The sequence below is a fragment of the Pseudoalteromonas sp. PPB1 genome (genome assembly GCF_015356275.1).
In the GTDB taxonomy this organism is placed as follows: domain Bacteria; phylum Pseudomonadota; class Gammaproteobacteria; order Enterobacterales; family Alteromonadaceae; genus Pseudoalteromonas; species Pseudoalteromonas rubra_D.
Window position 1 is genome coordinate 1 of sequence record NZ_JACEQV010000028.1, and the last position, 57,671, is coordinate 57,671.

General features: G+C 46.6%; 49 protein-coding genes (1 of these 49 running past the window's edge). 39 read left to right on the top strand and 10 right to left on the bottom strand.

From position 1 onward, the window contains the following. Window positions 1-100: 100 nt before the first annotated feature. Window positions 101-253, bottom strand: a complete 153-nt coding sequence (locus tag IY568_RS20845; protein WP_194868579.1) for a hypothetical protein — start codon at window positions 251-253, stop codon at window positions 101-103. Between the two features lie 199 nt (window positions 254-452). Between IY568_RS20845 and IY568_RS20850 the strand changes: the two genes are divergently transcribed. The 3 genes from IY568_RS20850 to IY568_RS20860 are packed head-to-tail and all read left to right on the top strand — an operon-like array spanning window position 453 to window position 2,371. Further along, the gene (locus tag IY568_RS20850) at window positions 453-1,124 is read left to right on the top strand and encodes a cytochrome c biogenesis protein CcdA (protein ID WP_138539809.1); all 672 of its coding nucleotides are present in this window, start codon (window positions 453-455) and stop codon (window positions 1,122-1,124) included. Window positions 1,125-1,151: 27 nt separating this feature from the next. Further along, the gene (locus tag IY568_RS20855; RefSeq protein ID WP_194868556.1) at window positions 1,152-1,613 is read left to right on the top strand and encodes a TlpA family protein disulfide reductase; all 462 of its coding nucleotides are present in this window, start codon (window positions 1,152-1,154) and stop codon (window positions 1,611-1,613) included. Next, window positions 1,610-2,371, top strand: a complete 762-nt coding sequence (locus tag IY568_RS20860) for a TlpA family protein disulfide reductase (protein WP_228553485.1) — start codon at window positions 1,610-1,612, stop codon at window positions 2,369-2,371. The genes IY568_RS20855 and IY568_RS20860 overlap by 4 nt, the downstream gene beginning before the upstream one ends. Here the strand turns inward: IY568_RS20860 and IY568_RS20865 are convergent. Continuing rightward, a complete protein-coding gene (locus IY568_RS20865; protein ID WP_194868557.1) occupies window positions 2,366-4,516 on the bottom strand; it encodes a winged helix-turn-helix domain-containing protein in 2,151 nt (716 codons plus the stop codon). The two genes, IY568_RS20860 and IY568_RS20865, sit on opposite strands and share 6 nt — an antisense overlap. Window positions 4,517-4,613: 97 nt before the next feature. Here IY568_RS20865 and mnmE point away from each other — a divergent pair, with 97 nt between their 5' ends. Further along, window positions 4,614-5,978 (top strand): tRNA uridine-5-carboxymethylaminomethyl(34) synthesis GTPase MnmE, encoded by a 1,365-nt coding sequence (mnmE, locus tag IY568_RS20870; protein WP_125561163.1) that lies wholly within the window; start codon window positions 4,614-4,616, stop codon window positions 5,976-5,978. A 43-nt stretch (window positions 5,979-6,021) separates the two neighbouring features. Here the strand turns inward: mnmE and IY568_RS20875 are convergent, their stop codons facing one another. Next, a complete protein-coding gene (locus tag IY568_RS20875) occupies window positions 6,022-7,584 on the bottom strand; it encodes a serine hydrolase domain-containing protein (protein WP_194868558.1) in 1,563 nt (520 codons plus the stop codon). Between the two features lie 630 nt (window positions 7,585-8,214). Here IY568_RS20875 and mioC point away from each other — a divergent pair. From mioC to IY568_RS20985, 22 genes are all read left to right on the top strand, one after another. Further along, window positions 8,215-8,661 (top strand): FMN-binding protein MioC, encoded by a 447-nt coding sequence (mioC, locus tag IY568_RS20880; protein WP_125561159.1) that lies wholly within the window; start codon window positions 8,215-8,217, stop codon window positions 8,659-8,661. Window positions 8,662-9,097: 436 nt separating this feature from the next. Further along, window positions 9,098-10,987, top strand: a complete 1,890-nt coding sequence (gene mnmG, locus IY568_RS20885; protein ID WP_194868559.1) for a tRNA uridine-5-carboxymethylaminomethyl(34) synthesis enzyme MnmG — start codon at window positions 9,098-9,100, stop codon at window positions 10,985-10,987. A 16-nt stretch (window positions 10,988-11,003) separates the two neighbouring features. After that, window positions 11,004-11,624 carry a 16S rRNA (guanine(527)-N(7))-methyltransferase RsmG gene (gene rsmG / locus IY568_RS20890; protein ID WP_125561155.1) on the top strand — a complete coding sequence of 207 codons (621 nt, stop codon included), beginning with the start codon at window positions 11,004-11,006 and terminating at the stop codon, window positions 11,622-11,624. A gap of 14 nt (window positions 11,625-11,638) precedes the next feature. Beyond that, window positions 11,639-12,424, top strand: coding sequence for a ParA family protein (locus IY568_RS20895; protein ID WP_010384867.1), 786 nt, complete (start codon window positions 11,639-11,641; stop codon window positions 12,422-12,424). Window positions 12,425-12,439: 15 nt separating this feature from the next. Continuing rightward, complete coding sequence (locus tag IY568_RS20900; RefSeq protein ID WP_125561153.1) at window positions 12,440-13,393, top strand: ParB/RepB/Spo0J family partition protein; 954 nt, start codon at window positions 12,440-12,442, stop codon at window positions 13,391-13,393. 138 nt (window positions 13,394-13,531) lie between these two features. Beyond that, window positions 13,532-13,912: an ATP synthase subunit I gene (locus IY568_RS20905; protein WP_125561151.1), complete on the top strand. Its 381-nt coding sequence runs from the start codon at window positions 13,532-13,534 to the stop codon at window positions 13,910-13,912. A gap of 16 nt (window positions 13,913-13,928) precedes the next feature. Beyond that, window positions 13,929-14,786: a F0F1 ATP synthase subunit A gene (atpB, locus tag IY568_RS20910; protein ID WP_010384870.1), complete on the top strand. Its 858-nt coding sequence runs from the start codon at window positions 13,929-13,931 to the stop codon at window positions 14,784-14,786. Window positions 14,787-14,852: 66 nt separating this feature from the next. Continuing rightward, a complete protein-coding gene (gene atpE, locus IY568_RS20915; protein WP_008222392.1) occupies window positions 14,853-15,086 on the top strand; it encodes a F0F1 ATP synthase subunit C in 234 nt (77 codons plus the stop codon). A gap of 49 nt (window positions 15,087-15,135) precedes the next feature. Next, window positions 15,136-15,606 carry a F0F1 ATP synthase subunit B gene (gene atpF / locus IY568_RS20920; RefSeq protein ID WP_010384872.1) on the top strand — a complete coding sequence of 157 codons (471 nt, stop codon included), beginning with the start codon at window positions 15,136-15,138 and terminating at the stop codon, window positions 15,604-15,606. A gap of 15 nt (window positions 15,607-15,621) precedes the next feature. Further along, on the top strand, window positions 15,622-16,155 hold the full coding sequence (gene atpH / locus IY568_RS20925) for a F0F1 ATP synthase subunit delta (protein ID WP_010384873.1): 534 nt from the start codon (window positions 15,622-15,624) through the stop codon (window positions 16,153-16,155). 14 nt (window positions 16,156-16,169) lie between these two features. Further along, window positions 16,170-17,711, top strand: a complete 1,542-nt coding sequence (atpA, locus tag IY568_RS20930; protein WP_010384874.1) for a F0F1 ATP synthase subunit alpha — start codon at window positions 16,170-16,172, stop codon at window positions 17,709-17,711. A 52-nt stretch (window positions 17,712-17,763) separates the two neighbouring features. Next, on the top strand, window positions 17,764-18,624 hold the full coding sequence (atpG, locus tag IY568_RS20935) for a F0F1 ATP synthase subunit gamma (RefSeq protein ID WP_010384875.1): 861 nt from the start codon (window positions 17,764-17,766) through the stop codon (window positions 18,622-18,624). A 32-nt stretch (window positions 18,625-18,656) separates the two neighbouring features. Beyond that, complete coding sequence (atpD, locus tag IY568_RS20940) at window positions 18,657-20,042, top strand: F0F1 ATP synthase subunit beta (RefSeq protein ID WP_010384876.1); 1,386 nt, start codon at window positions 18,657-18,659, stop codon at window positions 20,040-20,042. A 13-nt stretch (window positions 20,043-20,055) separates the two neighbouring features. Further along, the gene (locus IY568_RS20945; RefSeq protein ID WP_125561149.1) at window positions 20,056-20,472 is read left to right on the top strand and encodes a F0F1 ATP synthase subunit epsilon; all 417 of its coding nucleotides are present in this window, start codon (window positions 20,056-20,058) and stop codon (window positions 20,470-20,472) included. A gap of 1,727 nt (window positions 20,473-22,199) precedes the next feature. After that, on the top strand, window positions 22,200-22,442 hold the full coding sequence (locus IY568_RS20950) for a hypothetical protein (RefSeq protein WP_138538123.1): 243 nt from the start codon (window positions 22,200-22,202) through the stop codon (window positions 22,440-22,442). A gap of 104 nt (window positions 22,443-22,546) precedes the next feature. After that, window positions 22,547-24,691 (top strand): glycosyltransferase, encoded by a 2,145-nt coding sequence (locus tag IY568_RS20955; protein ID WP_125561147.1) that lies wholly within the window; start codon window positions 22,547-22,549, stop codon window positions 24,689-24,691. 12 nt (window positions 24,692-24,703) lie between these two features. After that, complete coding sequence (locus IY568_RS20960) at window positions 24,704-25,546, top strand: DUF692 domain-containing protein (RefSeq protein ID WP_125561145.1); 843 nt, start codon at window positions 24,704-24,706, stop codon at window positions 25,544-25,546. Between the two features lie 70 nt (window positions 25,547-25,616). Beyond that, a complete protein-coding gene (locus IY568_RS20965) occupies window positions 25,617-27,413 on the top strand; it encodes an ABC transporter ATP-binding protein (RefSeq protein ID WP_125561143.1) in 1,797 nt (598 codons plus the stop codon). Window positions 27,414-27,423: 10 nt separating this feature from the next. Beyond that, the gene (gene asnB / locus IY568_RS20970; RefSeq protein WP_125561141.1) at window positions 27,424-29,352 is read left to right on the top strand and encodes an asparagine synthase (glutamine-hydrolyzing); all 1,929 of its coding nucleotides are present in this window, start codon (window positions 27,424-27,426) and stop codon (window positions 29,350-29,352) included. Window positions 29,353-29,761: 409 nt separating this feature from the next. Continuing rightward, the gene (locus IY568_RS20975) at window positions 29,762-31,012 is read left to right on the top strand and encodes an HlyD family secretion protein (protein WP_125561139.1); all 1,251 of its coding nucleotides are present in this window, start codon (window positions 29,762-29,764) and stop codon (window positions 31,010-31,012) included. A gap of 14 nt (window positions 31,013-31,026) precedes the next feature. Next, complete coding sequence (locus tag IY568_RS20980; RefSeq protein WP_125561137.1) at window positions 31,027-31,734, top strand: ABC transporter ATP-binding protein; 708 nt, start codon at window positions 31,027-31,029, stop codon at window positions 31,732-31,734. Next, complete coding sequence (locus IY568_RS20985) at window positions 31,731-34,160, top strand: ABC transporter permease (protein WP_194868560.1); 2,430 nt, start codon at window positions 31,731-31,733, stop codon at window positions 34,158-34,160. The genes IY568_RS20980 and IY568_RS20985 overlap by 4 nt, the downstream gene beginning before the upstream one ends. 60 nt (window positions 34,161-34,220) lie before the next feature. Here IY568_RS20985 and IY568_RS20990 read toward each other — a convergent pair whose 3' ends face one another. Continuing rightward, on the bottom strand, window positions 34,221-34,709 hold the full coding sequence (locus IY568_RS20990) for a winged helix-turn-helix domain-containing protein (protein ID WP_194868561.1): 489 nt from the start codon (window positions 34,707-34,709) through the stop codon (window positions 34,221-34,223). Between the two features lie 1,103 nt (window positions 34,710-35,812). Next, window positions 35,813-36,055 (bottom strand): hypothetical protein, encoded by a 243-nt coding sequence (locus tag IY568_RS20995; RefSeq protein WP_194868562.1) that lies wholly within the window; start codon window positions 36,053-36,055, stop codon window positions 35,813-35,815. A 118-nt stretch (window positions 36,056-36,173) separates the two neighbouring features. Between IY568_RS20995 and IY568_RS21000 the strand changes: the two genes are divergently transcribed. From IY568_RS21000 to IY568_RS21045, 11 genes are all read left to right on the top strand, one after another. Beyond that, entirely contained in the window at window positions 36,174-37,535 is a 1,362-nt protein-coding gene (locus tag IY568_RS21000) for a sigma-54-dependent transcriptional regulator (RefSeq protein WP_125561129.1), read from the top strand. Next, window positions 37,528-38,832: a sensor histidine kinase gene (locus IY568_RS21005; protein ID WP_194868563.1), complete on the top strand. Its 1,305-nt coding sequence runs from the start codon at window positions 37,528-37,530 to the stop codon at window positions 38,830-38,832. Before IY568_RS21000 ends, IY568_RS21005 begins: the two co-directional genes overlap by 8 nt. A gap of 155 nt (window positions 38,833-38,987) precedes the next feature. After that, on the top strand, window positions 38,988-40,349 hold the full coding sequence (gene glmU / locus IY568_RS21010) for a bifunctional UDP-N-acetylglucosamine diphosphorylase/glucosamine-1-phosphate N-acetyltransferase GlmU (RefSeq protein ID WP_125561125.1): 1,362 nt from the start codon (window positions 38,988-38,990) through the stop codon (window positions 40,347-40,349). A 156-nt stretch (window positions 40,350-40,505) separates the two neighbouring features. Beyond that, window positions 40,506-41,375, top strand: a complete 870-nt coding sequence (locus IY568_RS21015) for an efflux RND transporter periplasmic adaptor subunit (RefSeq protein ID WP_228553486.1) — start codon at window positions 40,506-40,508, stop codon at window positions 41,373-41,375. After that, window positions 41,339-41,749 (top strand): HlyD family efflux transporter periplasmic adaptor subunit, encoded by a 411-nt coding sequence (locus IY568_RS24925; protein ID WP_323744769.1) that lies wholly within the window; start codon window positions 41,339-41,341, stop codon window positions 41,747-41,749. Before IY568_RS21015 ends, IY568_RS24925 begins: the two co-directional genes overlap by 37 nt. A 30-nt stretch (window positions 41,750-41,779) precedes the next feature. Beyond that, window positions 41,780-43,924, top strand: a complete 2,145-nt coding sequence (locus tag IY568_RS21020; RefSeq protein ID WP_194868564.1) for a peptidase domain-containing ABC transporter — start codon at window positions 41,780-41,782, stop codon at window positions 43,922-43,924. Window positions 43,925-44,107: 183 nt separating this feature from the next. Then, window positions 44,108-45,322, top strand: coding sequence for a lanthionine synthetase C family protein (locus IY568_RS21025; protein WP_194868565.1), 1,215 nt, complete (start codon window positions 44,108-44,110; stop codon window positions 45,320-45,322). Window positions 45,323-45,332: 10 nt separating this feature from the next. Then, entirely contained in the window at window positions 45,333-48,479 is a 3,147-nt protein-coding gene (locus IY568_RS21030) for a lantibiotic dehydratase (protein WP_194868566.1), read from the top strand. Between the two features lie 107 nt (window positions 48,480-48,586). After that, the gene (locus IY568_RS21035; protein WP_194868567.1) at window positions 48,587-49,129 is read left to right on the top strand and encodes a hypothetical protein; all 543 of its coding nucleotides are present in this window, start codon (window positions 48,587-48,589) and stop codon (window positions 49,127-49,129) included. Window positions 49,130-49,166: 37 nt separating this feature from the next. After that, window positions 49,167-50,222, top strand: a complete 1,056-nt coding sequence (locus IY568_RS21040; protein WP_194868568.1) for a helix-turn-helix domain-containing protein — start codon at window positions 49,167-49,169, stop codon at window positions 50,220-50,222. A gap of 87 nt (window positions 50,223-50,309) precedes the next feature. After that, entirely contained in the window at window positions 50,310-52,076 is a 1,767-nt protein-coding gene (locus tag IY568_RS21045) for a hypothetical protein (protein WP_194868569.1), read from the top strand. Here IY568_RS21045 and IY568_RS21050 read toward each other — a convergent pair. After that, window positions 52,010-53,314 (bottom strand): serine hydrolase domain-containing protein, encoded by a 1,305-nt coding sequence (locus tag IY568_RS21050; RefSeq protein ID WP_194868570.1) that lies wholly within the window; start codon window positions 53,312-53,314, stop codon window positions 52,010-52,012. The genes IY568_RS21045 and IY568_RS21050 overlap by 67 nt on opposite strands. A 287-nt stretch (window positions 53,315-53,601) precedes the next feature. Here IY568_RS21050 and IY568_RS21055 point away from each other — a divergent pair, with 287 nt between their 5' ends. Both IY568_RS21055 and thpR read left to right on the top strand, forming a co-directional pair. Beyond that, window positions 53,602-54,330: a helix-turn-helix domain-containing protein gene (locus tag IY568_RS21055; RefSeq protein WP_125561109.1), complete on the top strand. Its 729-nt coding sequence runs from the start codon at window positions 53,602-53,604 to the stop codon at window positions 54,328-54,330. A 74-nt stretch (window positions 54,331-54,404) separates the two neighbouring features. Further along, window positions 54,405-54,935: an RNA 2',3'-cyclic phosphodiesterase gene (gene thpR, locus IY568_RS21060; protein ID WP_194868571.1), complete on the top strand. Its 531-nt coding sequence runs from the start codon at window positions 54,405-54,407 to the stop codon at window positions 54,933-54,935. On the opposite strand, the gene IY568_RS25365 is transcribed toward thpR, so the two are convergent. The 4 genes in view from IY568_RS25365 to IY568_RS25370 are tightly spaced (at most 24 nt apart) and all read right to left on the bottom strand, a layout consistent with a single transcriptional unit that may run on beyond the window. Continuing rightward, the gene (locus tag IY568_RS25365) at window positions 54,901-55,953 is read right to left on the bottom strand and encodes an AraC family transcriptional regulator (RefSeq protein ID WP_194868572.1); all 1,053 of its coding nucleotides are present in this window, start codon (window positions 55,951-55,953) and stop codon (window positions 54,901-54,903) included. The two genes, thpR and IY568_RS25365, sit on opposite strands and share 35 nt — an antisense overlap. Beyond that, a complete protein-coding gene (locus tag IY568_RS21070) occupies window positions 55,941-56,597 on the bottom strand; it encodes a glycoside hydrolase family protein (RefSeq protein WP_125561103.1) in 657 nt (218 codons plus the stop codon). Before IY568_RS21070 ends, IY568_RS25365 begins: the two co-directional genes overlap by 13 nt. 5 nt (window positions 56,598-56,602) lie before the next feature. Further along, a complete protein-coding gene (locus IY568_RS21075; RefSeq protein WP_125561101.1) occupies window positions 56,603-57,394 on the bottom strand; it encodes a hypothetical protein in 792 nt (263 codons plus the stop codon). Window positions 57,395-57,418: 24 nt separating this feature from the next. Beyond that, a protein-coding gene (locus IY568_RS25370) for a LysM peptidoglycan-binding domain-containing protein (RefSeq protein ID WP_323744767.1) crosses the window boundary here: on the bottom strand, window positions 57,419-57,671 show its 3' portion. 278 nt of this gene lie beyond the right edge of the window; only the last 253 of its 531 coding nucleotides appear in the window; its start codon lies off the right edge, out of view — the gene reads right to left on this strand; the stop codon is at window positions 57,419-57,421.

Here is a 57,671-nt window from a genome sequence, read left to right on the forward strand (position 1 = left end):
TTCTGAAATACAGAGGGTTATCGTGAGTGAGCACTTCACCAAAAGAGCTTGAGATGTGAGGGCTCAAGCGTACATCGAAAGAAAATGAGCCCTGGTTTCATTACCGAGCTTTAAGCCGGTCTGACTTCGCAAATGGGGCTGTGATCCCTGAGTACTCCCCACCACCCAGACGTGCCAGTGGGGCGGCTTTATCGGCCAATACTTTAATGCGTTGTTTGTGGTCCAGCTCAGTCACTTTGTCGCTCAGTCTCACAGTCTCACAGTCTCACAGTCTCACAGTCTCACAGTCTCACAGTCTCACAGTCTCACAGTCTCACAACTAAGTTCTTTCAGCTTAATCATTAGAATCAAGATGTTGATAAATTTTGAGGATAATTTTAGGTCACTTTGATAGGGGGATCGGCGCTTGCATTGCATGCTGTGCTCACTCTTTACAACTTAACGAGCACACTATGTTTGACCTCTCTCTGTTGGACGCATTACACACCGCACACCTCAGCTGGTGGCTGCTGCCTCTGGCTTTGTTTAGTGGTGTACTAACCAGCTTTACACCCTGTGTCTATCCACTATTGCCCATTACGCTGGCCACCCTCACCCGATATCGCACCCAAACACTGGCACCGCTTCAGTATTGTCTCGGCTTTGCCGCAATCTACGCACTACTGGGCGGCATCGCAGCCTGGAGTGGCAGCTTGTTTGGTGTGGTTGCATCCAACCCCTGGATACAGGTTGGCTTTGCCAATGTGCTCATTTATCTGGCACTGGTGAATAAAGGGTGGCTGACTTTTCCGCACTTCTCTGGCCTGGGATTTCGAGGCACACAGGGTCCATTGCTGATGGGCATGACCAGTGCACTGGTCGCAGCGCCGTGTACCTCTCCGGTGCTCGGGGGCTTAATGCTGTTTGTTGCCACCAGCGGACACCTGCTATTTGGCGCTCTGCTGCTATTTAGTTTCGCCCTGGGCATGAGCAGCCTGTTGCTGCTGGCCGGCTTGAGCAGTCAGTTTCTGGCTCGTTTGCCCCGCGCGGGCGCCTGGCTCACGCATGTCCCCACTGCCAGCGCACTACTTCTGCTGCTCATGGCGCAATATTTTCTTATTCAGGCTGGCAAAAGCTGGCTATAACGCAAGGAAACCATTATGGAGACCATCATGACGAAAATCCTCACAGGCATCTTACTACTGGCACTCTCAGTCACGGCCACTGCCAAATCGTATCCCCCTTTACAGGCTGATACGTTGCAAGGCCAGGCGATATCAAGTAAAGGGAAAATAACTTATCTGAAGTTCTGGGCTACCTGGTGCGCTTACTGCGTTGAAGAAATGCCCCACCTTCAACAAGCCTATGAACAAAGTCAGGGCCGCTATCAGGTCATCGCTGTGAATGTCGGCTTTAACCAGACCATTCAGGGTATCAAAACCTATATAAAGCGCCATGACTACCCGTTTCCTGTGGTGTTCGATGCCACAGGTGACATCACACATCAGTATCAGGTCACAGGTACGCCTCAGCACATTTTACTCGATGCCAATGGCACAGAAATTTATCGCAGCGCCCTGCTGACCGATGAGCTTAAACAACACCTGGCAACACAGTCAGGAGTAAAACCATGAAATTGCTAAACCCGATCACCCTATTGCTGAGTCTGACTATGCTCATACTCAGTCAGCGGGCCGCCGCTTCATCCATTGAATATATTTTTATTACCATCTGGGATGAATATATGCAGCAAACCGCCTTCCCCCCTCAACAGTCGGGTATAGAGCGCCGCTTCATTCACCCGGACATCAACATAGATCAAGCCAGTGTGGAGCAGTTTACCGCCCTGTTTCCAGGCTATGCCACGCTACAAATCGACACCCACAATCAACTGGCGATCCGCTATGGCGTCAGGCAGACCCCTTATCGGCTGGTGGTTGAACAGGATCAAGTGCAACAACGGGAGGCACTGGGCACAATGCCAGCAACAGCCCTCATTGATACTTCCCCGCGAGAAGAAGCACTCCATAGCTTGTCCGGACAGCGCTTTGATCCCACTGCACCCGATGCTGATTTTCGGGTATTGTTCTTCAGTGACAGCCTGTGTCCATTTCAGCATATACCGGATTGTGAACGCAGGATCGCACAAAATAACCACCTGTCAGAGCAGATTAACTACCCGGTAGTGAGCGTGATCAAACCATTTTATGTCGATCAAGCTCAGGTCATCGCCTACCAACAGCGCTTCAAAGTAAATCATGAAATACTCTTCGACAGCCACAATCAGCTGTTTCGCTACTTTGCGGTGACCGAGTTGCCCTACTGGGTGGTGCAAAACAAACAAGGTAAAGTGATTTACCGGGCTAACCGGGTACCGTCTTTTCCCTTATAGTGCCCAGTTGCTCTGACAATAAACGCTATAAGGCTTATCCAGGATTGTACTGACTAACTGGAAAGTATGCTCTGATCCTGCCCTGATCTGACTCAGCTGCGCGATCAGAGCATCACTGTGCTCCCGTGCAGCAAGCAGCTCGCTCAACTGATATGACAAAGTGTTGTCCTGAACGAACCAGGCCGCCGCCGCGCCATACAACAGCTCCAGGTGACTGGCATTATGCGGATCGACTATCACGGCCAGTGCAGCCTCGGCGTCACCGCGCAATAAACGGATATACATCTGAGTATAACGGGTATAACTCAGCGTATCTGCCAGGTTCAGCCGCTGATACACTGCCCGTGCTTGCATGACATGTGCTTCAGCCTGTTCCAGCTCACCTTGTCTTATCAGACTCCAACCCAGCATCAACTGAGCATGTGCTGCGGTCATTACAGAGACTTTATCCCAGGCCAACAGTTGCTCAAATGTCTCTATGGCACTGGCCAACCCCGGCGCGTCACTGTGAGTGAGCGCACCATCCATGATGGCCATGCCACGCAGTAACCAGTGCAATTCATACTGAGGGAGCCACAGGGGATCCGGCTCAACCTGCGCCAGATACGTAAGGGCCTCATCCCCTCGGTGAAGCTGAATATAATAGAAGCCAAGGTAAGTAAGTATTTGCTTTCTTAGATAGTCTTCGCCCAGATTGGATGCAATCTCCAGCGCTTCCAGTAAACTGGGTTCACTTTCAACAACTGGCACCAGATAATTCTGGCCATAAGCAAACAAAGCGCGTGCCAGCAGCAAACGCTGCGGCGACTGGCGATAGTAGGTGATTGTATTGTGTAACACTTCTCGGCTGCTTTGAAGATCCAGTAAGCGCTTTTCTTCAGGCCCGGCAACAGGCGGGTTAGCCAGGTAAAACGCACGCTGCGCATCCTGATAAGCCAGTGCGCGGCTGCCAATTAGGGCATATGCCGAGTTCAGGGCCTTACTGTGTGCATCCCACTGTTGATCCAACCACAGCAGATCGGCCTGCAACTGATACGCCGTAGCCAGTTGCTCCAATAGTTGATGACGCTGCGCAAGATCCAGCCCCAACTGCACATCTGTCAGTGCCTGAACGTAATGAGCCTGCGCCTTGCTGAGCTCTGCATGATACAGATAATAGCGCACCTTAATTGCAGGCGCCGCGTTACTCACGTCCATGCTGGTAAACACTGCGCTGGCCTGTGCCAGCTCTCCCTGTTGCCAGGTAATGCGGGCCAATTCGAGCTGCGCAGCCAGATGCTGAGGATGTTGGGTCAAGGCAGCCTCAAAATATGACTTTGCCAGTCTGCTGCCTTGTTCGTCCAGGGCCTGCAAGCCACGGTAATAGTCCTGGGATGCTGTCTCACTCCGACGGGTCTGGCTGGCGTGTCCGTCAGGCAATAAGTTCAGTGCAGCAATGACCTGATCTGCCACGCTGTCAAACGCCATATCAAGCTGCTCAACCACTATCTTATGCTGTTGCCCTGCGGAGTTGATGGTCAGTACATAACGCTGTTGCTGACGGGACAAGGTGAGCGCTACCTGTTTGTTACTATTCACTTCTGCCTGCTGGGCAGGCGGGACTAGCTGATAGTCAGATTGCAAGCGTGCCACCAGTGCTGCATGCAATGCATACCCCCACCACGCATTGGCGGCCACTTCGGTATCATTGTTCAGCGGCAAAATGGTCAAAGCAGGTCGCGCCTCCTGCGCCATAACAGGCTTAGGCGCAGATTGACTGGCATAACCAATGACTCCCCCGATAATCAACAGCGCGATACTCAAAAAAGTCGCCCATATCATGCAGCGCTTATTGCGGTTCACTTGAGTAAGTGGGCAGATCCATTGATAGCCCTGCTGCGGTACGGTGCGGATAAACCTCGGCTGTTGTGCATCATCTCCCAGTGCCTGGCGCAGCTCAGCCATACTTTGCGTCAACGCTGCATCACGATATTCACCATGTTGCCATAAAGCATCCAGCAACGTCTCACGCGCGATCACTTGCTGTGGACGGGCCAATAAAAACCGCAGTAATTGAGCAACTTTAGGTCGTAATGGCACAACTTGTTGCGCATGGCTTAATATCTGTTTATCTGCATCAAAATGAAACTGAGCGAAAGCAACCACAGTGGATATCCTTATATCTGAACCACCTCTACTATACCTCACAGCGCACGTTTGCTGTACACTTAGCGATAATTAGAGTTTGCTTTCAAGGGTCATAATGATCGCACAAGACACCATCGCTGCACAGGCAACCGCACCGGGTCGGGGCGGCGTCGGCATAATTCGAATTTCAGGTACTCTGGCTGAGCAGGTCGCGCACAAAATACTCGGAAAATGCCCAAAAACCCGCTATGCGGAATACCTGCCATTCCAGACACTTCAGGGAGAGCAACTGGATCAGGGCATTGCGCTGTTCTTTAAAGGTCCAAACTCCTTTACCGGCGAAGATGTGCTTGAGCTTCAGGGCCATGGTGGTCCGGTGGTGCTGGACATGCTGCTTAAAGAGATCAGCCAGGTCGAAGGCGTGCGACTCGCCAAACCCGGTGAATTCTCTGAACGCGCATTTATGAATGATAAGCTGGATCTGACTCAGGCCGAAGCCATTGCCGATCTGATCAATGCAACCAGCGAGCAAGCGGCGAAAAGTGCCCTGCACTCACTGCAAGGTGACTTTTCAAAACACATCAATGCGCTGGTGGAACAAGTGATCCATTTACGCATGTATGTGGAAGCAGCCATTGACTTTCCGGATGAAGAAATCGACTTTCTCTCTGATGGCAAAGTGGCTGGCGACCTGAACGCCATCATCGCGCAGCTCAGTGTGGTGCGCCAACAGGCCAAGCAAGGCAGCATTATGCGTGAAGGCATGAAAGTGGTGATCGCGGGTCGGCCAAATGCAGGTAAATCATCACTGCTCAATGCGCTGGCAGGCCGTGAAGCTGCTATTGTCACCGATATTGCCGGCACCACCCGGGATGTACTGAGAGAACATATCCATATTGATGGCATGCCGCTGCACATCATTGACACAGCAGGCCTGCGTGACAGTCCGGATAAAGTGGAACAAATCGGTATTGAGCGTGCCTGGGATGAGATCCGCGCCGCAGATCACGTGCTATTTATGGTTGACGGTACCGAAACCAATGAAACCGATCCTGCCCGGATCTGGCCAGAGTTTATTGAACAACTGCCTGCCGGCATGGACATCACCGTGATCCGCAATAAAGTAGACCTCAGTGGTGAACAGACCGGTACCAGTCACGATCATGGTCATGCCCTGATCCGCCTCAGTGCCAAAGACAGCACAGGGATTGATCTGTTGCGTGAACATCTCAAGGCCTGTATCGGCTTTACCGGTGCAACCGAAGGTGGCTTTATGGCACGTCGCCGTCACCTCGACGCGCTGGAACGTGCCGCAGAACATCTGGAGATTGGCCAGACTCAGCTGGAAATGCACATTGCCGGCGAGATCCTGGCTGAAGAACTGCGACTCACACAACAATACCTTAATGAAATCACCGGTGAATTCACCTCCGACGACTTGCTGGGTAAGATCTTCAGCTCTTTCTGTATTGGTAAGTAATACAATACTAAGACGCACCGCTTAGGTGCGTCTTACTCTTCCGTCACTGAGTATCTTTAGTGAGCGGCGCCACGCCTTTTATGCCCAGTTCATGAAATAACGCAATGGCAGCTTGCTCAAATTCATAAAAACTCTCCGCAGATACCTGATGGCTTGCCGTGACCATACGGATCGCCAGCGGCTCAACAAATGTTGCGTTAGTGCCCCAGAACCCAGAATGTCCGATTGTGGAATAGCCCTCAAAATCAAACCGCTCCTGCGCCAGGCCATAATGTTCCTGAACGCCCTCTTCAGGCACTTCGCTCAGCCAGTGCTCGGCAATTTCCTTTTGTAACTGAGGCTCCTCAACCAAATGCCCCTGATGAAGAGCCGTCATGAACACATTGAGATCATCCAGTGTGGAGACCATCCCGCCGCCAGCCCAGGCAAAAGAGGTATTCACCTCAAGTGCAACTACATTGTGATTACCACTCAGTTCAGAGGGGATCTCCTCATGTTCAGGAATATAAAAGTAGTGGTGCGCTATCTGCTCTGAACCACGCATCGGTTCATGCCGATCCATATAAGTGTTGTCCATACCGAGCGGCTGCAACACACGCTCATATAACAGCTGCTCAAAGCGCTTTTTGGTGTGCTTTTCCAGTGCCCAGGCGAGTAAATCGGTATTACTGTTGCCATACAGGTGTTTTTCTCCCGGCATAGCCTCCAGGTTTTGTGTTAAACCACGCTCTAGCAGATCGGCAATAAGCAAATCAGAGCGCCATAGCGCCGGAATATCATCTTCACCGCCTTGCAGTGCCGCAATAAATGAACGCGTGTCAGGCGCTAACGGGTCATGCAAATAGGAAATAAAATCACGGATCCCGGTACTTTGATCTAATAGTTGCCGGATCGTAAGTGATCCCCCACGTTTCACGCCCTGAGCAACATGCAAGTCCTCGATGCTATAACCCAAGGGCATATCCTCTGGCGAGATCAACGCTGTGATCGGCGTATCCAGCGTAAATAGTCCTTCGTCAATCATGGAAAAGGTCACTGCTGCACTTAATAACTTAGAAATACTGGCAATGCGAAACGGCGTATCTGTTTTTAACACCTGAGTCTGCTGTGCATCCCGATAGCCAACAGCACCTCGCCACACAACTCCATCCTGATTGAAATCTATCAGGGCCTGGATGCCAGGGATCAAGGCTTTATCCGCTTCGTAAATCTGCAATAACAAATCATCAAGTTGCACAAAGACGGTTTCTTGCAGCGACTTTACGATCACAGTGAAACGTTTGCTCTGATAGACATCAAGCTCATCCGTGGCAGTGATCTCAAAAGTATATTCGCCAGCGGCTGTGGGAAGGCGTACATCGATACTTTGTGCCTGATCACTCGATACATGTAGCACAGCATCATCCGGCCCTGAGACCTGACGCCAGGCGATTGACTTCAGGTTATCATCCTTATCAGTGACCCTGGCTGCCAGCGTCACCTGAGTCATCGCGATTGCCGTCAATTCAGGTTGTTCAATGGTAATGGTCGGCCGTTCATTGCGGCTAACACATGCGCTCAGCACACCGATACAGATCAGCGCAGCGCCCAAGTTGAGTGATTTCATCCGTTTGCTCCTTTGAAAACTGCGCCTAGATTATGCTCAGATCACACTGCAAACTGTGAGTAATTGATGAAAAACCGCGCATTTCTGTCAATATTTGTATTTCATAAAGGAACATCGGTGTCGCAAACAGTGCTCTGGCGAGCAAAATTACTCACATCACACCATCATTTAGAGGTGGCTGTACAACATAAACAGCAACGCCAAACACCCGATCCTGTCAACTATGTGAAAAAGATCGCCATTTTTTAGATTATTTCATTATATAGATCAAACTTTATAGATCCTCTTTCTTGTCATGAAAAGACGATCAGATCGCCTTATGCACCAGAATCTATCCACAAGCTAAAAATTACCCTGCTTTTGACCCTTTACAGGCATTTCTGTAGGGCCTGATAACCCCAAAAAGCATCAGGATATTCGCGGTTTATCCACAACAAGCACACCGGGTTAGTATTTGGAATATTTTATTAAACCACTGATTGATATGCATTAATTTTAAAATTGTGTAATTTGATTACTAATTGCGCTAGATTTTTTTATCCCAAACTCAGATCAAGACTTTACTTCTCTGTGAAGGTCATTAAGATGTCGCGAATACGCCCAGAGTCAGTAATCAGGATCTAACGCCGCATGCGCAATATTGAGATCATCATAGGTAGCCAAATGGGCTCCGCAGAGTACGTTGCAGAACAGCTTGCCGAGCAGCTTGATGCCAGTGAATTCAACACGCAACTGCATGAACAACCGGACCTGAGTGCCTGTCAGCATTCTTTGTGGCTGGTGGTCACATCTACTTATGGTGCCGGCGACTATCCGGACAACCTGCTGCCTTTTATAGAGCAACTGACTGATCATGAAGATCTGAGCCATGTGCAATTTGCCGTAGTGGGTATTGGCGACTCAAGTTATGACACCTTTAATCTGGCCGCCAGTAACTGTGCGCAGCTATTGTCAGATAAAGGCGCACAGCAGCTTTTACCGGTATTAAAGATCGATGTACAAGATGAAGCACTGCCGGAAGATGCCGCCATCGCCTGGTTGCCCACATTAAAACAGCAATTGGATCAGGCCAGTTAATCCGATAAGCGGATCAGTGATGAGATCTTTTACACAGAAGTTATTCACAAAATGACTCTTTCTTAGATCGCATTGTGGATAACCTTTGATCTAACTGCGGATCTAAGCATACTTATCCATTGGATAGTTTTCATTGGATCTTGGGCTGTGAATAAATAGCCACTTTGATCAAAGCTTTTCATTGTGATGATCCGATCTAATTCACACCATATGATCTGAACTAACTCTTTGGATCAAATAAGGAATACATCGTTATTCACAGATCCGGGCTGATCTAATAGTAAGATCTAATAAAGATCTTTAAAAAGATCCTTATATATATTTAAGTGATCCTTTTGACCCTGATTAAAATTTAAACGTTTCACTTCTGCGTTTTTCTGGGTAGAATACGCACCCTTTCGAAATTTGCTGGTTGTTTGTAAGTAGGATCCCGTAAATGATTTATCACGAGCATTTTGACGTTATCGTTGTTGGTGGTGGTCATGCAGGTACTGAGGCAGCATTAGCTGCAGCACGTATGGGCATGAATACCTTATTGTTAACACACAATATGGACACCCTGGGACAGATGTCCTGTAACCCAGCAATCGGCGGGATCGGAAAAGGTCATCTGGTAAAAGAGATCGATGCGTTAGGTGGCGCAATGGCCAAAGCGATCGACAAAGGCGGGATCCAGTTCCGTACTCTGAACTCATCTAAAGGTCCTGCTGTAAGAGCGACTCGTGCTCAGGCAGATCGCACACTGTATAAAGCGGCGATCCAGGATATTTTGCAAAACCAAGAAAACCTGAAGATCTTTCAGCAATCGTGTGATGATCTGATCGTTGAGCAGGATCAGGTGAAGGGGGTTGTTACCCAAATGGGACTGCGCTTCAGTGCCGAAACGGTAGTATTAACAGTCGGTACTTTCCTTGGTGGCCAGATCCACATTGGTTTGGAAAACTTTAAAGGTGGCCGTGCAGGCGATCCGCCTTCAATTGCATTGGCACAGCGTTTACGTGAACTGCCCTTCCGTGTTGATCGGCTAAAAACAGGCACACCACCTCGTATCGATGCACGCACTGTTGATTTTTCTGTGATGCAAGCACAACCAGGTGATACGCCAACGCCGGTATTCTCATTTATGGGTAAAACATCGGATCATCCACAACAGATCCCTTGCTACATCACGTATACCAATGAGAAAACCCATGACGTGATCCGTGAAAACCTGCATCGCTCACCTATGTATGCCGGTGTGATCGAAGGAATTGGGCCTCGTTATTGTCCTTCTATTGAAGATAAGATCGTTCGTTTTGCTGATAAAGAGAAACATCAGATCTTTGTTGAACCGGAAGGGCTGACTTCTTACGAACTGTATCCAAACGGGATCTCCACCAGCTTGCCGTTTGATATTCAGCTGGAGATCGTGCGTTCAATTCAGGGTTTTGAAAATGCGCATATTTGTCGTCCTGGTTACGCCATCGAGTATGATTTCTTTGATCCGCGTGACTTGAAGCAATCTTTGGAAACCAAATTCATTAATGGTCTGTTCTTTGCTGGCCAAATCAATGGTACCACCGGATATGAAGAAGCCGGCGCACAAGGCTTAATCGCCGGTATGAATGCGGCCTTGCAAGTTAAGGGTCTGGATGCCTGGACACCGCGTCGCGATCAGGCCTATACCGGAGTCTTGATCGATGACCTGGCAACCTTAGGGACCAAAGAACCGTATCGCATGTTCACCAGCCGTGCTGAATACCGTTTGCTGTTACGTGAAGACAACGCCGACCTGCGTCTGACAGAACAAGGCCGTAAACTGGGTTTAGTGGATGATGAGCGCTGGGCAGCTTACAACAATAAGCTGGAAGTCATGGAGCAGGAAACGCAGCGACTGCGTAACACCTGGATCCACAAAGATCATCCTGCACTGGTGCAGGTGAATGAATTGCTGAAGTCGCCACTGACCCGTGAAGCCAGTTTGGAAGATCTGATCCGTCGCCCGGAAGTCAGTTATAACACACTGATGCAGATTGAAGGATTGGCCAGCGAACAGGACAATATTCAGGCGCTGGAGCAAGTTGAGATACAGACTAAGTACGCCGGGTATATTGCACGTCAGCAGGATGAGATCAACAAACAACTGCGTCACGAAGAAACGCTATTACCGGCTGAGTTCGATTACGCTCAGGTCAGCGGTCTGTCAAACGAGGTGGTGGCTAAGCTGTCAGAAGCCAGACCACAAACAATCGGCCAGGCGTCTCGCATTTCTGGTATCACCCCTGCTGCTATTTCGCTATTATTAGTGTATCTGAAGAAGCAAGGGTTGTTACGCAAGTCAGCGTAACAACAAACGGAAGACTGTGTTATTAGAACAACTTACAGCCCTGTTAGCCCGTACGGACATCACGCTAACTGAACAACAGAAGCAGCAGCTCGTCGATTATGTCGGGCTGCTCGATAAATGGAACAAAGCCTACAACCTGACCTCAGTGCGCGATCCACAAGAAATGATGGTTAAACACATCATGGACTCGTTAGTCGTTGCGCCTCACCTGAGCGGCAAAAATTACATCGATGTGGGTACCGGACCCGGATTACCTGGGATTGTACTGGCCATCGCCCTGCCCGATACGCATTTTGTTTTGCTCGACAGCCTTGGTAAGCGTGTACGTTTTTTAACCCAGGTAAAACATGCGCTTGGACTGGAAAACGTCACACCCGTTCAGTCTCGTGTTGAAGAATATCAACCAAGTGTTAAATTAGACGGTGTACTGAGCCGTGCATTTGCCTCTTTGCAGGATATGGTTCAGTGGTGTGGACATCTGGTCGATGACGAAAGCCGCTTTCTGGCGTTAAAAGGTCAGTTTCCGCAGCAGGAACTGGATAGCCTGCCTGCCGGTGTGACTCTGGAACGTGATATTAGTTTACAGGTCCCCGAGCTGGATGGTGAACGTCATTTAATCATTCTGAAAAAAGACTAGTATTCGAGGACATAGTGGCTAGAGTCATTGCGATCGCAAACCAAAAAGGCGGTGTGGGAAAAACCACTACTGCAGTTAACCTGGCAGCTTCCATGGCTGCGACCAAGCGTAAGGTCCTGCTGATTGACCTGGATCCACAAGGCAATGCGACCATGGGCAGCGGTGTTGACAAATATGGTGAAGTAGCAACCATTTACGATCTTTTGATCGAAGAGACCCCCATTCAGGACGTGATCAGCAAAGAAACGTCCGGCGAATACCATCTAATTGCTGCTAACGGTGATGTGACCGCGGCAGAAGTTAAATTGATGGAATTGTTCGCCCGCGAAGTGCGTTTGCGTAATGCATTGGAATCGGTGCTGGACCAGTACGATTTTATTTTTATTGATTGTCCGCCTTCTTTGAATATGCTGACGGTCAACGCAATGGCGGCGGCTGACTCTGTTATGGTGCCTATGCAGTGTGAGTATTATGCACTGGAAGGACTCACAGCGCTGATGGATACCATCACGCAGCTTTCTAAGCTGGTCAATCCCCATTTACAGATTGAGGGGATCTTACGTACTATGTACGATCCACGTAACCGCCTGGCGAATGATGTATCTGAACAGCTGAAACAGCACTTTGGTGAAAAAGTATACCGCACGGTGATCCCACGCAATGTGCGTCTGGCAGAAGCGCCGAGTTTTGGTGCGCCAGCGATGTACTATGACAGAGCATCCAGTGGTGCCAAAGCCTATTTGGCATTGGCCGGAGAAATGCTCCGCCGTCAGGAAAAACAAGCAGCAGCTGTTGCCTAAGAGGAAGAAAAAATAATGTCGGTGAAAAAACGCGGTTTGGGTCGAGGTCTGGATGCCCTGTTGAGTTCAGCAAAACCTGCTGCGCCTCAACCTGCTCAGCCTGAAGTCACACAAACCCAGGGCACCGAGCGTGCCGTTGAACCCGAGCAGACGACGCAAAACCATGAGGTGACCGATCAGGAATTACAACGGTTGCCCATTGAGTATTTGCAACGTGGTAAATATCAGCCGCGCAAGGACATGTCTGAACAGGCGCTGGAAGAGCTTGCCAGTTCGATCCGGGCACAAGGTGTATTACAACCGATAGTAGTGCGCCCGATCGCTGAAAACCAATTCGAAATCATTGCTGGTGAACGACGCTGGCGCGCTGCGCAGCTTGCTGAGCTGGATGTGGTGCCCTGTATCATCAAAGATGTTGCGGATGAAGCCGCAGTGGCCATTGCGCTGATTGAGAACATTCAGCGTGAAGATCTAAACGCCATGGAAGAAGCCGTTGCACTCGACCGATTACTGAACGAGTTTGAACTAACCCATCAGCAAGTTGCTGACGCCGTAGGCAAGTCACGTACCACAGTGACCAATTTACTTCGTCTCAATAATCTCAACGATGATGTAAAAATCTTGTTGGAACATGGTGATATTGAAATGGGTCATGCCCGTTGTCTACTTGCACTGACCGGTGAGCAGCAATCGGAAGCGGCCAGAACCGCGGTCGCTAAAGGACTAACGGTCCGTGAAACCGAGAAACTGGTGCGTGCTATGTTAGAGCCCGTGGAGAAAAAACCAGCAAAAGAGAAAGATCCGGACGTTAAACTGCTTGAGCAACAGCTAGCAGAGAACCTGGGGGCCAAAGTGGAGATAAATTATAACCAAAAAGGCAAAGGTAAGCTGGTGATTTCTTATGCAAATTTAGATGAATTAGACGGAATTTTGGGGCGTATCCAGCCCGATTTTCAACAACCCTCGTAATCTTACCTTTTAAGGCGAAATGGGCGCTCGAAAAGCGTTACATTTCGTCTCGTCAAGTTGCAAATTGAGCAGAAATAAGTATAATTTCGCCAGTTTTCTAGCCCTGATAAAATTTAGCGTCATTAAGGTTAATTATAAGTGACTCATTCGTTAGCAAGCCCATATCGGCGTGCCGCATTAAAAGGTGTTTTGTATCAGGGTCTCGTAGCTATCATTGCTGCAGTAATAGTTTTTATTGGTTGGGGAGTGGAAGCAGGCTTGTCGGCGTTGGCTGGCGGTGCGGTGCTGGTACTCCCTAATTTTGTATTTGCCGCTTATGCATTCCGATTTATGGGTGCCAGTAAGGCAAATCAAGTGTATTCCTCTTTGAAACGAGGAAACGGATTAAAATTTTTGCTAACTGTTGTGCTTTTTGCGCTCATTTTTAAGCACTTTCCAGTCGTCATGCTGCCGTTTTTCGGCACTTATATGCTGGTGATGCTGACACAATGGTTGGTTCTGATTTTTTTTAATCATTAACTTTTAGGATAAAACAATGGCTGCAGAAGAAGTGACTCTATCGAGCCATATTCAGCACCACTTGACCAATGCCAAGATGTGTTCGACCGATGCCGGTCTGGCCTTCAATAAAGCATGTGCGGACAGTGGTTTCTGGACATGGCATATAGATACCCTCGCATGGTCCATCGGTTTAGGTCTTATATTCTTATGGATCTTCCGAAGTGCCGCTAAAAAATCCACCACAGGTGTTCCTGGTAAATTCCAGTGCTTTATTGAAATGGTTGTTGAGCTCGTTGGTGATAACGTGCGAGACACTTACCATGGCAACAGCAAACTGATCGCGCCTTTGGCCCTGACTATCTTTGTCTGGGTGTTCTTAATGAACTTGATGGATTTGGTTCCAGTTGATTTCCTACCTGCTTTCGCTGGCTTCGTTGGTGAGCAAGCATTTGGTATGGACCCACATGATGTTTACATGAAGATTGTACCGACCACAGACGTGAATATGACTGCTGCACTGGCACTGGGCGTATTTATTCTGATGATCGGGTATTCAATTCGTATCAAAGGTCTGGGCGGCTTCATTGCTGAGCTTACGCTTCACCCGTTCAGCTCTAAGAACAAATTAGTGATGGCAATTCTTATCCCATGTAACTTGCTACTTGAAACAATCGCATTGGTTGCTAAGCCTTTCTCGCTGGCACTGCGTTTGTTCGGTAACTTGTATGCAGGTGAGATGATCTTCATCCTGATCGGTGCAATCGGCCTGATGCAGCTTCCACTGCACTTTGTATGGGCTGTGTTCCACATCATGGTAATCGTATTGCAAGCATTCGTATTTATGATGCTGACTATCGTTTACCTCAGCATGGCTAGCACAAAAAGCCACTAATTAGCTGAAATAAAAGAATTTTTTAAACTTTAACTTTAATTTACTATTGAAACTTTGGAGATAAAAATGGAAATCGCAGTTGCTATTAAACTTATCGCTGTTGCTCTACTAATCGGTTTTGGTGCAATCGGTACTGCACTAGGCTTCGGTAACATGGGTGGTAAGTTCCTAGAAGCATGTGCTCGTCAGCCTGAGCTTGCGCCTCAACTACAAGTTAAAATGTTCATCCTAGCTGGTCTTATCGATGCCGTTGCAATGATCGGTGTAGGTATCGCTATGTACATGTTGTTCGCTCTTTAATATTGCAAAATACCTGAAACGAACAACTGTCAAGTAAGGAGGAGCGGTCGTGAACTTAAACGCCACTCTAATAGGTGAATTAATCGCATTTGTGGTCTTCGTATGGTTCTGTATGAAGTTCGTATGGCCACCACTAAATGGTGCGATTGAAGCTCGCCAGAAGAAAATCGAAGATGGATTAGCTGCCTCTGACAAAGCTGAAAAAGATCTTGAGCAAGCGCGCGAAAAAGCTGCTGAAGAACTGAAAGAAGCGAAAACTCAAGCTAGCGAAATCATTGAACAAGCTAAAAAGCGTGCAACGCTGATTGTTGACGAAGAGACAACTCGTGGTCAGCAAGAGCGTGAGAAAATCATTGCTCAGGGACACTCTGAGATCGAATCTGAGCGCAACCGCGTGAAAGAAGAGCTACGTCAACAAGTAGCGACTCTGGCTGTGGTTGGTGCAGAGAAGATTTTAGAGCGTGAAATCGATCAAGCCGCACACAGTGACATCGTTGAAAAACTTGTCGCTGAGCTTTAAGTAGAGGGTATGAGCATGTCTGAATTGACTACTATCGCTCGCCCATACGCTAAAGCGGCTTTTGAACTTGCCGTTGAGAAAGGCACAGTTGAAGCTTGGAATGAAATGCTGTTCTTCGCAGGCCAGGTGGCCCGCGATGAACAGGTTCAGCTGCTACTGGGTGGCATTGCTACCGAAGCAGAGCAGTCTGATGTATTCATCAAGCTATGCGCTGAGCAACTCGACGAACAAGGCCAAAATCTTATCAAGCTGATGGCCGAAAATGAGCGTTTAGCCGCCATTCCAGCTGTTGCAGATTTGTTTGCTGAACTTAAAGCAGACTATGACAAAGAAATCGACGTTAACGTTGTTTCAGCAGCAGCGCTTGCCGAAGAAGAGCAAGCAAAATTGGTCGCGGCACTTGAGAAACGTTTCGCACGCAAAGTTAAGCTGAATTGTAGCATCGACGAAACCATCGTAAGTGGTCTGGTCATTAAAGCTGGCGATACCGTCATTGACGGCTCTATTCGCGGCAAGTTAGATCGTCTTGTGACGACGCTACAATCGTAATTGGGAAAAAGAGCATGCAACTTAATTCCACAGAAATTTCTGCACTGATCAAGCAACGCATTGAGCAGTTTGAAGTTGTAAGTGAAGCGCGTAACGAAGGTACTATCGTATCTGTTACCGACGGTATCATCCGCATCCACGGTCTTGCTGACTGTATGCAGGGTGAGATGATCGAGCTTCCTGGCAACCGTTATGCTATCGCATTGAACCTTGAGCGCGACTCAGTAGGTGCGGTAGTAATGGGTCCATACGCAGACCTTAAAGAAGGCGTAAAAGTTAAATCAACAGGTCGTATCCTTGAAGTACCAGTAGGCCGTGGTCTGCTAGGTCGTGTTGTAAACACACTAGGTGAGCCGATTGACGGTAAAGGCGCGGTAGACAACGATGGTTTTGAGCCAGTTGAAAAAATCGCACCGGGCGTAATCGAGCGTCAATCAGTAGACGAGCCAGTACAAACTGGTTATAAGTCTATCGACTCTATGATCCCAGTTGGTCGTGGTCAGCGTGAGCTAGTGATCGGTGACCGTCAGACTGGTAAAACAGCACTGGCTATCGATGCTATCATCAACCAAAAAGACACAGGCGTTAAGTGTGTGTACGTTGCGGTTGGTCAGAAAGCTTCGACCATTGCTAACGTAGTACGTAAACTAGAAGAGCACGGCGCTCTTGAGAACACCATTGTTGTTGTTGCATCAGCATCTGAGTCTGCTGCACTACAATTCCTGGCACCGTTCTCTGGTTGTACTATGGGTGAATACTTCCGTGACCGTGGTGAAGACGCGCTAATCGTATATGATGACCTGTCTAAGCAAGCTGTTGCTTACCGTCAGATCTCACTACTACTTAAGCGTCCACCGGGCCGTGAAGCATACCCAGGTGACGTATTCTACCTTCACTCACGTCTTCTAGAGCGTGCATCACGTGTTAACGCTGATTACGTTGAGAAGTTCACCAACGGTGAAGTGAAAGGTCAAACAGGTTCATTGACGGCATTGCCAATCATTGAAACTCAAGGTGGTGACGTTTCTGCATTCGTACCTACCAACGTTATCTCAATCACCGACGGTCAGATCTTCCTAGAGACTGACTTGTTCAACGCAGGTATCCGTCCAGCTGTTAACGCTGGTATCTCGGTATCTCGTGTAGGTGGTGCAGCGCAAACTAAAATCGTTAAGAAACTAGGTGGTGGTATCCGTCTAGCGCTAGCTCAGTACCGTGAACTAGCGGCGTTCTCTCAGTTCGCTTCTGACCTTGACGATGCAACACGTGCCCAGCTTGAGCACGGTGAGCGCGTAACAGAGCTAATGAAGCAGAAACAGTACGCACCAATGTCTGTTGCTGACATGTCTCTGTCTCTATTCGCTGTTGAGAAAGGCTACCTGCAAGACATCGAAATCAACAAAGTACTTGATTTTGAAGCAAGCCTAATCGCATTCGCGAAAAGCGAATACGCAGCGCTAATGACTCAAATCAATGAAACTGGTAACTACAACGCCGAGATCGAAGCGCAGCTGAAAGAACTTCTAGAGAAGTTCAAGTCTACGCAAACTTGGTAATGTGTTATGAAGGTGAGTAGTTAACTACTCACCCAGATTCGGAGAAAGAGTCATGGCCAGCGGAAAAGAGATAAAAAGCAAGATCGGGAGTATCAAGAATACTCAGAAGATCACCAGCGCAATGGAGATGGTTGCCGCTTCTAAAATGAAGAAGGCACAGGAACGCGTCGCGTCCAGCCGCCCATACGCTGAAAACTTACGCAAAGTGATCGGTCGTATTGCTCAGGCTAACCTTGACTTCCAACACCCGTTCTTAATTGAGCGTGAGGTGAAGCGAGTAGGTTACATCGTTATCTCTACTGACCGTGGTCTTTGTGGCGGCTTGAACTCAAACGAGTTTAAGTATGTAGCGAAAGACGTTAAAGCGTGGAAAGAAAAGGGTGTTGATGCAACATTTGCAACCCTGGGCGGCAAAGCTGCCGGTTTCTTTAAGCGTTTTGGCGGTGAGCTAGAAGCCAAAAAAGCCGGGTTAGGAGATGCGCCTTCCGTTCAGGACGTAATTGGTCCTGTTAAAGTGATGCTAAAAGCATACGAAGAAGGCAAAATTGATCGCTTATTCGTTGTGTACAACAACTTTGTGAACACAATGAAGCAAGAGCCTGTTATCGATCAGTTATTACCTTTGCCAAAAGCTGAAGAAGAAGTATCAGCTCACGCTTGGGATTACTTATATGAGCCAAACCCAGAGGCGATTCTAGAGACACTACTAGTGCGCTTTATTGAGTCTCAGGTTTACCAAGGTGTAGTTGAGAATGCTGCCTCTGAGCAAGCTGCCCGTATGGTTGCGATGAAAGCCGCAACAGATAACGCAGGTGGCCTGATTGATGAGTTACAGCTGGTATACAACAAGGCGCGTCAGGCTGCAATCACACAAGAGATCAGTGAGATTGTATCTGGTTCAGCTGCCGTGTAACGCTTCGGCAAAGTTTAACGAGAGGAATAGACATGAGTTTAGGTAAGGTCGTCCAAATTATCGGCGCCGTTGTGGACATCGAGTTCCCACAAGACAACGTGCCAGCCGTATATGACGCACTAAAAGTTACAGAAGGCGACCTGGCTGGTTTGACACTAGAAGTGCAACAGCAGCTAGGTGGCGGTGTGGTACGTGGTATCGCACTTGGTAGTACTGACGGTCTGCGCCGTGGTACTTCAGTAGAAGGTACAGCTGAGCCAATCAAGGTTCCAGTTGGTACAGCAACACTTGGTCGTATCATGAACGTACTGGGTGACGCAATTGATGAAGCCGGCCCAATCGGTGAAGAAGAGCGTTGGTCAATCCACCGCGCTGCACCTTCATACGAAGAGCAAAGCAGCTCAGTTGAGCTACTTGAAACAGGTATCAAGGTAATCGACCTTGTATGTCCGTTCGCGAAGGGTGGTAAAGTTGGTCTGTTCGGTGGTGCTGGTGTAGGTAAAACCGTAAACATGATGGAACTTATCCGTAACATCGCAATCGAGCACAGCGGTTACTCTGTATTCGCCGGTGTTGGTGAGCGTACTCGTGAGGGTAATGACTTCTACCATGAGATGAACGACTCAAACGTACTAGACAAAGTATCGCTAGTATACGGTCAGATGAACGAGCCACCGGGTAACCGTCTGCGTGTTGCTCTGACTGGTCTGACTATGGCAGAGAAGTTCCGTGACGAAGGTCGTGACGTACTGTTCTTCGTAGATAACATCTACCGTTACACGCTGGCGGGTACTGAGGTATCTGCACTACTAGGTCGTATGCCTTCAGCGGTAGGTTATCAGCCAACTCTTGCAGAAGAGATGGGTGTACTACAGGAGCGTATCGCATCGACTAAGACTGGTTCAATCACGTCAATCCAGGCCGTATACGTACCTGCGGATGACTTGACTGACCCGTCACCAGCAACGACGTTCGCGCACCTTGATGCAACCGTTGTACTTTCACGTGATATCGCGTCTCTAGGTATCTACCCTGCGGTAGACCCACTAGATTCAACATCTCGTCAGCTTGACCCGCTAGTAATCGGTAACGAGCACTACGAGACTGCACGTGGCGTTCAGACTGTACTTCAGCGTTATAAAGAGCTGAAAGACATCATCGCAATTCTAGGTATGGACGAGCTATCTGACGAAGATAAGCAAGTTGTATCTCGTGCACGTAAAATCCAGCGTTTCCTGTCTCAGCCGTTCTTCGTTGCTGAGGTATTCACAGGTGCACCTGGTAAATACGTTTCACTGAAAGACACTATTTCTGGCTTCAAAGGCATCTTAAACGGTGAATACGATGACATGCCAGAGCAGGCTTTCTACATGGTTGGCTCAATCGACGAAGCGATCGAAAAAGCCAAAAACATGTAATTAGGGGGTTGTTATGGCAATGACAGTACGCCTTGACGTAGTGAGCGCTGAAAAGAGTTTGTACTCTGGCGACGTGACTGCGATCCAAGTGACAGGTAGTGAAGGTGAGCTGGGTATTCACCCGGGTCACGCACCACTACTGACTGGCCTAAAACCTGGTATGGTACGTTTAGTAACAGAAGATAACACTGAAGAGTTTATCTATGTTGCAGGTGGTACGCTGGAAGTTCAACCTAAGACCGTAACTGTCCTTGCTGACGTTGCGATCCGTGCGGAAGAAATTGACGAGCAAGCTGCTGAAGAAGCTAAACGTGAAGCGGAAGCGCAATTGGCTTCAGGCACTGCAGGCGAGCTGGATTACCAGCAAGCTGCAATGCAGCTTGAAGAAGCTCTTGCTCAGCTACGTCTTCTACGCCAGCTGCGCAAATAAGCAGCCACCTATCTGGTTTAAAAAACCCACACTCTACGTGGGTTTCAGACTGATAATAAACCCCACTTTTTAAGTGGGGTTTATTTTTTTAGATGCCAGGTAAAGGCATTTCGGTTCTCTAACATTTATCAGCAACATTCTTACAGGCTGTGCTGCATGCCTTGAGCAGCCATGGCTATTTCTTTCCCGGTTAATGACTTTTATACCAATTTCACTTAATACCTGGTCTATTTGAAGGAGCAAATAGGACGCTAACGGCGTTAAAAATTTCTTATTTAGAACAACTAAATAGCAAAATTTTTGCCTTGTTATCGACCCTATTTTCTCGCCTCAAAATAGATCACTTAATTAAGCAAATTGGTATTACAAGTCCGTATTTCACCATGTAGGCTGGCTTAGGTGCTTGTATTGTGATGATATCCATATTCACACTTTATAAATGAGTCTCTGTTAGTCGGATCCGCACTCCCTAATCACACCAATTAATTGTTTATTCAAACTTATGGCAATCCGTCGCGATGAAATGGGCAGAGCCTAAACCAACTGCAACGAGATTCTCTGGTATAGAGGCGATTATCGGGCTTTTGTTTGGTATGGTCACGGCCATTTCACGGTGCTTTGACGCTAATGTTATGCTTACCATCGAATCATATGGCCACAGCTGAAAAAGACTTGTGGCTTCTCGTCAGGGAGCAACCGTCAGCTGTGTGAATTGAGGTTGCCATCTATACCACCACCTATTGCTTGTTCAATTTGACGGAGCAAATATGACGTTATCTGTGCCACATTTATACATGCTTCTGTATCACAACTATGCTCACACTTTGCTTTATACCAATTTCACTTAATACCTGTTCAATTTGAAGGAGTAAAAATGGCGCCAACGGCGTTAAAGACTTCTCATGTCGTATTGTATTGCTGCGTTTGCCAAAAACGATAAAGACCTGTCAGGCAAGCTTTCAAGAAGTAACCATATTTAATACGTCATAGGTAAGAAACCAAAGTGAAGGTTGTACTTAATTCAGGCAGGTGTCCAGAAATAATGGACAGATCAAATCGCCCCTGCTTGTTGGTTTTTATAAGTTTAGGTTGCACTGTTTTTAACCATGCGTTTTTAGTGTTTTAAAATGTCACTATTCTGTTGCTTTTTTTGTTCTTCTTTTATCTCTTTTTTATTTTAAAAAGCTTTAATATCATTCACTTACCATTTTGTTTGTGTTGTTGCTAATGGTTGTTAACGTTTATTCACTTTTGGTTCGCTCACTTAATCTTGTAAGTTCACCCTGTCAAACGATAGGTCGAATCTGGAATTGATTTGAGTGCACTGAGCTGCACTGGTCAATGAGTAAATTCACACTATTTTTTGTCACACAAGGCAGTGCGTTACGCACAGCCATATAAAAATGAATGGTGGCTTGGCGCTTATGTGAGTATCACATGCACCACTCACCGAATAAGGAACGCACTTTATTTGTAGCTTTCGAGACAGTGTAAGGTATGAGTACGGCCAATTAGGGTTGTAAGCAACACGTTCCATTGAACTATTTAATAAAAAAGGAATAAATGATGATTAATTCACTATTTGTAATTTCAGAAGTTAGCCAAAGCGTTGGTGATGTAGACATTGCTGGCTGTAAAGGCTGTCGCGCTTGTGAAGCTCAGGCTGAGTTTTAATTAAAAAAACACACTGAGTAGAGGATAAGTTATGTCTTTTCAACATGACGTTCATGCAGCATCGCTCTCTACAAGTCACCCCGGTGATTTGTGTGAAGGTTACCGCTGTACTGGTTGCCCTACTTGTCAAACTCAATAAAAAACCATTAAACAAAAAGGAAGAAATTATGTCTTTTTCAAACAGCATTTTTGAAGCAGCTCAAGCTACTAGCAAAAACGGTGATGTATCTCCAGAAGGCGGCCACTGTGGCGGTTGTACTGGTTGTTCAGGCTGTTACTACATGGCACAAATGTAATTGCTAACAGCTAAAGAGGCGTAGTACGCCTCTTTTAAAGTTTCAACTACACCGAGTGCAGAAATAAAAATCAATAATAAAGCAAAGTACTAAAAGGCATTGTAATGAACATTTGTATAATAGGAAAAGTCTCTCCAATTCAAGGGGGAGTGGCGCAGTTAAACTTCTGGCTATGCTATGCATTGGCTAAGCAAGGCCATCAGGTGCATCTGATCAGCAACGGGACTGAAACTGAAGAAGAGTTTAGAATAACATTAGGACGTATTCCTGATGATATGTCAGGTACTCCATTTGCTGATGTAAAGAACAATCTGCATATCCATTACACAAATGAAAAAGCTAAGTACCAATATATTCCTTATGCTAACCCTTTCGTATCAAAGCTTTCTAATATAGCTATTGACGTTGTCCGTAAATATGAGTGTGACTTTATCCTAGGTCACTATTTTGAACCATACGGCGTTGCAGCTTATGTCACGTCACAAGCGACTGGTGTTCCGTTTGGCTTGAAGCATGCTGGTAGTGATGTAGGCCGACTGCTTAAAAACCCAGAGCACAACACCCTTTACCATGAGATGTTCAGTAAAGCAGGATTTATTTTTTCCAGTGGCTCCACGACTCGTCGTTTTTATCATGCAGGTGTAGATCCATACAATGTCATGCCTTTTGCACCGCCAACCTGCCCTGAATTCATCTACAATCCAGAGCGCAAAGCGCTTGATTTAGAACAGTATCTAATCAGTACAAAAGATGCATTGAGCAAGCCGATATATTCAATGCTTAGAGAACAGTTTGGTTATGAAAACTATGATAGTGAAGCCAGTAGTATCGGTATCTACGGTAAGGTCGGTATTAGCAAAGGCAGTTACGATCTCATTGAGTCTTTGGGCAAGTTAAAGAAACGCGGTAAAAAGTTCAACTTCTTAGCCCTCACTAATGGTCATGCGCACCAGCTAAAAGAGTTTGTCAATAAAGTAAAAGAAGCTGGCATTGAAGAAAATACCATTTGGTTACCATTCATGCCGCATTGGCAAGTGCCAGAATTTATCAATTTATGCGATGCGGTTTGTTTCTTAGAACGTGATTTCGCAATCCCTATTCATATGCCAGGCGTTGCTGTTGAAGTTATGCGTTGTGGTAAATGTCTGATTGTATCTGATGAAATTTATGAAAAGCAGCGTGTGAAGGACAAGCTTGAGCCGGGCGAGAACTTACTTGTGGTAGATCCTCAAGACACAGATGCACTGGCTGAAAAGATCAGTTTTGTACTCGATTTTCCTGATAAAGCTAAACAAATTGGTGCAAATTGCTATGAAGTCGCAAAGGATTTTTATCCCTCTTTTGATGAGATAGCAGAATCGATTAGCGATAAGTTTACCGAAGCATTTGAAAATATAAAAAGAAGAGAATTAGAGATGAGCGCACTGGAATTACAATCTTTCGTCAATCGCTTGTACACAGATGACGTATTTCGAAAACTAAATGATGTTGCACCAGATGTTACTGAGGCTTTATATCAGCTAACGGATGAAGAAAAGCAGGCAATCAGAAATATTGAGAAAAAAGCTCTGGAACAGTATGCATCAAGCCTGAAGATGAAAAACTTCAAGCGAAACACAGCAAGCTATGAATATACATTAAAGGTGCTTGGCGAGCCTGCACTATTTAAGCTGTTTGACCGTTTCTATAACGTCAACCCTGCATATCCAGGGGAAAGTAAACTTGCGTTTGTATCTAAATTTGGTCAGTTCTTAGAGGACAGCATTAACGGTTCGCAAGACGATATTCCAAATTATACCGCTGAGTTGATCCGTTTCGAAAATATTCGAAATCAGTTGAATCTAACCACGACAAATCAAGATGATTTTGAATACATCAACACCAAAAACGCAAGCACGACAATTGAGAATGACACCAAAATAAAGCTTGTTGACTCAGCGACGTTGTTGAAACTTGACTATGACTTAGCACAACTGATCGAATTGCTTGATGAGGACGAGATCCCTGCAAACGTCGAAGAGAAAGAAACTGCTATGGTCATGTATTTTGTACCAACTTCTCCTAAAGCGAAACTATTGTCTCTTAATCCAGCTGCCGGCTCGCTAATAAGCATGATCAAAGGTGAGCTTACATTTGCACAATTATTGGATCATTTTGAGACTCAGACTGGTATCAGTGGTTGTAGTGAAGATCTTAAGCAAGCGTTGGAATTCTTCCACTCTAATGAGTTGCTGCTCATATCGCAATAAAAGGGGTCATTCATGATCAGTAAATCAATAGACTTGCTACCTTTTTTAGGCGCTGGCTTAGGTTATAGATACCAGATCCATAATGATATTTTAGCAAATGAAGATGAAATTGACTTTTTGGAGATTATTACTGAAAAGTATATTGGTACCTCTCCACGGTCTATCGACGCATTAACGGAAATGGCAGAGAAATTCACCATTATTCCTCATGGTGTTTCTTTATCGGTGGGGTCTGCACGCAAAGTATCAAAAACGTTTTTATCTAATGTTAAAGATGTTGTAGATATCTTGAATGCGCCTTATTACAGCGACCACTTGGCAACAACGGAGTGCCCAGGTATTGATTTAGGTCACTTATCACCGATTCAATACAATGACGTCACGCTAAAATATACCGTCGATAATATAAATATGGTTCAAGATACTCTGGGAATTCCGTTTGTCATCGAAAACATTACTAAGACATTGGAAATTCCGGGTTCGACAATGAGTGAAGAAGATTTCTTGCACCAGCTTGTTGATAAAACGGGCTGTGGCATGTTGCTCGATGTGACGAATCTTTACACTAATAGCGTAAATTTTGGCTTCGATGCGATTGAGCGAGCTAAACAACTACCACTTGATGCTGTCGTTCAGGCGCACCTTGCTGGTGGGGTTTGGCACAACGGTAAACTTATTGACTCTCATTCTGAATCTATACCTAATCAAGTATGGCAGCTGTTTGAAGAACTCATTCCATTAATGCCTATCAAAGGCGCATTAGTTGAGAGAGATGATAATTACCCTGATTTTGATGAATTACTAGCTGAAGTTAAGAAGGGAAAGAAGCTCCTAAGCAATACTTCTTCAAAATAATTCACAAGCACACCGTAGGACAAGCAGTCATTGCTTGTCCTAATGAAACTTAATTCAGCAAGCAGATCCCATGAAAGCAGCCCAAAATCAACAAGAAAGTAACTTGTCTTTGTTCAAGCGACTCAGCACCTTCCTTTACCCGTATAAATATTCCGTGATGATGGCTATATTTTTTGTGGCATTATCTGTCTTACTTAACCTTTCACCTCCTCTTATTTATAAGGAGATTATTGATTCAGCTATCCCAAATAAAGATCTCCAGGAGCTAACAAACTTAATATTGATTTCTATTGGTATCCTGGTGCTGTCAACATTGTCTGGATTAGCTGAAGAGCTTTTTATTAGTCGATTTGGCTCAGGTTTTTGTTTTGATATTAGGTGTCACATGTATCAACACATACAGCGACTACCTCTGTCTTTTTTCTCAAAAGTTGAAAGGGGAGAGTTACTCTCTAGGTTTAACACTGACTTGATAAATATTCAGGTAGCGTTAGCTCGAACCATTCCATCTATTATCACCAATGTCATTACCTTGATTCTTGCCGCATCTTTTATGCTTTATATGAACTGGCAGCTCACGCTAATTTCAATCGTAACAGTGCCGGTGTATTTTTTGATTCTTTACTTCGTTACTAAAGCAATTAATGAAAAATCAAAAGACTCATTTAACTTTGGCGATCAATTGAACTCCAAAATTGCGGAAGACTTTTCAGTCAATGGCTTTATGTTTTCAAGGTTAAATGGCATTGGAGACAATCAATTTCAAAAGTTCTCTACGATTGCAACTGGCATCCGTAAAACACGAGTCACAATCGCTATGTTATTTCAGGCGAATCGAGTTTCCTTCTCTGCGTTATCTGGACTGGGCATTGTTTTTGTATACTACTTCGCTGGTAAGCATTTGATACAGGAAGAGCTAACAATAGGTACCTTAGTCGCTTTCACTGTATTCACTCAGCGTCTGTATCAGCCTATAGGTTTTCTTTCACATACCGTTCTGGATATATCTAGCGGCGTCGTTAGTTTAAGACGACTTTACAAAATTCTTGATATGGCTCCGGAAAGCCGACTCCCGAATCACCAAGCGAGTGATAAGACGGAAGCACCCAGCCGCTCGAATACAGATTATATTTGTTTGGATAACGTTAGCTTTTGCTACACCGAGAGCGAGAAGAAGCCTGTGTTAAAAGGTTTATCTATGTCTATTGCAAAAGGAGAGAGGGTTGCTTTTGTCGGAGGGAATGGGGCAGGCAAATCGACTCTGGCATTGCTGTTATCTGGGATGCTTCCAGTGCAGCAAGGTGAAATAAGAATTGGAGATTTAAAAGTTAATGATGCATCAGCAGATCAAATTAGTGAATATGTTAATACTGCCGTCGCGAATGCATTTTTCTTTAACGCCTCTATCTTTGAAAATGTTCGGATGGTTTACCCAAACGCAACTGATGAAGCCGTTTATCATGCATTAGAGAAAGCCAATTGCACTTCTTTTATCAGTAAGTTACCACAAGGTGTCGACACGCTTATCGGGCAGGATGGCTATCAACTGAGCTCTGGTCAAAGACAGCGACTATCCGTTGCACGTTTATTTTTGAAAAATTCACCAATTTTTATTCTTGATGAAGTGACGTCTAACTTAGACGTTGAGTCTGAGCATGAAATTCTCAAATCAATAGACGAAATATCAGAAAGTAATACGGTGATAATAATAACTCACAGCCTAGAGACCATTAGTAAGGCTAATAGAATATTTATGATTGACCAAGGTAAGGTTGTTAAAGAAGGTAGCTTAGATTACCTCATAAAAAGCAGCCCTGAATTTAGGAAAATTTTTAATATAAAACAAGAATTAGCCGAAGAAGTGTAAGGAGAAGCTGATGTGTGGTATTACTGGTATTTGGCGCTTTGATGGACAGCCTGTCGACCCTGTAAGTTTAACGAAGTTTAACGATGCGTTAGAGCACAGAGGGCCCGACAGTGGAGATATTTTCATCGATGGAAAACATAATCTAGGGTTAGGTCATCGTCGGTTATCAATCCACGATTTAAGTCAAAATGGTGCTCAACCAATGACTTTACAAGACCGCTACGCAATCAGTTTCAATGGAGAAATCTATAACTATCGAGAGCTCCGAACTGAGTTGCAGCAAGCTGGTTTCCACTTCTTCTCTGACTCAGATACTGAGGTTGCGTTGTATGCCTATGCCCATTGGGGCGTTGAGTGTTTTACTCGATTCAATGGCATGTGGGCTATGGCACTTTGGGATAGCTTTGAAGGCAAGTTACGCATTTGTATTGACCGATTTGCTATCAAATCTTGCGTGTATTACAAGGATGATAATCAGTTTGCTTTTGCGTCTGAATTAAAAGCGTTTGCGTTACTGCCAGGTGCGGATTTACGGCACAATACTGACCTGATAAAACGTCAGTTTTTAGGTCAATCAGGAGAGTTAAGAAAAACGATACTGAGTAAGGTACAACGGATACCGGCAGGACACTATTTAGAAGTGGAAAGTACAGGCGAAATAAGCATGAAACGCTGGTGGAATACGTTACTGCACTTGCCTCAACCACCAAGTACTTTTGAAGAACAAGTGGCGAAATTACAAGAACTCATGGAAGATTCTGTGCGTCTGCGCTTAAGTACAGATACCAAATATGGTATTCCGATAAGTGGTGGAATGGACTCAAGCAGTATCATGCTAACAGCCAGGGATGTTCTTGGGGATGATAAAGAGCCTTTAAGTGGGTTCGTTATTGGAAAACAAGGTTGGTTAGATGAAACGCACCTAGCCCGGGAAGTCTGCCAAAAAGCTGGTGCTGAGTTAACAGAAGTGCACTCTAATTTATATCAGGATGTTGATATGTTAGAGAGCCTCACTAGCTGCTACGAAGATATCGAGGCTGCATCAGAGGGGCCGTATTTACTCTATAAGAGCATGCGGCAACAATCTCGAGTGGTGTCATTGGATGGTCATGGAATGGATGAGTTAATGGCAGGGTATGGCTATCACTTTACGCCCGCAATGCATGATGCATTTGCCGGGATGCCTAATTTAGCCAAGATCTTTGATTTGACTATGCTGGGTCGCAGTATCAGCTTAAATATTGACTCTCTGAAACCTTGGGAAGGCTGGGGGCACTCTAAAAGGCTCTTTGCGGATGCATTTAAGGGGCGCTTTTCGGCCAAGTATCAGCCGCAGAGTTATACAAATGACCAAGAGCACTATCCTGAGCACTTTGATCACTTAAATACCATGCTATATCACGATGTGCATTATGGCTTTTTACAAAATATATTGCGTTCATTTGACTATGCTTCAATGGCGCATGGTGTAGAAGCCAGAACGCCATTTTTGGATTGGCGACTGGTTACATTTTTATTCTCACTGCCGTCAGAAAGCAAACTAAAACATGGATTTACTAAGCGCTTGTTGCGTCATGCTATGGCTGGGAAATTGCCAGACAGTGTGCGATTGAAGAAAAGCAAGATTGGATTCATTGATATGAAAAGCTACTTCTACAATCCCAACACACTTGCTTGGGCAAGAGATAAACTGGATTCCATTGAATCCCGTAACTCAAATATTTGGGATCATAAAGAAGCCTTATCTATTGTCGACCAGTTAGCCAGTGGCAAATCATCAAATCCTGCGCATTTCAGCATTGTGATGAAAATGGCCCGGCTGGTTCATTTGACCGAAAGCTACAGTGCTCAACAGCGCTCTGTGCATTCGAATAACATTACAGCGACTAAGCCTGCAGAAGAGGTTGGCTTTAAGCGTAAGGCCGCCCTCATCGCTTAGTCGTTTGTTGAGTTAAACAGGCTTATTCTTTGAGTATTAATGAAGGTTGTGAGGCTTCGTAACCTTCATTAAGTTGACTGGCAAGATGATGTTGTTACCAGTGTTTGACTTTCGCAAAAACTCAGCTGTTTCAAAGTAACCTGGTGAACGCCCCTGCCTACTCTAGCTACTCCGATTCGTTGACGTTTGTCATACCACGCAATGCTCCGTCCTGACCCTGGAGTTACCTGTTGAACCTTCAGATATATACAGACGCTTCAAAATCACAAAGCATTTCGATTTTGTAGCTTAAAATCGCAAAAACCAATGAGGAAAACAGAAAAAATCAAACAAAAACAGGTGTTTATATTTTGGCACAAATTGTGCTTTGTTAGGTGAGTTTTTCTGTAAATAGCATGAGAAGTTAAAAATGGATGTAATCAAAAGTAGTTCAAAAAAGAAGAACGTAGCATATAAGCGGGCTATCGCGATGGTTTTCTTCGTGATCTTAGCACTATGCTGGTTACTTATTACAACTGATGACCGCGTCGAAGTTCTCCGCAAAGAAAGTCTATTTTCGAACGTACAGCAAGGGGAGTTTATAGTGAGTGTTGATGGGTACGGAGAGTTTAAATCAAACGATCAAAAACTCATCACGTCCCGCTCTCAAGCGACGGTCGAGGAAGTGCTGCTTAAGCCTGGCGCGAGTGTGCAGCCAGATAGTGTCATTCTAAAATTAAGCAATCCAGAAATAGAAGAAAATGTCTTGATAGCAAGTCAAGAGCTCACAAAGGAATATGCAACTTTAAAACAAATTGAACTGTCGCAAAAACGAGAAATTATGACAGAGAAAGTGAAGTACGCTGAGCTGGAAGCCAGTTATGAGATATCGAATTTAAATTTTCAGGCCCAATCCGATCTCTCAACAAAAGGCATCGTATCCAAATTAAATTTTGCTGAAAGTGATATTAAGACTCAGCAAATGAGCAAAGTACTTGCGATTTATAGAGATCAAATTGAACAGTTGAAGCTAATTCATACTGAGTCTATAAATATGCAAAAAGAAATCATTAAACAAGCGGAAAGCAACTTACGGATTGCTAAAGATAAACTAGACCGCCTTACAATCAAAGCGGGTATGAGCGGTGTGCTTCAACAATCTTTTGTGACGTTAGGCCAAACCGTTTCATCAGGTGCACAACTAGCGCTTATCTCTGGTACTGAAAACCTAGTGGGAATTATCAAGGTTCCTCAAACCCAAGCTGATATGATCAAACTAGGACAAAAGGCAAAGATCAACACTCGCAAAGAGATCATTGAGGGCAATGTAGCGCGAATTGACCCAGTGGTTACTGAAGGTACCGTGAGTGTAGAAATAAAAATGGAGGGGGAGCTGCCTAGCAATATTCGCCCTGAGCTCAGTATTGATGGCACCATCGAAATAGAATCGATACCTGATACATTCTTCATAAAACGACCCGCAAATATTCAGCCAAATTCTGTAGCAAAGTTATACCTGGTTGCAGAAGGGCTAAATCAAGCCTCAGCGAAAGAAGTCACCTTTGGTGTAGAAAGTGGCCAATACATTCAAATACTCTCAAATGTAAATATTGGTGAAACATACATTATTTCTGACACTTCTGCGCTCGCAAGTGCGGAATCTATCGTAATCAAACAATAAAGAGCCGCCAAAAAATGAAAAAATTAAAAATAGAAATAAAAAAAATCTCAAAGGTATTTTATACAGGAGAGATGGAAACGCATGCTTTGAGAGATATTAGCTTTGACATATATGAAGGTGATTATATCTCTATTTCTGGGCCTTCAGGCTGCGGTAAATCTACACTGTTATCACTACTAGGGTTGCTGGCTCCTCCATCAAGTGGGCAATATCTGATTGAAGGCGAAGATGTCAGTAACTTAACGCTTACTGATGCAGCAACAATTCGTAATAGAAAAATAGGTTTTGTATTTCAGCAGTTTAACTTAATCGATGAGCTAAGTGTAATCGATAATGTTGCGCTACCACTTAAATACCAAAACCCACCAGTACCTCTTAATGAGGCACGTGAGCGCGCAATAAAGTGCCTTACTAGGGTCGATCTAGGTCATAGGGTTGACCATAAACCGAATCAACTATCTGGTGGTCAACAACAAAGGGTGGCTATTGCCCGAGCTTTGATTGCTGAGCCTGCAATTCTCTTGGTGGATGAGCCAACAGGAAACTTGGACAGCAAAAATGGTGATATTGTGATGGAGATGCTTGAGCAATTAAATAAAGAAGGCGTCACTATTTGCATGGTAACTCACGATGCTCGATACGCAGATATGGCCCACCGTCAACTGCATCTATTGGATGGTGAAATTGTAGAGCAAAAACAAAATGTGATGGAGGCTGTGTGAACTACTTCTTGCACGAACTAAAATTAAGCTTTTTCAGTCTACTAAAAGTTCCAGCATTTTGTTTCACGATTATTCTGACGTTAGGGATCACGCTGGGCGCATTAATAACTGCTTTTAATTTAAACTACCTAATATTTGTTAAACCGCTTGTTTATAACGATCATGAGCGTTTAGTTGTTGCAAACCACGTACGAATTAAAAGCTATGAATCAAGTGGAGAAGGCTTTCAAAGTTACCCAAGCCTGTTGGAGTGGTACAGAAAAAGTAAGGCCTTTGATGAAAAAGCGCTGATCTCAAGTGATATAACGCAAATAACCAGTATTAGTAGTATGCCCCGGGTCAATGCTAGCTATGTTACGCCGGATTACTTCGAAATCACGACGGCGTCAATGCAATTGGGTCGTGCATTTAATGAGTCTGAAGGGCTTAATCAATATAAACCGTCGGTCATTCTCACCGATAAAGCATGGCAGACAATTTTTAATCGTGAACCTGATGTTTTAGGGAAAACGGTTGCGGTGGAGGATATTCAATTTGTTGTGGTAGGCGTACTTTCCGCAGATTTTCAACAGCCGCAGTTAACTGAGTTTAAGTCAGAAAGTCTTGTTTACTTACCCTGGGACTACAATTCCATTCACGCGGAACTGCGCACTAGCTGGGATGACTTTTTACCACATATCCAGTTTGTTGGAAAAGTAAAGGCATCCCTAGAATTACAACAAGCGCAGCATGAACTTACTAGTCTCTCTGATGCTGGTTTCAGAAGAAACACTCAAGGCTCTGAATATTGGAAAGGCGTGAGTTTGCAAGCAAGGCTATTAACTTTTGAAGAAGCTATCATTGGAGATAGTGAAACAACAAGTGCGCTATTTTTTGCCGGGGTGTTAGCTTTATTACTTATAGCGGTAGCGAACGCGACGAATCTATTTTTGTCACGAATTGTTGAAAAGCGTCGTCAACTGGCCATTCAAGCCGCGCTGGGGGCTCAAAAGCAGCATATTTTTCGGGCAATGTTAGCAGAGTCGATGTGTTTAACATTTGGTGCTTTATTATTGTCAATAGCCATTGCTCTATGTGGTATTTACTTGTTGCAACAAAATGCAGCAGGGCAGCTGCCTAGATTAGATGAAATGAGCCTGGATCTGCCATCTATCGTATTTATGCTCATATGCGGCATCATACTTTCTTTTATTTTCGCAGGTACAGCTTCCCTTGCTGTCAACTACCGAGGGTTAAATGGTATGTTGCAATCAAGCGGGAAAGGTTCGGGTCTGCAAATTTCGTCGGGACTACGTGTTGTGCTAGCCGCAAGCCAAATTACGTTAGCAATTATACTACTTTCAACTAATTTCTCTTTGATGTTTGAGGCATCGACTAAAATTACACAGTCATTAGGTATTGATACGGAAGACACTTATTATATTACTGTGAGTACTGGTAATAAAGACTTAAGCGAACTATCGATGAGTCAGCAAGGAAAAGAGTTGAAGAACTTGATTGAAGCTATGCCTGAAGTTGAGGCTGTTTCAATTATAAGTGCTACTCCTTTATCTCCTCGTATGACACGTTCAGTACTACACCCCGATAGACCGAATGATTATATTCGGACAAATGTATTAATTTCTGACAACGATCTTCAGAAGGTTTTCTCACAAAAAACAATTACAGGTCGTCAATTTACAGAGATGGAAGTCAGAAATAATAGTAACGTGGTTATGGTAAGCCAGACTTTGGCAAAGGCATTATATGGGGATGAGTTTTCCGCAATAAATCAGCCTCTCATGTATAGCGGAGTGACTTACAAAATTATTTCAGTTGTCGAAGATGTTAATAACCCCTCTGGCAGAGCCTTTGACGAAATGCTATACCTGCCATCTGAGGTAGAAAAACTTAGCTTTGTTGTAAAAAGGCAAGGAGAAGCCCCATTAAGTAAACAGTCTTTGCAAAATCTAGTTATTGATTATGATAATAATTTTAGAGTGTTTCTATATTATAGTATGGAAGACTTGCATTATAGAATATTAAAGAGAGATGTGGCTACGGCTGTAATTACAATCTCACTATCTATCTTAACTTTACTATTAGCTGCAATAGGCCTTTATGGCATTCTAAGTTATAACGTTAAAATGCGTCAGTATGAACTGGGAGTTAGGATGGCTATTGGCGCTAACCCTATGCATATCGTTAAAGACGTCTTAAAAGACAACAGTAAAGCAATAATTTGGGGTGTGGTTATTAGTGTGATGGCAATGCTACTTTTTGAAGTAGCAAAAAGGAAAGTGGATTTTACAAACTTTAATGTAGACTTGTTTCCTTCTCTGTCAGCAATAGCTCTGACGTTATTACTATCCATCATGATATCAATAATTTCACTGAATGGCGTAGCGAATAGGAGTCCAGTTTACTCATTGCGCAATGATGATTAAGAGAATGCTAGCTCTGATGGAACTTATCAGAGCTAGCCAAAACTAGAGTTGAAGAGTTATTTATCTAATGAAAAAGTTTGAAAAAAGCTTGCCAACTCTAGACATTATCAGTTTATTTGAAATTGGCAGTATGTTGTTATTATTAAACTCTTTTTTGGATACCTGAGCAATTAGTATATAGCCTTTACTCGGTGTTGTTTTTATAAACTTAGGCAGTTTTGGATTATCGCCCATTGCATCCCTAAGTTTTTTCATTGCCACTCTGATTGTATTATCTGAAACAATCTTACCTGACCAAACATGCTGCATGAGATCATTGCAGCTAAGATAAGAACCTGTATTTTTTATCATAAAAGCCAGTAATTCCATAATCAAAGGCTCGAGTCTGGTTTTCCTGCCGTAAGGATCTGTTAATTGGTTGGTGCTAAAGTCAACTATAATATCATTGACTTCATAAACTCCGCTTTCGAATGGGCCACTTTCGATATGGTTTTTTTGTACGTTTCTTAAATCGAAGAAAGTTACATCATTTATTTTTTTTATTGACATAGAAGTTTCCAACCCTGTTTTCCTTGGTTGTTTAATTAATTTAATTATTGTAATTTTTACTAATTATTGTAGTTTTTACTTAGCCTTAATTCAACTCCAGTGTAAGGCATTTCTAAACTGTCGTTTACGCATTTAACTCGGCAGGCTGCTGGTGGCAGGCTACCAATTTCCTTATGCTTAGGGTATTTTACACCAGCTGTTTTTTTAAAGCACCTATATAGTTAATCTATAATAAATTTCGCTTAAATATTTTCTGGTTTCTGAGTACGTCCAGTTCATATAATACGCTCTGAACTTAATTCGAAGTTGAACATATCTAAACGCATGACCTCAGAGTAATGACTACAATTGATTGAACAACAAAAAGGGACAGTCTAAGTGCACTAATGGCAACGCTTGCCTCAAATCTGTTCGGTCTGTATCACGGTTTTTTGTCTGAAAATATGTGTAGGGAGCTTATACTTGTTTCACTTAATACCTGTTCAATTGGAAGTGAGTAAATTTAATGTTAACGGCTTTGAGGTTTTCTCATTTAGAACCTTTACCTAAGGTATAAGCTCGCAAACTTTAGCCTCGCCTATATGGACGTAGGTGCCTCAGCGATAGCAGGCCGTGGGAGCGGTGTTATCGATCCTATTTTCTCGCCTCAAAATAGAACACTTAATTGAGAAAATTGGTATGACTCCACCGTAAGTTGCAACATAACTTCCTATACTGTATTGCTTAAGTATTTGAAAATATTTTTCTTTTTATTTCACTGCTGGCCGTTTTTTAGCACGTATTCTCAGCCCTCACTATTTCAGTTATAGGACTGGACACTGATGATGAAACACCATGATCCGAGTAGGTTACTGACGCTGATTGTTAGAAAATACTGACTAATGAAGAACGACAGATCAACATAGAGACACTTGATCAATCCCATTAGAGATCAGCTCACCACAGTGAGTATGACTTAGTCTGTTTCTATGTCCCAACAATCCCCCTTTCCTGTTTATGCTATGCCTTAACTAGTTCTTTATTATTAGCTCTCGAATGTCGCTTGAGCAATATGTGCCGATACGGTCGCTATGAACGATATTACCTGTGGGCCGGCTCCGGCCTCAGGCTGGGTTGCGCTGTTTTTGCTGGAGTTTATTTCGCCTGTTATTGATTTGCGACTCATTAATACTTAAATCTCTGGCGGCACCCTCAATCCCAATTTTGGCAACTAACTGAGCAGTTTCTTTATTAAATTCAGTTGTATGTGTTGTTTTCGCTGCTGTCACAGTGGTGATTGCAACGACTGGGTTGCGTGTCTGGAGGTCGTGGCGGGAATGATTTCTGGTATGGCGTTTTTTACTCATCAGCTATCTAGCATAGTATGAATGATCTTTAAGTGGGCACAGTGTTGGGTTAAAATGTAAGTATAATGTTGTTTTTATCAGTAGCTTTTTAAGCTCTGTGAAATACAAGGATTTTTATATGCCGTCTACTCCTCCTCATATTTTAGTACTGGATGATAAACTAGATATTTGCCTGTCACTTGAATATATTTTGAGCAAAAAAGGTTTTCGAGTCAGCTATGCGCAGACGATAGAGCAGGGCTTGCTCGAAGATCGTAATGGTAATCCCGACCTAGTGTTAATGGACATGAATTATACGTCTGACACAACTTCAGGTAGTGACGGCCTGGCGTTGCTCAAAAAGTTACGTGAGCGTAACCCTGACCGGGCTATTGTCGTGATGACTGCGTGGTCGAATACAGAATTAATTGTTCAGTCAATGAAACTTGGAGCGGCAGACTTTATTGAAAAGCCTTGGCAAAACCAGCGCCTTTTTCAAATTTTAGAGCAACAAATAAAACTACAAAACTTGGAAAAGTCAAAACAAGGTTTAGCTCAGCAGCTTGCCGAGCAGTCTAGTACAGAAATACTTTGGCACTCCCCTGCAATGAAAAAAGTGATGCAGCAAGTAGAGCGGGTCAGCGAAACGGATGCCTCTGTACTCATCCTGGGTGAGAATGGGACTGGGAAAAGCTCTCTGGCAAAGTACATCTATAACCTGTCACCCAGGCGTGATAAAAACCTGGTGTCTGTCAATATGGGCGCGATCCCGGATGACTTATTTGAGAGCGAAATGTTTGGGCATATTAAAGGTGCGTTTACAGATGCGAAATCAGATCGCATAGGTCGATTCTCAATTGCACATGAAGGGACCTTATTGCTTGATGAAATTGCAAATATGTCAATGATGCAGCAAAGTAAGTTGCTACGTGTGCTGGAAAGCGGGGAGTATGAGGCGGTAGGAAGTAGCACCACGCAGCATGCAAATGTTCGTCTTATATGCGCAACCAACGCCGAGTTGAGAACCCTCATCGAAGAGAAAATATTTCGTGAAGATTTGTATTATCGTATTAATACATTTGAAGTAACGATGCCGCCGCTCAGAGAACGACGAGAAGATATCAGTTTATTGGCGACACACTTTGTAAACTTGCATAGTAAAAAATATAACCGACCAGCACCTAAAATTAAACCTAGTGCTGTCAGTGCTTTGGAAGGCTATCGTTGGTCGGGCAACGTGCGAGAGCTGAGTCATGTGATGGAACGTGCCGTATTGCTTTGTTCGTCGGAGACCATTGACAGAGAAGTGCTGAATATAACGCCTGTGCCAAGTCAGGCTTCGAACCATCCGCTGACAACTTTGGCGGAAGCTGAATCTTCGCTAATTATCAAATCGCTAGAAAAAACGGATGGTTGTACGGCTGAAGCGGCTAAAATTTTGGGGCTAAGTACCAGTGCTCTGTATCGCAGAATGGAAAAGTATCAAATAAAATATGGCTAAAACGTCTTTGGAACGCATCGTCTTAATGATACTAGGCTGCTGGGGGACCCTGCTTACGCTCGCCTGCGTGACTATTGTCTGGCTAACGACCTCTCAGGCGGTGCTAAGTATCGCTATGGCGTTGCCCTTTAGTATCTTATTTGGTTATCTAGCGATGGCTCAGTACAATCGGTTACTGGGGTTTTATATCGGCATTAATGGGCACCTGGATGCACTCATTAATGGTGATCATCGTCGTCGGGTAAGGCAACGATTTCAAAATGGCGTCGGGCTTGATATTCAAGACAAGCTGGCTGAACTCAGCAAAGAGATTCATTTAGCGCATACTCGCTACGATCAGAGCAAGCTGATCATTTACGATTTGCTGGAAGAGCTGGATCTGCCAATGCTCATACTCAATGACAAGAGCCAGCTAATTAGGGCAAACGGCGCATTTTCTAATTTTTCTGGTTATGCATGGCAGTTACAGAAAAAGAAACTCGCGGACCGTTTTGGCTTGCACCAAGTTGAGGGTGTATGGGAATTCGTCGATGCGGATATCAACCGACGCTGGCAGATCCGACATAGCAAGCTTTATCATGATGGTACGGCGCTCGAACTATTAATCTTTATTGATCAACAATCTACCATCAGAAAAACACAAGCTGAAGCATGGCAAAAGCTGATCCGTGTGATTAAACATGAGGTTGGCAACTCTCTCACACCAATTCAATCGTTGAGCCTATCTCTTATCGACAATGAGGCGCTAACGCCAGAAGGTGAGAAGATCCTACATATCATTCACAATAGAGCGGTTGGGTTATTGTCATTTATAAATGCATATGTTCATTGTAGTAAAAGGCCTGAACCGAACTATCAGATAACCAGCATTGAAAGCATATACCAACGAGTTAAGTTACTTTTTCCTGAAGGTAAGCTGGAGCTGCACTGTGATCCGATAGAATTTGTGTCAGATCCTGACTTGCTCGAACAAACGCTTATCAACCTAATCAAAAATGCATTTGAAGCAAGTGAGCCGGGTCAGTCAGTGGTGCTAAATTGTTTTACGAAATCTAACCAGGTATTTATTGAAGTGATAGATAGAGGGTGTGGTATTCAAAACCTCGACAATATCCAAACACCATTTTACAGTACAAAAGAAAATGGCCAGGGACTGGGCTTAGAGCTATGTCGCTCATTGGTGGAAAGTCAGCAAGGAGAGCTACATGTCAAAAATAGAAAGAATGAAAAAGGTGCTATTGCAAGGATCGTATTACCTTTGAACCGTCCAAGCACAGTCATGAACCTCTCCAGTTAGACACATACAGTCATTTCAATTTGCTAGTTATGATGCTTTGGTTCTTATAATAGAGCAAAAAGGTGGTTACAATTGCAGGCATTAGAAAGTTGCTATCGTATAACTCCGTACCCAGGGGCGGATAAGTGGTAATAAATAATTAAGGATTCTGTTCAATGGCACTGACAACAGTAATATTAGCCGCGGGCAAAGGTACTCGCATGCGTTCAAAGTTACCCAAAGTACTTCATCCTGTCGCAGGCCGGCCGATGGTACAACATGTAATTGATAATGCGATTGCGTTGGGCGCGAGTACGACTAATCTGGTGTATGGTCATGGTGCGCAGCAGTTAAAACAGGCGTTGAGCCACAATGAGGTAAACTGGGTACATCAGGCTGAGCAACTGGGTACTGGCCATGCGGTTGCGGTGGCAAAAGAACATATTGCTGACGATGACACTGTGCTGATTTTATATGGAGACGTACCGCTAACACGCCTGTCTACATTACAACGCCTACTTGAAGTGACGCCAGCAAAGGGATTAGCTGTGTTGACGGTGAACCTTGATAATCCAATGGGTTATGGCCGTATGTTGCGTGAAAATGGTAAGTTGGTTGGGATCGTTGAGCAAAAAGATGCGACACCAGAGCAACTTGCAATTCAGGAGATCAACACCGGTATTATGGCTGCCAATGGTGAATTACTGAAAAAGTGGCTGGGTCAGTTGTCACAGAACAATGCCCAAGGCGAATATTACCTGACTGATATCGTGGCGATGGCGCATCAGGATGGCGTTGAGATTACCTCTGCACAACCTGATGATGCGATGGAAGTGGAAGGGGCGAATAACCGTGTGCAGCTTGCTGGACTAGAGCGTGCGTATCAGAGTGGGCAAGCTGAAATCCTGATGTTAAATGGTGCCAGCCTGGCAGATCCAAACCGTATTGATGTGCGTGGTGAGGTGAAAACTGGTCAGGACGTTCAGATTGATGTGAATGTTGTTTTTGAAGGACAGGTTGAACTCGGTGATGATGTCGTTATCGGACCCAACTGTGTGCTAAAAAACTGTCAGATCGGTAATGGTGTTGTCATTAAAGCGAACACGTTGATCGAAGATGCAAAGGTTGGCGACTCGTGTACTTTAGGGCCATTTGCGCGACTACGTCCGGGCGCCGTGATGGAAACGGATTCGCACATTGGCAACTTTGTTGAGATGAAAAAATCGCGTCTTGGTAAAGGTTCCAAAGCAAACCACTTAACCTATCTGGGCGATGCAGAGATTGGAGAAAAAGTGAATATCGGTGCCGGTACCATCACTTGTAACTATGATGGGGTAAATAAGTCAAAGACCCTCATTGGTGACGGTGCATTTATTGGCTCAAATTCTTCGCTGGTCGCACCGGTTGAGATTGGCAAGACAGCAACAGTCGGCGCAGGCTCGGTGATCACCGCAAAAGTCGCCGATGAGGAACTAGCGGTAGCCAGAAGCAAGCAGCGTAATATTGGTAACTGGCAAAGACCGGTTAAAAAAAGCTGAGAAAACGGGGGCTGAGGCTCCCGTTTTTGATTCTGGGGTGGGGGATTTTTCCGACGCGCTTTCGTAGTTTCCTTTCTGCAGGTCAAAATGGTACATTACGGAGAGTTAATTAAAATTTAACAATAAAAAACTTAAACAATCGGGTGTTAGTTAATTATGGAAAATCTCTTTAGAAAAGAAGTCTTAGAGAGTAAAAGACACCGGCTAGAAGGAGCTGTAAGTTTAGTTCAACCACCCGTGTTCAAGACACTGGCTTTACTTATCCTGATCGTCGTTGTTATTAGCATCATCTTTCTTGCCAGTGGCAGTTATGCGCGCAAAGAGCGGGTCTCTGGAGTCATAGAGCCCAATACTGGCGTACTTAAGCTGGTTGCCCCACAAACCGGCATTATTGCTGAAGTATTGGTGTCTGAAGGGGACCATGTGGAAGCGGATCAACCCTTATTACGGGTTGCGTCAGCGAAGCACAGCACTCAGTCACTGGAGCTTAATCAGGCGCTGCTTAATCAATATAATTTTCAGTTGCACAACTTGCAGCAGCAGATCATGCAGCAAAAACGTCAACAAGCGCTTGAACTGACTGAGCTCAGGCAACAAAAAGCCACTGCTGAAGCGCGTTTGAAAGAACTGGATAGCCAGGCGAGTACGTTCGAAAAGCGACTCCAGTTGAATCAGCAGATGGTGCGCCAGATCAGCACGCTCAAAGGCACCGGTTATATTTCTGAACTGGAATTACAGCGACAAAAAGACACTTTGTTGTCATTACAACAGCAGGCATCCAGCATTCAGTCGGAGCGGCTGACATTGGCATCGCAAATCCAGCAATACGATACTGATTTGGAAAAGCTGCCATTGCAGCATAATGAGCGTCTCAGCAGCTGGAATCCCAACAGGCAGATCTGCAGATCCAGTTATCATCCGTTGAACAGCAACGCCTTGGAGAGCTGCGAGCACCGAAAGCCGGAGTGGTCACAGGCTTGCTGGGTAAGGTGGGTAAGAGTGTCAATGCAGGGCAAAACCTGCTGAGTATTTTGCCGCAAGGCAGCCAGATGCAGGCGATCATTTATGTGCCGACATCGTCATTTGGATTTATCAACCTCGGTCAGGAAACCAAACTGCGTTACCACGCCTTTCCATATGAGAAGTTTGGCATTTATAACGGCACCGTTGAGCAAGTCAGTAACAGTGTGATCCTGCCAGATGAAACCAGCACACCGGGTGTGATACAGCAACCCGCCTACCGAGTTGTGGTGGCGCTGGAAGCGCAGCAGATCACCGCTTATGGCAAGCAGACGCCGCTGCGGGCCGGGATGATGCTCGATGCCGATATCATTGTCGAAGAACGCTCTTTATTGCGTTGGTTATTTGATCCCGTGTTTAGTATTAAAGGACAGCTGTAGGCTGCAACTAAAAGAATAAAAAGGCTTTTTATGCACGTTGAAGACGAATCACCGGTACAGCAGTTACAGTTCTGGTCAAGGAAGTCACTGCCTGTCATTTTGCAATCTGAGGCCGCCGAATGTGGCCTTGCCAGTCTCGCTATGGTGGCCGCGTATCATGGCTATCACAGCGACCTCACCTCACTGAGGCAAAAGTTCAGTATTTCCATCGAGGGCGCAACCTTACTGGATATTATGCATTTTGCTGAAAAGTTGGAAATGAGTTCGCGTCCGCTGCGTATAGAACTCGAAGATCTTGATGCACTGCAAACACCCTGTATCCTGCACTGGGATATGAATCACTTTGTGGTGCTGAAAAAGGCCAACGAAAAACGCATCGTGATCCATGACCCGGCGTCGGGCGAGAAAACGTATACTATGGCGGAGGCGTCCAAGCATTTTACCGGCGTGGCACTTGAATTGACTCCGACCAAGAGTTTTGAAAAGAAAGAAAAGAAACCGAGTTTGCAGTTTTCGGATTTCTGGAGCCGCATCACCGGCCTGAAACGGTCACTGACGCTGATCTTTTTATTGTCTATTTTACTGCAAATTTTCACCCTCGCTGCCCCATATTATATTCAGCTAGTGATCGATGATGTGGTGTTAACCGGGGATACGAACTTATTAACTGTCTTGGCCACCGGTTTTTTCCTGGTGCTGGTATTTGAAATCGCCACCAATGCGCTGCGGGGTTTTACCTTGCTACATTTTGGTAACCAGATGAATATTCAGCTCGGTGCAAACCTCTTCCATCATTTGGTGCGGCTGCCGATTTCGTATTTTGAAAAACGCCATATGGGTGACGTAGTGTCCCGTTTTGGCTCCTTGCAGCAGGTGAAGCAAATCCTCACCACTGGGGTGATTGAAGCCATAATTGACGGGCTGATGGCCATCATCACACTGGCCATGATCTTCTTTTACAGCCCCACTTTGTCGGCTGTGGTCTTAGCAGCGGTGGTGGCCTATGCCATTGTGCGTATTGCCATGTACCGACCGTTTCGCAATATCAGTGAGCAAGAGATCATGGCGCGTGCGGAAGAAAACTCCAATTTCATGGAAACCGTGCGGGGCATTCAGACGATCAAACTGTTTGGCTCAGAAGTAAAACGCGAAGGCCAGTGGCAAAACCGCTATGCCAATGCCATTAACCAGAGCATTCGTCTGGGTAACTTTCAGATTGGCTACGACGCCATCAACCGGGCGCTGTTTGGAATTGAGAACATACTGGTGGTTTATCTGGCGGCGCACTTAGTGCTGGATGGCGGTTTCAGTACCGGGATGTTGTTTGCGTTTATGTCGTATAAGCGCCAGTTTATGGACAAAACAGCGAACCTGATTGAGAAGCTCATTGAATTTAAAATGGTCGGGCTGCACTTTGACCGTATTGCTGATATCGCATTGACCGACAAGGAGATCCTCCAACCTGATCAAGTCAAACAGCATCAGGTAAAGGGTCAGATAGAGTTACGTGATATCAGCTTTTCTTATTCCGATGCGACCCCGAATGTACTGAACGATCTTAACCTGACCATCGAAGCGGGTGAGTCCGTGGCGATCACCGGCCCTTCTGGTTGTGGTAAATCGACCTTGCTGAAAATTATGCTGGGCCTGAATCTGCCAAAAAGTGGTGAGATACTGATTGACGGTGTGCCTATGGAACAGATCGGTGCGCGTCAGTATCGTCAGCAAATTGCGGCGGTGATGCAGGACGATGAACTTCTGTCTGGCTCTGTGGCGGATAACATCGCCTTTTTTGATACACCGATCGATATGGAACGGGTTGTATATTGTGCCCAACTTGCCGCGATCCATGATGATATCAGCCAGATGCCAATGAACTACGACAGTCTGATTGGAGACATGGGGTCAAGCCTGTCAGGGGGTCAGAAGCAGCGTATTATTCTGGCGCGTGCCTTGTATAAACAGCCCAAAATTCTGTTTATGGACGAAGCAACCAGTCACCTGGATACTAACCTGGAGTCAGACATCAATGAAGCGGTGTCGCGCCTGGATATCACCCGGGTGATTATTGCGCATCGTAAAGAAACCATTGCGTCAGCTGATCGGGAAGTCAGGCTGAAGAAGCCAGACATACCGGATCCCTATGCACAGGAGGAAGAATCTGTGTGTGAATAACGCACCGCGGTATTGTTTTCAATATGTAAAAATTATGAGTGGTTGCGGTTGAGCAGGCGGATATTTTAGGTTAACGTCAAAGAAGGTTCCACAGGTACAAACGAGTAAGCATGCATTACGGGTGCATGCTTATCGGTGCGGGCACGATAACAATAACGAAAGACGAATAGATTAAGGATGAACATGGCTGAGCAATTTTCACTGTCGACGCAGCAGCGCGACACCATCAACACCCTTCTTGCAATTATCACAGACAAAGTCAGTACCAGCGTACGAGATGCCAATTTACCTCATGGCTTGCTGAGTGGGTTAGCTGGTCAATTGCTGTTTTTATATAAAGCCTATGAGTACGATGCAAGCCTGGTCGACGAAGCACTGTTTACTGAGAAGCTGGAAGCGCTCCAGGAAGGGTTGGATCAGCAGAGTTTTGAGTTGAGTAATGGTCTGGCGGGGCAAGCCTGGCTGCTGGAATACTTGAATCAGGCCGATCCAGAAAATTACGATCCGGAGCTGCTGGAAGAAGTCGACGAACTATTCCGTAAATCACTGGATCATCAACCTTGGCAGGGTGAAATTGAAATGGTACTCGGGCTGTCCGGGTTTGCACCCTATGCCTCCCGTCGTGCTAAGCAGTCTGATCAAACGGCCCTGTATGATGTGATTGTCAGCGGGTTAGAAAGCACAGCCACCCGGTTTGATAATGGCCATATTACCTGGTCACAACCACAAGAGTCAGTGTATCGCTTTAATAAAGATGAGCCCACCGAGCCCGAATATAACCTCGGCCTGGCACATGGTGTGCCTGGGATCATCGCGGCGCTGTTGCCCGCGGTGCAGATCCCGGCGTTAAAAGAGCGAGTGACAAACCTGTTGCTGGGCGCCTGTGATTGGCTGTTAGAGCAGCAAAGTACAGACTGTACCTCGCATTCGTGTTTTGGTTCCAGCGCAGGGGGCGAGCATCATTCACGCCTGGGTTGGTGTTATGGTGACCTGACCATTGCCATGACACTGGCGCGGGTTGGTCAGCAGCTGGACCGTCCGAGCTATATTGAGCGAGCTCTCGAAATCGGCTTACATGCTGCCGGGCGCGATGAGCAGTCCGGTCATATTACTGACGCCGGCCTTTGTCATGGTTTTTATGGTATGGCGGTGATTTACCAGATCCTGAATCAACTCATGCCGCACCCACGTTTCGTTCAGGCAATGCAATACTGGGTTGATTATTCTCTTAGGCAATACACCGAGCGGGGTGTCGAATCTCTGTATTCGTACAACGGCTTAGATAAAGCATACAACGAAGATTTTGGTTTTCTGATGGGATATGCCGGCATAGGCCTGGCTTTAACCACTTTGTTTGATGACGACACAGGTTGGGTTGATTGTTTGTTAATGGCATAGGGAGTGAGTGATGTCTAAACAACTAAAAAGTGATAATTTTTTTGTAATTCGTACGCCTCGCTTGGGGCTGGAACAACTGGCGCAGTTTGGGCAGGACAATACCGACACCAATGTGCTGCTGGCAGCCTGGCTGGCCACGCCCGGGGTCGAAGAAGCCATTTACCTGGCCAGTCCGTCTCTGCTTGAGCGGATTGAGCAGTGGCGTACCAAACCTGACTCGAAGCAGGGAAAAAAAGTGGCGCATGCGCTAATCAAATATATGGTTCGCATGTGCTCCCGACCCACCCCATTTGGCCTGTTTTCCGGGATCCATCAGGGCAGCATTGCGCCGCAAACCGAACTGAACGTTGCTGAGTTAACGCAGGACAGCCGTAAAACCCGGCTCGACATGTTTTATCTCACTGCGCTGAAAGATCACTTTATCAAGCATGCCTCACGCTCAGATACGCTGACGTATAAGCCGAATTCTTCTCACTATTTTATTGCTGAGCAGTGTCGCTACATAGAAACTTACCTGTCTGAAGAGACCATGCAGTATCGACTGAGCGCGGTTGAAAGTGACGAGTATTTCCGTTTTGTGCTGGACGTCGCACGCGATGGCAAAAGCTTCAATGCTCTGGTGGCGCAGTTTTGTGCCGAATACGATGAAGCCGATCAGGAAGAAGTGGAAGCCTACATCCAGGACCTGATTGATGAGGGCGTGTTACTGGCTGATATCCCACTGCCGCTGACTGGTGCATCACCGGATCGCGCACTATTAAAATCCATCACCGCAATAAAAGAACTCGACACGGCGGATAAGCTCGCCACGGCACTGGCACAAATCGATACGCTGGATGCACAAAAAACCGGGGACATCGCGCCCTATAAACAATTGCTGACTCATCTGCAAAGTCTGCCGGTGAAGGTACAGGAAAATAAGCTCTTCCAGAGTGATATATATCGGAGTTTTAATGACTGCCAGCTTGCAGAGCAGGAAGTCTTGCGCTTGCAAAAACAACTGGAACTGATCGCCGGTCTGAGTGTTTCTGAGCAGGGCAACTCGTTGAGTCAGTTTATGACCCAGTTTAATGCCCGTTTTGAAGGTCAGTTTGTCCCGCTTGATAAAATCCTCGACGACGAGTCCGGGATAGGCATCTCTACTGAAACCGGTTACGAGGCCCCTTTGGTGGCTGGACTAAACCTGGCCCGAGGCGGCTCTGCTCAGCAGACTATGCCGGAAGTCAGCGTGCTGGACGGCATTGTTGAAGATGCCCTGAGTCAGCCTCAAAATCGCGGTAAAGATTGTGTGGTATTGCGTGGCAAAGAACTGAAGCAAAAAATCACCAACAAAGAAGCTGTCACTAAGTTCCCGTATTCATTCGCTATTATGGTGAGTCTGTATCAGGATGAACGTGGCAATCCGGTCAACAAGTTTAACGGCTGTTATGGTCCTTCTGCGGCCAATTTGCTGGGCCGTTTTTGTCATCTGGATGAGGGCCTTAAAAACAATGTGGTGGCACACCTGGCAGCCGAACAGGCGCACAGCGACGAGGTGATCTTTGCTGAAGTCGTGCACATGCCGGAAGGGCGTCCCGGTAATGTCATCGCGCGTCCGCACCTGCGCCAGTATGAAATTGTGTTTCTGGCCGACAGTGCACTGGATGATGAATATCAGATCCCTCTCAGTGATCTATATGTCTGGGTAGAGGGGCAGCAAGTCAAGCTCTGGAGTAAACGACTGAACAAACAGGTGGTGCCTCGATTGTCGAGCGCACATAACTACTCTGCTCGTAGCCTGAGTGCTTATAAGTTTCTGTGTATGTTACAACATCAGGATGGCAGACCACCGCAGTTTAAGTTGCCAGCCAGTCTGGAGCGGGCATCGTTCGTGCCACGCCTGATGCTGGATAACCTGATCCTGAGCGAAAAAACCTGGCGGATCGACAGAACTGAACTGGAAGCCATCAGCAAAAAAGGTCAGTTCGATCGTGCTAAGCTGGATGCCTTACTGGCAACTTATCAGCTTGATCCGCAGGTCAGCTTTGCGATGTCTGACAATGTGTTACAGCTGGATCTACGTAACCCGGATATGTTTGCGATTTTATTGGCTGAGACAAAAGGCCATCGTCGGGTTGAGCTCAAAGAAGTGATCAGTCAGCATTTTCCATCCAGAGTGGTCGATGCACAAGGCAATCATTACAGCAATGAAGTCATTATTCCTTTTTCCAACGAGTATGCGCCACCACATCGTCACTTCAGCGATGATCCATTAGGCAACATTACCGCAGCCCCGTTAAAACGTCGCTTTAGTGCGGGATCTGAGTGGTTAAGCCTGAAGATATACTCGGGTAATTCGCTGGTTGAACAATTGCTCACGGAAGAATTGTTACCCATGATTGAGCAAAGTGGTGACCTCTACGACAAGTGGTTCTTTATTCGCTATGGCGATCCGGACTGGCATCTGCGTTTGCGTTTCCATGGTGACCCTGGGCTGTTATGCGGTCAGCTGTTGCCTAAACTAAATGCCCTGCTGGATCCCAAAGTTGAGAGCGGCGAGCTACATAAAGTCGAACTGATGACTTACGAGCGCGAAGTGGAGCGTTACGGCGGACCTGAATCCATGGCGTTGGTAGAGTCGCTGTTTATGTATGACAGTGAGCTGATCGCTAAAACCTGTGCCTTGATTGATGAGTACGGTGAAGATGTGCGCTGGCGTATGGCGCTGGCACACACCCATAAACTGCTGGATTTGTTTGAATACGATGAAGCGGGTCGGTTTGCGCTGATCAGCCAGTTACGCGACGGTTTTGGCAGAGAGTTTAATGAAACCAGTGCACTGCGTAAGCAGCTGGGGAATCGATATCGTGATTATGAAGCACAACTGGATAAAGATTTTGCGCTGCTGACTTTGCAGGTTGAGGCACAAGCGGATGAAGCGCAACAGGCGTTGTTTACTATCTTGTCGCAATGGGCGCTGGCAGCAGAGCCAGTAGTGACGGTCTTGAATCGTATGATCGATGAAGGCAAGCTCAATTGCACTAAAGATACGTTACTGGGGTCGTTACTGCATATGCACAATAACCGGATGTTCAAGGCCTATGGTCGTGAGCAAGAGCTGGTGATCCACGATATGCTGCGTCGCAAGTACTTTTCGGCCGATAAAAAAGCCGATTAAGCAATTAAGAGACAAAAGCGCACCTTGAGGGCTACTTTAGGGGCGCTTTTTGTGTTTTCAGGGTCCATTGGCTACTTTTTAGTAAAATCACAACAAAGGACGACCTCATGACGCGTATCATAAAGTACTGGATCTATACCCTGGCACTGGGCTTGTGCAGCCTATCTGGACTGGCAGCAGACGATCCCCCCAAGCAGCTCGCTCAAGAGCTGGTGGTCTTTCAGCCTTTCCTTGGGACCTGGCAGGCCGATTTCGCGGTGCCGGCAGGCCAGCCGCCGATGCGTGATATCAGTCGCTGGGAGCGCGCGCTGAATGGTACGGCTGTGCGTACTTTGCATTCTATTAATGCGGGTATGTATGGTGGGGAGTCTCTGATTTTCTGGGATAAGAGTAAAAGCGCCCTGGTTTTTTACTATTTCACCACCGCCGGGTTTTATACGCAGGGGACGATAGACGTACTCAGTCCTACTGAGTTTGTGGCCGTTGAGGACGTGACCGGCAGCAAAGACGGCATTACTCAGGTAAAATCCATTAGTCGGTTTAAAGAGGGTCGCTTTACGGTATCCACCCAGTATCTCAAGCAGGGCACCTGGACTGAGCCGGAGCAGCGTACCTATGTGCGCAGCAACGAGACAGTACAGTTTAAATAACTGTGAAGTAAATCATAACAATAATAAAGAGTTAAACATGCTCACCCCGCTTAATATTTCAGGGCTGACTTTGTTTCAGGTGATCTTTGCCTGGCAAATGTGCTTTGCCGCCATACTCGTGTGGCAAAACCCGAAAAGCCGTTGCCTGGTGCTCTTTTTTGTATTTCAGGCCTTACTCTGTGTTGCCAACGTGCTTGAAAGTGCTGGTTATTCGTTGGCAGGGTATGTCATTACCCCGGCTTTTACTGTGGCCATGGGGCCAGTCTGGTATCTCAGTGTCCGAACATTGGTGGGGGCATCTGGAAGTGGCCTGCAGTCTGGCCGTCATTTACTGCTGCCGTTAGCTTCGCTGGGCCTGACTGACTTTGTTCAGCCGCTTATTGCACTGGGTAGCTTAATGCTACTGTGCTATCTGGTGGCGTCTTTGAAGCTGCTGCGTGACTATCGTGACACGGTGTATCAGGTACATGCTGACGCACCTACGGTTGGCCTGAACTGGCTGACCTGGTTGCTCGGCGGTTATGTTGTACTGAGTCTGACTGATTTTGTGCGCATGAATGTTCAGCCCATAACGCCCATGCCATGGAAAGCCTACTGGTATTTTGCGCATGAAGTGGGCTTTTTTGGCATTTTGTCCCTGTTGCTGGTGGGGGTGATAAAGCAGCCGCACTTTTTTAATCGTCTGGCACAGTATCAGGCACTGAGCCAGCCCGAAGAAGCGGCCCAGGACAAGCAGTTAGCCCAGTCGATATTTGAAGCAGTGGATGCACAAATAAGGGAGCAGGCATTATTTTGTCAGCCAAGACTGAGTATTCAACACATTGCGGATCAGCTATCACTGGGTGTTAAGCAGGTTTCGTGGGCGATTAATTCGGTCTCGAATAATAACTTTTCTAATTATATCAATGAAATCAGGCTTGAGCAGATAGAGAAACAGTTGGCCGATCCGGCGTACGCTGAGGTCTCGATACTCAGCATTGCGATGGACAATGGGTTTAATGCCAAGTCGACCTTCAATCAGGCCTTCAAAGCACGCACGGGCATGACGCCCACCCGGTATCGTACGCATTGTCGTGTACAGTCAACGGTCTGATTAACCTGACACGTACAGAATCCGGATCCTGAACGAATAAAAGTAATTTTTTCAATACATTGGTTCTTAGATTAGAAGGAGAACCAAATGTATAAAATCGTTTTTGGACTACTTGGACTCATCGTATTGAGTGGTCAACAATCACAGGCAACGCCATTACGAGGCACGCCCGGGTATCATAACGATGCGTATCAGATCCCAGTTTTGCCCAATCAGGTGCGCGATCCGGTTGGCTATTACCATAGTAAAGAGCAGCTGTTCACGCTGGTTGAGCAGGAAAACTGGCCTGCGGTCGTTAAACTGGCCACCACGCTGACCGGAGACTACCAAAACGATGGGGTCACCTGGTATTTACTGAGCCTGGGCTATCGGCAGCAACAACGCTGGCAGGACGCCATTGCGCCCCTCGAAAAGGCATTGCAGTTGGGCGTGCGGCTGCAACGTTTGCCTAAATGGCATGATAACCCCAATGATATGATGATGACCCTGGCGGAACTCTATGGTGCGCTCAAAGACAAGCACAATGCCATGATGTGGCTGGAGCGAGCGCTCCAGGCGCGCTGGGATGATAAACCTTCGCTAACGGGCCGCGGTGTGTTTAGTCGCAAGCCGAATCCACATTTTGCTGCATTTGCACAGGACGCCGACTTTCGCCGGTTAGTGGGAGCAGAGCCCACAGCGGAGTCGGACAGAGATGCACGCTGGCGCTATGATCTGCATTATCTGACCGCAGAGATCCGGCGTTTACATGTATCGGCCTTTCATCGCATGAGTGAGCAGGCCTTTGCGCACAAAGTGGCGCAAATTGATAAGCGCATTCCCGCTTTGCGCGATCAGCAAATTGTGTTTGAGCTGATGCAGCTGCTCGGCATGCTGGAAAATGGCCACAACTTTATCATTCCGGCATGGGGCAAAGTGGGTAATTATCAGCAGTTGCCCGTGCAGTTTTATCTGTTTGAGGAAGGGCTGTTTATTGTGGCGGCCGACGCAGAGTATCAACATCTTGTCGGCATGCAGGTTTTGACCATAGGCAACACACCTGCGTTACAGGCGTTGGCGAAAACGGGAGAGGTCAATCCGCGAGACAACAATATGCAGCAAGCCTGGCTGGGGCCCTACTATTTGAGTCTTGCCCCGGTATTACAAGGGTTGGGGATCATTGAACAGACCAATGAAATCGCACTGACCGTCCGAGGCCAGGATCAGCAAGCACAGCAACAGATACTGACCCCGCGAGCTATGCAGTTCAATGGCTTTCCTAAATTACCACGCCAGCATCCGCACCCAGGCCCTTACTGGTCAAAACTATTGCCTGCTCACAAGGCGCTGTATGTGAACTTTAATGCAGTGCATGAACGCCAGGATATGTCGCTGGATGTTTTTAATCAGCAACTGCGTGAGCGCTTGCTGGCCGGGCAAGCCGAACACTTTATATTGGATCTGCGCGATAACAGCGGGGGAAATGGCTTTTTGTTGCCCAGTACCATCGCCACAGCGGTGCTGTTTGAGGCGCTCAAACCAGATGGCAAATTGATGATCCTGGCAGGGCGTAATACTTTTTCGGCTGGCCATGATCTGCTAATGGGGATCGATAAGCTGACCAGCGCTATTGTGGTTGGCGAACCCTCAGGTACTCGGCCTAATGCCATCGGCGAAGCAGGCTGGTTTACTTTACCCTACAGTGGCCAAATAGGTGTGATCTCGTCGCAATTTCATCAACAGGGAGCAGCAGAGGACAGCCGGGTATGGGTGGCGCCTGACCTGCCAGTTGCTCTGATGGTAAAGGACTATTTTGCCGGTAAAGACGCAGTACTGGAGGCTGCGCTGACAAGCTTATCGGGTACATCACGCTGAGTCTGCGCTGTTAGCTGCACATAAGCGTCAGCCAGTAACAATGACGCCTGGCCAAAAGTTCTGAACGGTTTGGTTTTGCTGTTGATATTGACCGCCACGCTGAGCTGATGCTCAGGCACCACAATCAACATACTTTGTGATCCGCGTGATACGCCGCCGTGGTGGTAGTAGGTAAATAATGGCGTATCGCCCGGCTGGTACTCATGACGGCGCCACCCCAGTGCATAGTTTTGCGGATTCACCTTGCCGTGATTAAGGCGCTGCGGTGCCCAGATCTGTGCACGTACATCGGTGTGTAAGTAGCTGGGGTCCAGATAACCACTGCCCAGCCGCACCAGATCGCTCGGTGTGCTGATCAAACCGCCACCGGCCAGGCGATGGCTGAGATTCACTGTGCGCCACGGAATATACTGTGTATCTTGCCCACGACGATTAAAGTAAAAGGTGGCCAGCTTGTCAGCGGTCGACTCAGCGCCACTGCGTGTCATACCCAGTGGCCTGAATATATGATGTTGCAATAAGTCCAGGTAGGGCCGTTGAGCATGCTGCGCCAGCACCGCGCTCAGCAGCACTGTGCCGTAACTGGAGTAATAAAAGGCGTCGCCCGGTACTGAGCGCAGCGGGCCTTCATCAAATAAGGCCACGGCATCCTGTACTCGATCAAATTGATGAGTCAGGCTGAGCGAATGATAAAACCCCAGTAAGTCTTCGTTGCCTTTGTAATGAGGTAATCCGGCGCTGTGCGATGCCAGGTGGCGCGCCGTAATATCTCGCCATGCCGGATTCGGGAGCGGCGTCAGGCTGTCGCTTAGGGGAGTATCCAATTGAAAGCCCTGAGTTTGCATGAGTTTCGCCATCAATGTGGCGGTTACCGCTTTGGAGGTGCTGCCAATGCGAAACTGATGCTCTGGCGTCAGTGGTGTGCGTGTCGCAATATCGGCATAGCCCAAAGCGCCCTGCCAGATCAGCTGCCCCTGATAGGCCACGGCCGCCGAGATCCCAGGCGCATTACTGGCGGCCCGGACTGTGTTGAGTATTGCTTCGGCTTTGCTGGCGAAAATCGCATGCTCGGACGCATGATTTGCCTGATAGGGCAGCGGCCCTGCGGGCAGCGGTGTGGCTGAGGCCAGTACCGGTACTTTTTGCAGATTAAAAGCAAAAAACTGGTAAACGGGCCAGCCGAAAGAGAGTAGTAGCGTAGTCAGCAGTAAGATCAGCACACTAATTAGGGATTTCATTTTCTTTCCTTAACGCAATAAGTTTATTTAACTATCTGATAAACATGCTTTTAAATCTTACTTAAAATGAAAAATGCTAGCCGAAATTAAAAATGACAGGTAAATGGTGCGATGTTGTGTGCAATGTCACGCGATTTTTTCGATAGTTTTCACCGGTTTTTCCTGGATCCTAAGTGGTCTGAGGCTGGTATGGTGCTGTATTCCTGCGTATGCTTGGATATTCATCTTGTCATTAATCCATGACTTACCAAGACTGGCCATAATTCTAACAACATAAGGACCTGGTCATGACACTCGGACAATACATCAAACAATTAAGACAACAGCAAGCATTGAGTCAGCCACAACTGGCAACGCAAATGACGGTCGAGCAGAGTTATTTATCGAAACTGGAGAACGACCACTCCATACCGTCTAATGACGTGTTCAGAAAACTGCTGGCAGCACTTCAACTGGATCTGGACAGCTTTATGGCGGGGCTGACTGAGCAAGGAGACAGACAGAATCTCACGCAGATCCCGGATATTGAGGCCTGGTATCAGAATCTGGATAAGCACCGGCTGGCGCGCAGACGCAGTTGGCTGATAACGGCACTGGTGTGTATTTCACTGGGCTGTGCGCTGTTTTACAGTGGCTATCGGACTATTTTTCTGCCGGAGCATCAGTACGAGTACTTTTCTCATGGTGAACTGCGCGAGGGAGAGCCGCTGGATCTTTATACCCGCTGGTCGCGCTATGTCAGTGAAACTGAAATAGCAAGTCGGGAAGACTTTGACGCAATGCGGTTAATGTACCAAAAACGTCAGGCACCAGAATTGTTTTTCAGTTTTGAGTATCGCGGCAGTGCCTTTGTACAACCGGTAGAAAATGGACGCCGCTACTTTGAACTAAAGGCAGATCAAGAGCGCAGCGTGCCGCGTGCGGGCAATGCCTGGATGCAGTTTATCGGTATGGTGTTGTTCGTTGCCGGCCTGCTTGGCCTGTTTATTGAGCGACGCTATGCCCGCGCACAGTAACTGTCCGATGGACGCATGAGGTTGGGAAAAAACCGGTATTGAGCGATACTCAGGTTAACAACCGGGAGTAACGTATGACAAAACGCCTGTTTTTTGGCATTGAAGTAGATGAGCCCGGTCAGGCGCAGATTGCTGCCTGGCTGCGGACAAAAGTGAGTGCCAGCAAAGCCCCAACTAAGCAGGAAAACTGGCACCTGACCCTGGCTTTCTTAGGCCAGGTTGAGGCGCAGCACGATGCAGAGTTGGTGGCGTTTGCCCGCCAATTGCAGGTTCCTGAATTTACCCTCACCTTTGCCCATACGGGTTACTGGTCGGGCAATGGGATTTTCTATTTACGCCCCGAGCCGGTGCCATCACAGCTGCGTGCGCTGGCTGAGCCGCTACGGGCTTTAGGTACTGAGCTGGGGCTGCATCGCGATCGCTTGCCTTTCTCGCCGCACATTACCTTATTTCGCGGTCACAAAACTGAGCCTGTGGTGCATGCGCCAATGACCCCGTTGACATTGTCGGTTACGCAGTTTCATCTTTATCATTCATATCGTTGTGATACCAAGGGGCTGATTTATCAGCCTATAGAGTCTTTTCGCTTATCTGCGGCTGATTAAGGGCTTGATTGCGGTATTCCCCCGGGGTGAGCTGATAAAACTGCTTGAAAGCGCGATTAAACGGGCCAATCGAATTGAACCCAGCCTCGTAGGCGATGCTCAGGATGGCTGTGCGGGCCTGTGTCACATCTCGCAGTTGTTTAGCGGCATACGTCAGGCGATGCTGATTAACAAACTGTGAGAAGTTGTTGAAGCCAAGCTGTTGATTGATAAGCACACGCAACTGGTGAGGCGGGATCGCCAGGCGCTCGGCAAGGGCCCCTATGGTCAGTTCTGGCTCACGATAGATGCCCTGTTCAAGCAAGGTATTCAGCGCCTGATAGGTACTTTGCCATTTTACCGGGACAGGCTGGGTGTCAGCTTGTGCATGTACCTGGCGAGATGTGCGTGACGGACGTGACAGACAGGTCACCAACAGCAATAAACAAAACACCAGAATAGCATTCGCCAGCAGGAAGAGCGGGTCGCGCCGGATCAGGCTGGCGCTGAGTTCAAAGCCGACCAGCAACAAGCAGTGTAGCAGGGCAAAGGTCGCTAAAATTAACCTCAGGTGACGGCGGTGATTGACCAGATCATCATTAAAATTGGCCAGGCAATAATACAAAGTGGCACACATCGCCAGCGCACTGAGCAAATGCATCACCGTATGCCAATGGGTATCGCTGCCGTAGAGCAGGAAGACGCTGCTACTGGCCAGCAGGGATCCGCCAAGCAACCAGCGCCCCCAGGATTTGTTCAGCCAACATGGAACGCGTTGGTTGATCAGGTACCAGGCCGATGCACAGAGCATCAGTGGCAATAGTTCGGTCCCCGCGAGAAACAGGTTACGCAGCGGATTAAAACGCCATTCGGGCAGTGGCTGAGTGAGGAGTAAAAACAGGCTCAGGCAGAGTGCCAGTGCCGTGCTGAGGCAGCGCTCAGCCTGGTTCAACCTGGGCCAGTTAAACAGCATCAGGGCAAGCAGCAATCCGATGGCATTAAAACGGAAAAACAGATCGGCCAGCGTCACGAGCGGCACAGCTTGCTCCACAGCCGGCGGAACAGCCTGGCTATCAGGTTATCGCTGCTGGCAGCTTGTATAAACAACTGCCGGGTGGCCTGGTTACGTGCTTTACTCACGTGTTTACGTGCGCATTCATCCGCGGCCTGTCGCCAGTCTTCTCGTTTCAAGGCGGCCAAGAGTTTGGGCCAGCGGCTGCTGAGGTTGGGTGTGCCCAGGTTATATGCCAGGTCCAGTAAAGCAAGCTGAACACTGTTTGGGAGTTGCTGATAGGCGCGGATATAGCCATTTTTGGGACTAATCAGGCGCGCCAGTTCGTGTTCAAAAGCAGCGATCTGTTGCTCAAGCAGGCGCATACTCTCACTGTGTGGCAGGTGCAAAGTACAGTGTTGCGCATACCATCGGGCTGTTTTCCCTGCGGGCAGGCGTTTTAATGTGTTGTATTCTTGCTGTTTTTGCGTTCGGCTGGCGGGTTTGTTGGTGCGTTTGTCCCGTAAGCTTAGCCGGGTAAAAGCATCCTGGCAGGTCACATGAAAGCCCACACCTATGGTGGGATTACCCCGGGTATCTAAATATAAGTGGTCGATCACGCCTTCAAAGTGGCAAATGTGCCTCACGGCAGGTGATGACGTGCGATGTTTAGATAAAAGTCGTTTTAACAAACCCGTTAATGCTCCACTGTGGATGAATTATCACGTTGCGCGAGTGTCAGCTTACCCGCGGTGCAATCGGAAACCGGGGATACATGCGAGTCGACTGTAGAAATATAGCACTGCTCAAGCAGTGAGCAATAACAGGTATAGACCTCGACTTGTTCAGACATGCTGTCAATTTTATCCCATAAGCGGTTGTTAAAATTGCTTTTTTGCATGGTGAACAGAGGCAAAGAGGCGCCATCCGCAAGCAGCGAGTGCTCGGCCCGACTGGTAACGTACCAGCCAAATTTGGCCAGCATGTTAATGTCATTGTCATCCTGCTGCGCGCTGTCGAGTGCTTCACGATACGCACTGATATTACAGCAGGCATCAAACAGGGCGATGATGGAGTCGTAGGTCTGGCCCCGGTAATGGTATTGCACCCACTTTATCAGGGCCGGGCCGGTGCCCGAGTTGAGGATGCCTACGGTGATCCTGGGTCGTTCTGACTCGAGATCAAAGTTGCTGTAGTTGAATTGCAGCCAGGGCCAGGTTTCTGCTTCCAATTGCCGCTCTGCCGCAGCTACCTGCTCCTGTGCAGCTTTCGCCTGCATATAGGTGGCGTAAAAAGAGGCCGCTGAGATCAACATGGCACACAAGGCCAGCACCGTATTCATTTTGGAGCGAGACAGCCGCAGTTGCTTACCCTGAAAAAACCGCTGGGATTTGGGGTGATGAATCTCGTCCGGCTGGTCAGGATCTGGTAAAACCGTCACGTTTTGGTCGTCGTGCTGAGTGCTTGATGTGGTTTCCTGTTGTGTCATGCGGCGTGTCCTTTTTACAGTTTGTTAGGGCGCTGAGAGATGAATGGCCAGTGTTTCTCCCAGCCGCAGGCGGTTATTGTCACGCTGGTTCCAGCGCTTTAGGTCCTTGACCGATACGCCAAACTGCTTTGCGATGCGCCACAAACTGTCGCCGCGTCTGACTACATAGTCCAGTTTTTCTTCGCGTGACGGTAACAGTAACGTCTGACCAATGCGGATCATATCGCTATCGAGCTGATTAAACTGGCGCAGCTCACTGACTGACACATTATGTTGC

Excerpts from the sequence above, each read along its gene's own strand:
- IY568_RS20850 (WP_138539809.1), top strand. The coding sequence starts at position 453 with ATGTTTGACCTCTCTCTGTTGGACGCATTACACACCGCACACCTCAGC.
- IY568_RS20855 (WP_194868556.1), top strand. The coding sequence starts at position 1,152 with ATGACGAAAATCCTCACAGGCATCTTACTACTGGCACTCTCAGTCACG.
- IY568_RS20860 (WP_228553485.1), top strand. The coding sequence starts at position 1,610 with ATGAAATTGCTAAACCCGATCACCCTATTGCTGAGTCTGACTATGCTC.
- mnmE (WP_125561163.1), top strand. The coding sequence starts at position 4,614 with ATGATCGCACAAGACACCATCGCTGCACAGGCAACCGCACCGGGTCGG.
- IY568_RS20875 (WP_194868558.1), bottom strand. The coding sequence starts at position 7,584 with ATGAAATCACTCAACTTGGGCGCTGCGCTGATCTGTATCGGTGTGCTG.
- mioC (WP_125561159.1), top strand. The coding sequence starts at position 8,215 with ATGCGCAATATTGAGATCATCATAGGTAGCCAAATGGGCTCCGCAGAG.
- mnmG (WP_194868559.1), top strand. The coding sequence starts at position 9,098 with ATGATTTATCACGAGCATTTTGACGTTATCGTTGTTGGTGGTGGTCAT.
- IY568_RS20900 (WP_125561153.1), top strand. The coding sequence starts at position 12,440 with ATGTCGGTGAAAAAACGCGGTTTGGGTCGAGGTCTGGATGCCCTGTTG.
- atpB (WP_010384870.1), top strand. The coding sequence starts at position 13,929 with ATGGCTGCAGAAGAAGTGACTCTATCGAGCCATATTCAGCACCACTTG.
- atpE (WP_008222392.1), top strand. The coding sequence starts at position 14,853 with ATGGAAATCGCAGTTGCTATTAAACTTATCGCTGTTGCTCTACTAATC.
- atpH (WP_010384873.1), top strand. The coding sequence starts at position 15,622 with ATGTCTGAATTGACTACTATCGCTCGCCCATACGCTAAAGCGGCTTTT.
- atpA (WP_010384874.1), top strand. The coding sequence starts at position 16,170 with ATGCAACTTAATTCCACAGAAATTTCTGCACTGATCAAGCAACGCATT.
- atpG (WP_010384875.1), top strand. The coding sequence starts at position 17,764 with ATGGCCAGCGGAAAAGAGATAAAAAGCAAGATCGGGAGTATCAAGAAT.
- atpD (WP_010384876.1), top strand. The coding sequence starts at position 18,657 with ATGAGTTTAGGTAAGGTCGTCCAAATTATCGGCGCCGTTGTGGACATC.
- IY568_RS20945 (WP_125561149.1), top strand. The coding sequence starts at position 20,056 with ATGGCAATGACAGTACGCCTTGACGTAGTGAGCGCTGAAAAGAGTTTG.
- IY568_RS20950 (WP_138538123.1), top strand. The coding sequence starts at position 22,200 with ATGCAGCATCGCTCTCTACAAGTCACCCCGGTGATTTGTGTGAAGGTT.
- IY568_RS20955 (WP_125561147.1), top strand. The coding sequence starts at position 22,547 with ATGAACATTTGTATAATAGGAAAAGTCTCTCCAATTCAAGGGGGAGTG.
- IY568_RS20960 (WP_125561145.1), top strand. The coding sequence starts at position 24,704 with ATGATCAGTAAATCAATAGACTTGCTACCTTTTTTAGGCGCTGGCTTA.
- IY568_RS20965 (WP_125561143.1), top strand. The coding sequence starts at position 25,617 with ATGAAAGCAGCCCAAAATCAACAAGAAAGTAACTTGTCTTTGTTCAAG.
- asnB (WP_125561141.1), top strand. The coding sequence starts at position 27,424 with ATGTGTGGTATTACTGGTATTTGGCGCTTTGATGGACAGCCTGTCGAC.
- IY568_RS20975 (WP_125561139.1), top strand. The coding sequence starts at position 29,762 with ATGGATGTAATCAAAAGTAGTTCAAAAAAGAAGAACGTAGCATATAAG.
- IY568_RS20980 (WP_125561137.1), top strand. The coding sequence starts at position 31,027 with ATGAAAAAATTAAAAATAGAAATAAAAAAAATCTCAAAGGTATTTTAT.
- IY568_RS20990 (WP_194868561.1), bottom strand. The coding sequence starts at position 34,709 with ATGTCAATAAAAAAAATAAATGATGTAACTTTCTTCGATTTAAGAAAC.
- IY568_RS20995 (WP_194868562.1), bottom strand. The coding sequence starts at position 36,055 with ATGAGTAAAAAACGCCATACCAGAAATCATTCCCGCCACGACCTCCAG.
- IY568_RS21000 (WP_125561129.1), top strand. The coding sequence starts at position 36,174 with ATGCCGTCTACTCCTCCTCATATTTTAGTACTGGATGATAAACTAGAT.
- IY568_RS21005 (WP_194868563.1), top strand. The coding sequence starts at position 37,528 with ATGGCTAAAACGTCTTTGGAACGCATCGTCTTAATGATACTAGGCTGC.
- glmU (WP_125561125.1), top strand. The coding sequence starts at position 38,988 with ATGGCACTGACAACAGTAATATTAGCCGCGGGCAAAGGTACTCGCATG.
- IY568_RS21015 (WP_228553486.1), top strand. The coding sequence starts at position 40,506 with ATGGAAAATCTCTTTAGAAAAGAAGTCTTAGAGAGTAAAAGACACCGG.
- IY568_RS21020 (WP_194868564.1), top strand. The coding sequence starts at position 41,780 with ATGCACGTTGAAGACGAATCACCGGTACAGCAGTTACAGTTCTGGTCA.
- IY568_RS21025 (WP_194868565.1), top strand. The coding sequence starts at position 44,108 with ATGGCTGAGCAATTTTCACTGTCGACGCAGCAGCGCGACACCATCAAC.
- IY568_RS21030 (WP_194868566.1), top strand. The coding sequence starts at position 45,333 with ATGTCTAAACAACTAAAAAGTGATAATTTTTTTGTAATTCGTACGCCT.
- IY568_RS21035 (WP_194868567.1), top strand. The coding sequence starts at position 48,587 with ATGACGCGTATCATAAAGTACTGGATCTATACCCTGGCACTGGGCTTG.
- IY568_RS21040 (WP_194868568.1), top strand. The coding sequence starts at position 49,167 with ATGCTCACCCCGCTTAATATTTCAGGGCTGACTTTGTTTCAGGTGATC.
- IY568_RS21045 (WP_194868569.1), top strand. The coding sequence starts at position 50,310 with ATGTATAAAATCGTTTTTGGACTACTTGGACTCATCGTATTGAGTGGT.
- IY568_RS21050 (WP_194868570.1), bottom strand. The coding sequence starts at position 53,314 with ATGAAATCCCTAATTAGTGTGCTGATCTTACTGCTGACTACGCTACTA.
- IY568_RS21055 (WP_125561109.1), top strand. The coding sequence starts at position 53,602 with ATGACACTCGGACAATACATCAAACAATTAAGACAACAGCAAGCATTG.
- thpR (WP_194868571.1), top strand. The coding sequence starts at position 54,405 with ATGACAAAACGCCTGTTTTTTGGCATTGAAGTAGATGAGCCCGGTCAG.
- IY568_RS21075 (WP_125561101.1), bottom strand. The coding sequence starts at position 57,394 with ATGACACAACAGGAAACCACATCAAGCACTCAGCACGACGACCAAAAC.